Source organism: Pseudoalteromonas sp. APC 3358 (assembly GCF_030408075.1).
Taxonomy (GTDB): Bacteria; Pseudomonadota; Gammaproteobacteria; order Enterobacterales; family Alteromonadaceae; genus Pseudoalteromonas; species Pseudoalteromonas arctica.
In genome coordinates, this window is record NZ_JASDCE010000001.1 from 173015 (window position 1) to 230685 (window position 57671).

Annotated in this window: 60 protein-coding genes and 1 pseudogene (2 of these 61 running past the window's edge); 42 read left to right on the plus strand and 19 right to left on the minus strand. The window is 38.2% G+C overall.

Translation table 11 applies throughout. The annotated features are described in order from the left end of the window. Both QL995_RS00770 and QL995_RS00775 read left to right on the plus strand, forming a co-directional pair. Positions 1 to 501, plus strand: the 3' portion of a protein-coding gene (locus tag QL995_RS00770) for a glycosyl transferase (protein WP_002958673.1). Its footprint begins 720 nt before the window's first position; 501 of the gene's 1221 nt are visible here — the last part of the coding sequence; its start codon lies beyond the left edge, outside the window; it ends in the stop codon at positions 499 to 501. Between the two features lie 55 nt (positions 502 to 556). After that, entirely contained in the window at positions 557 to 2335 is a 1779-nt protein-coding gene (locus QL995_RS00775; protein ID WP_290291661.1) for a sugar phosphorylase, read from the plus strand. Positions 2336 to 2414: 79 nt separating this feature from the next. On the opposite strand, the gene QL995_RS00780 is transcribed toward QL995_RS00775, so the two are convergent. Next, the gene (locus QL995_RS00780; RefSeq protein ID WP_290291665.1) at positions 2415 to 5261 is read right to left on the minus strand and encodes a TonB-dependent receptor; all 2847 of its coding nucleotides are present in this window, start codon (positions 5259 to 5261) and stop codon (positions 2415 to 2417) included. Positions 5262 to 5875: 614 nt separating this feature from the next. On the opposite strand from QL995_RS00780, the gene QL995_RS00785 reads away from it, so the two are divergent. Both QL995_RS00785 and QL995_RS00790 read left to right on the plus strand, forming a co-directional pair. Continuing rightward, positions 5876 to 6265 carry a cytochrome b562 gene (locus tag QL995_RS00785; protein ID WP_007580869.1) on the plus strand — a complete coding sequence of 130 codons (390 nt, stop codon included), beginning with the start codon at positions 5876 to 5878 and terminating at the stop codon, positions 6263 to 6265. Positions 6266 to 6348: 83 nt separating this feature from the next. Next, the gene (locus tag QL995_RS00790) at positions 6349 to 6735 is read left to right on the plus strand and encodes an OsmC family protein (protein WP_024591728.1); all 387 of its coding nucleotides are present in this window, start codon (positions 6349 to 6351) and stop codon (positions 6733 to 6735) included. 62 nt (positions 6736 to 6797) lie between these two features. On the opposite strand, the gene ykgO is transcribed toward QL995_RS00790, so the two are convergent. Then, on the minus strand, positions 6798 to 6932 hold the full coding sequence (gene ykgO / locus QL995_RS00795) for a type B 50S ribosomal protein L36 (RefSeq protein ID WP_002958669.1): 135 nt from the start codon (positions 6930 to 6932) through the stop codon (positions 6798 to 6800). Continuing rightward, positions 6929 to 7195, minus strand: coding sequence for a type B 50S ribosomal protein L31 (locus tag QL995_RS00800; RefSeq protein WP_007580864.1), 267 nt, complete (start codon positions 7193 to 7195; stop codon positions 6929 to 6931). The genes ykgO and QL995_RS00800 overlap by 4 nt, the downstream gene beginning before the upstream one ends. A 241-nt stretch (positions 7196 to 7436) precedes the next feature. Here QL995_RS00800 and QL995_RS00805 point away from each other — a divergent pair, with 241 nt between their 5' ends. Then, positions 7437 to 7706 (plus strand): hypothetical protein, encoded by a 270-nt coding sequence (locus tag QL995_RS00805; RefSeq protein WP_007580861.1) that lies wholly within the window; start codon positions 7437 to 7439, stop codon positions 7704 to 7706. Between the two features lie 328 nt (positions 7707 to 8034). After that, positions 8035 to 8997: a sensor domain-containing diguanylate cyclase gene (locus tag QL995_RS00810; RefSeq protein WP_024593037.1), complete on the plus strand. Its 963-nt coding sequence runs from the start codon at positions 8035 to 8037 to the stop codon at positions 8995 to 8997. Positions 8998 to 9071: 74 nt separating this feature from the next. On the opposite strand, the gene QL995_RS00815 is transcribed toward QL995_RS00810, so the two are convergent. Then, complete coding sequence (locus QL995_RS00815; RefSeq protein ID WP_290291678.1) at positions 9072 to 10112, minus strand: metal-dependent hydrolase; 1041 nt, start codon at positions 10110 to 10112, stop codon at positions 9072 to 9074. A gap of 265 nt (positions 10113 to 10377) precedes the next feature. Continuing rightward, positions 10378 to 10631, minus strand: a pseudogene (locus tag QL995_RS00820) (LysR family transcriptional regulator); the annotation flags it as partial. A 163-nt stretch (positions 10632 to 10794) separates the two neighbouring features. Here QL995_RS00820 and QL995_RS00825 point away from each other — a divergent pair. Beyond that, a complete protein-coding gene (locus tag QL995_RS00825) occupies positions 10795 to 11274 on the plus strand; it encodes a hypothetical protein (protein WP_290291680.1) in 480 nt (159 codons plus the stop codon). A gap of 22 nt (positions 11275 to 11296) precedes the next feature. Here QL995_RS00825 and QL995_RS00830 read toward each other — a convergent pair whose 3' ends face one another. Further along, positions 11297 to 12184, minus strand: coding sequence for a LysR family transcriptional regulator (locus QL995_RS00830; RefSeq protein ID WP_290291684.1), 888 nt, complete (start codon positions 12182 to 12184; stop codon positions 11297 to 11299). Positions 12185 to 12300: 116 nt separating this feature from the next. Here QL995_RS00830 and QL995_RS00835 point away from each other — a divergent pair, with 116 nt between their 5' ends. The 9 genes from QL995_RS00835 (at position 12301) to QL995_RS00875 (ending at position 18312) form a co-directional block, all read left to right on the plus strand. Then, a complete protein-coding gene (locus QL995_RS00835) occupies positions 12301 to 13476 on the plus strand; it encodes an MFS transporter (protein WP_290292440.1) in 1176 nt (391 codons plus the stop codon). 144 nt (positions 13477 to 13620) lie between these two features. Continuing rightward, positions 13621 to 14436: a 2,5-didehydrogluconate reductase DkgB gene (gene dkgB / locus QL995_RS00840; protein ID WP_024591732.1), complete on the plus strand. Its 816-nt coding sequence runs from the start codon at positions 13621 to 13623 to the stop codon at positions 14434 to 14436. A 79-nt stretch (positions 14437 to 14515) separates the two neighbouring features. Continuing rightward, the gene (locus QL995_RS00845; RefSeq protein WP_002958660.1) at positions 14516 to 14803 is read left to right on the plus strand and encodes a putative quinol monooxygenase; all 288 of its coding nucleotides are present in this window, start codon (positions 14516 to 14518) and stop codon (positions 14801 to 14803) included. A 355-nt stretch (positions 14804 to 15158) separates the two neighbouring features. After that, positions 15159 to 15551, plus strand: coding sequence for a hypothetical protein (locus tag QL995_RS00850; protein WP_290291689.1), 393 nt, complete (start codon positions 15159 to 15161; stop codon positions 15549 to 15551). Positions 15552 to 15658: 107 nt separating this feature from the next. After that, positions 15659 to 15949, plus strand: coding sequence for a hypothetical protein (locus tag QL995_RS00855; RefSeq protein ID WP_169043935.1), 291 nt, complete (start codon positions 15659 to 15661; stop codon positions 15947 to 15949). A 98-nt stretch (positions 15950 to 16047) separates the two neighbouring features. Next, a complete protein-coding gene (locus tag QL995_RS00860; RefSeq protein WP_007580848.1) occupies positions 16048 to 16269 on the plus strand; it encodes a hypothetical protein in 222 nt (73 codons plus the stop codon). Between the two features lie 96 nt (positions 16270 to 16365). Then, the gene (locus QL995_RS00865) at positions 16366 to 16710 is read left to right on the plus strand and encodes a hypothetical protein (RefSeq protein ID WP_290291699.1); all 345 of its coding nucleotides are present in this window, start codon (positions 16366 to 16368) and stop codon (positions 16708 to 16710) included. Positions 16711 to 17004: 294 nt separating this feature from the next. Beyond that, the gene (locus tag QL995_RS00870; RefSeq protein ID WP_007580845.1) at positions 17005 to 17409 is read left to right on the plus strand and encodes a hypothetical protein; all 405 of its coding nucleotides are present in this window, start codon (positions 17005 to 17007) and stop codon (positions 17407 to 17409) included. A gap of 138 nt (positions 17410 to 17547) precedes the next feature. Further along, positions 17548 to 18312: a 2-keto-4-pentenoate hydratase gene (locus QL995_RS00875; RefSeq protein ID WP_290291704.1), complete on the plus strand. Its 765-nt coding sequence runs from the start codon at positions 17548 to 17550 to the stop codon at positions 18310 to 18312. Positions 18313 to 18385: 73 nt separating this feature from the next. On the opposite strand, the gene QL995_RS00880 is transcribed toward QL995_RS00875, so the two are convergent. Then, positions 18386 to 19249, minus strand: a complete 864-nt coding sequence (locus QL995_RS00880; RefSeq protein WP_290291706.1) for a delta-class carbonic anhydrase — start codon at positions 19247 to 19249, stop codon at positions 18386 to 18388. A gap of 79 nt (positions 19250 to 19328) precedes the next feature. Beyond that, entirely contained in the window at positions 19329 to 19982 is a 654-nt protein-coding gene (locus QL995_RS00885; RefSeq protein WP_290292442.1) for a DUF6058 family natural product biosynthesis protein, read from the minus strand. 171 nt (positions 19983 to 20153) lie between these two features. Here QL995_RS00885 and dapA point away from each other — a divergent pair, with 171 nt between their 5' ends. The 21 genes from dapA to QL995_RS00990 all read left to right on the plus strand — a co-directional run bounded on the left by dapA (position 20154) and on the right by QL995_RS00990 (position 38702). Continuing rightward, on the plus strand, positions 20154 to 21071 hold the full coding sequence (gene dapA / locus QL995_RS00890) for a 4-hydroxy-tetrahydrodipicolinate synthase (RefSeq protein ID WP_290291710.1): 918 nt from the start codon (positions 20154 to 20156) through the stop codon (positions 21069 to 21071). Between the two features lie 118 nt (positions 21072 to 21189). Beyond that, on the plus strand, positions 21190 to 21903 hold the full coding sequence (locus QL995_RS00895) for a beta-ketoacyl synthase chain length factor (protein WP_290291713.1): 714 nt from the start codon (positions 21190 to 21192) through the stop codon (positions 21901 to 21903). Then, positions 21896 to 22678, plus strand: coding sequence for a lysophospholipid acyltransferase family protein (locus QL995_RS00900; protein ID WP_180961397.1), 783 nt, complete (start codon positions 21896 to 21898; stop codon positions 22676 to 22678). Before QL995_RS00895 ends, QL995_RS00900 begins: the two co-directional genes overlap by 8 nt. Continuing rightward, positions 22675 to 22932, plus strand: a complete 258-nt coding sequence (locus tag QL995_RS00905) for a phosphopantetheine-binding protein (protein ID WP_007580830.1) — start codon at positions 22675 to 22677, stop codon at positions 22930 to 22932. Before QL995_RS00900 ends, QL995_RS00905 begins: the two co-directional genes overlap by 4 nt. Positions 22933 to 22953: 21 nt before the next feature. After that, on the plus strand, positions 22954 to 23199 hold the full coding sequence (locus QL995_RS00910) for an acyl carrier protein (RefSeq protein WP_002958648.1): 246 nt from the start codon (positions 22954 to 22956) through the stop codon (positions 23197 to 23199). Between the two features lie 4 nt (positions 23200 to 23203). Continuing rightward, a complete protein-coding gene (locus QL995_RS00915; protein ID WP_290291717.1) occupies positions 23204 to 23770 on the plus strand; it encodes a hypothetical protein in 567 nt (188 codons plus the stop codon). Further along, complete coding sequence (locus QL995_RS00920; RefSeq protein ID WP_169061406.1) at positions 23763 to 25127, plus strand: AMP-binding protein; 1365 nt, start codon at positions 23763 to 23765, stop codon at positions 25125 to 25127. The genes QL995_RS00915 and QL995_RS00920 overlap by 8 nt, the downstream gene beginning before the upstream one ends. Then, positions 25111 to 25476: a thioester dehydrase gene (locus QL995_RS00925; protein ID WP_290291723.1), complete on the plus strand. Its 366-nt coding sequence runs from the start codon at positions 25111 to 25113 to the stop codon at positions 25474 to 25476. Before QL995_RS00920 ends, QL995_RS00925 begins: the two co-directional genes overlap by 17 nt. Next, positions 25469 to 26218 carry a glycosyltransferase family 2 protein gene (locus QL995_RS00930; RefSeq protein ID WP_166376548.1) on the plus strand — a complete coding sequence of 250 codons (750 nt, stop codon included), beginning with the start codon at positions 25469 to 25471 and terminating at the stop codon, positions 26216 to 26218. The genes QL995_RS00925 and QL995_RS00930 overlap by 8 nt, the downstream gene beginning before the upstream one ends. Beyond that, positions 26208 to 27176 carry an acyltransferase gene (locus tag QL995_RS00935; RefSeq protein ID WP_290291729.1) on the plus strand — a complete coding sequence of 323 codons (969 nt, stop codon included), beginning with the start codon at positions 26208 to 26210 and terminating at the stop codon, positions 27174 to 27176. Before QL995_RS00930 ends, QL995_RS00935 begins: the two co-directional genes overlap by 11 nt. Next, positions 27169 to 28713: an aromatic amino acid ammonia-lyase gene (locus QL995_RS00940; RefSeq protein WP_290291732.1), complete on the plus strand. Its 1545-nt coding sequence runs from the start codon at positions 27169 to 27171 to the stop codon at positions 28711 to 28713. Before QL995_RS00935 ends, QL995_RS00940 begins: the two co-directional genes overlap by 8 nt. Beyond that, the gene (locus tag QL995_RS00945) at positions 28706 to 29134 is read left to right on the plus strand and encodes an acyl-CoA thioesterase (RefSeq protein WP_290291735.1); all 429 of its coding nucleotides are present in this window, start codon (positions 28706 to 28708) and stop codon (positions 29132 to 29134) included. The genes QL995_RS00940 and QL995_RS00945 overlap by 8 nt, the downstream gene beginning before the upstream one ends. A 23-nt stretch (positions 29135 to 29157) precedes the next feature. Beyond that, positions 29158 to 29667 carry an outer membrane lipoprotein carrier protein LolA gene (locus tag QL995_RS00950; protein ID WP_290291737.1) on the plus strand — a complete coding sequence of 170 codons (510 nt, stop codon included), beginning with the start codon at positions 29158 to 29160 and terminating at the stop codon, positions 29665 to 29667. A 46-nt stretch (positions 29668 to 29713) separates the two neighbouring features. Continuing rightward, positions 29714 to 31954, plus strand: coding sequence for a transporter (locus tag QL995_RS00955; protein ID WP_290291740.1), 2241 nt, complete (start codon positions 29714 to 29716; stop codon positions 31952 to 31954). Between the two features lies 1 nt (position 31955). Next, positions 31956 to 33194 carry an NAD(P)/FAD-dependent oxidoreductase gene (locus QL995_RS00960; RefSeq protein WP_290291742.1) on the plus strand — a complete coding sequence of 413 codons (1239 nt, stop codon included), beginning with the start codon at positions 31956 to 31958 and terminating at the stop codon, positions 33192 to 33194. Next, on the plus strand, positions 33182 to 33742 hold the full coding sequence (locus QL995_RS00965; RefSeq protein WP_024591750.1) for a DUF3261 domain-containing protein: 561 nt from the start codon (positions 33182 to 33184) through the stop codon (positions 33740 to 33742). Before QL995_RS00960 ends, QL995_RS00965 begins: the two co-directional genes overlap by 13 nt. Further along, a complete protein-coding gene (locus QL995_RS00970; RefSeq protein ID WP_007580801.1) occupies positions 33739 to 34908 on the plus strand; it encodes a beta-ketoacyl-ACP synthase in 1170 nt (389 codons plus the stop codon). The genes QL995_RS00965 and QL995_RS00970 overlap by 4 nt, the downstream gene beginning before the upstream one ends. Continuing rightward, positions 34901 to 35356 (plus strand): hotdog family protein, encoded by a 456-nt coding sequence (locus tag QL995_RS00975; protein WP_197161306.1) that lies wholly within the window; start codon positions 34901 to 34903, stop codon positions 35354 to 35356. The genes QL995_RS00970 and QL995_RS00975 overlap by 8 nt, the downstream gene beginning before the upstream one ends. Next, entirely contained in the window at positions 35353 to 36078 is a 726-nt protein-coding gene (fabG, locus tag QL995_RS00980) for a 3-oxoacyl-ACP reductase FabG (RefSeq protein ID WP_290291751.1), read from the plus strand. The genes QL995_RS00975 and fabG overlap by 4 nt, the downstream gene beginning before the upstream one ends. After that, positions 36078 to 37307 carry a beta-ketoacyl-ACP synthase gene (locus QL995_RS00985; RefSeq protein ID WP_290292448.1) on the plus strand — a complete coding sequence of 410 codons (1230 nt, stop codon included), beginning with the start codon at positions 36078 to 36080 and terminating at the stop codon, positions 37305 to 37307. Before fabG ends, QL995_RS00985 begins: the two co-directional genes overlap by 1 nt. A gap of 90 nt (positions 37308 to 37397) precedes the next feature. Then, positions 37398 to 38702: a DEAD/DEAH box helicase gene (locus QL995_RS00990; RefSeq protein ID WP_002958629.1), complete on the plus strand. Its 1305-nt coding sequence runs from the start codon at positions 37398 to 37400 to the stop codon at positions 38700 to 38702. A 31-nt stretch (positions 38703 to 38733) separates the two neighbouring features. Here QL995_RS00990 and QL995_RS00995 read toward each other — a convergent pair whose 3' ends face one another. Together QL995_RS00995 and QL995_RS01000 are read right to left on the minus strand one after the other, a co-directional pair. After that, positions 38734 to 40233, minus strand: coding sequence for an amidase family protein (locus QL995_RS00995; protein WP_290291754.1), 1500 nt, complete (start codon positions 40231 to 40233; stop codon positions 38734 to 38736). A 95-nt stretch (positions 40234 to 40328) separates the two neighbouring features. Further along, on the minus strand, positions 40329 to 41936 hold the full coding sequence (locus QL995_RS01000) for an NAD(P)/FAD-dependent oxidoreductase (RefSeq protein WP_197175932.1): 1608 nt from the start codon (positions 41934 to 41936) through the stop codon (positions 40329 to 40331). Positions 41937 to 42130: 194 nt separating this feature from the next. On the opposite strand from QL995_RS01000, the gene fdxA reads away from it, so the two are divergent. The 4 genes from fdxA to QL995_RS01020 all read left to right on the plus strand — a co-directional run bounded on the left by fdxA (position 42131) and on the right by QL995_RS01020 (position 47441). Next, complete coding sequence (gene fdxA / locus QL995_RS01005; protein ID WP_002958626.1) at positions 42131 to 42454, plus strand: ferredoxin FdxA; 324 nt, start codon at positions 42131 to 42133, stop codon at positions 42452 to 42454. Positions 42455 to 42590: 136 nt separating this feature from the next. Next, a complete protein-coding gene (locus QL995_RS01010; protein WP_007580789.1) occupies positions 42591 to 44834 on the plus strand; it encodes a carbohydrate binding family 9 domain-containing protein in 2244 nt (747 codons plus the stop codon). A gap of 26 nt (positions 44835 to 44860) precedes the next feature. Then, complete coding sequence (locus tag QL995_RS01015; protein ID WP_007580787.1) at positions 44861 to 45319, plus strand: Sbal_3080 family lipoprotein; 459 nt, start codon at positions 44861 to 44863, stop codon at positions 45317 to 45319. A gap of 211 nt (positions 45320 to 45530) precedes the next feature. Further along, positions 45531 to 47441: a bifunctional diguanylate cyclase/phosphodiesterase gene (locus tag QL995_RS01020; protein ID WP_165722746.1), complete on the plus strand. Its 1911-nt coding sequence runs from the start codon at positions 45531 to 45533 to the stop codon at positions 47439 to 47441. A 103-nt stretch (positions 47442 to 47544) separates the two neighbouring features. On the opposite strand, the gene QL995_RS01025 is transcribed toward QL995_RS01020, so the two are convergent. From QL995_RS01025 to QL995_RS01055, 7 genes are all read right to left on the minus strand, one after another. Further along, a complete protein-coding gene (locus QL995_RS01025; protein WP_007580783.1) occupies positions 47545 to 48249 on the minus strand; it encodes a TorF family putative porin in 705 nt (234 codons plus the stop codon). A 9-nt stretch (positions 48250 to 48258) separates the two neighbouring features. Beyond that, the gene (locus QL995_RS01030) at positions 48259 to 49476 is read right to left on the minus strand and encodes a BCCT family transporter (protein WP_024592192.1); all 1218 of its coding nucleotides are present in this window, start codon (positions 49474 to 49476) and stop codon (positions 48259 to 48261) included. Between the two features lie 158 nt (positions 49477 to 49634). Then, complete coding sequence (gene betA, locus QL995_RS01035) at positions 49635 to 51302, minus strand: choline dehydrogenase (RefSeq protein ID WP_290291772.1); 1668 nt, start codon at positions 51300 to 51302, stop codon at positions 49635 to 49637. A gap of 11 nt (positions 51303 to 51313) precedes the next feature. Then, complete coding sequence (gene betB / locus QL995_RS01040) at positions 51314 to 52777, minus strand: betaine-aldehyde dehydrogenase (RefSeq protein ID WP_007580777.1); 1464 nt, start codon at positions 52775 to 52777, stop codon at positions 51314 to 51316. A gap of 1 nt (position 52778) precedes the next feature. After that, positions 52779 to 53354 (minus strand): transcriptional regulator BetI, encoded by a 576-nt coding sequence (betI, locus tag QL995_RS01045; protein WP_290291779.1) that lies wholly within the window; start codon positions 53352 to 53354, stop codon positions 52779 to 52781. A 378-nt stretch (positions 53355 to 53732) separates the two neighbouring features. Further along, entirely contained in the window at positions 53733 to 54068 is a 336-nt protein-coding gene (locus QL995_RS01050; RefSeq protein ID WP_290291781.1) for a hypothetical protein, read from the minus strand. Then, the gene (locus QL995_RS01055; RefSeq protein ID WP_002958616.1) at positions 54068 to 54325 is read right to left on the minus strand and encodes a DUF3081 domain-containing protein; all 258 of its coding nucleotides are present in this window, start codon (positions 54323 to 54325) and stop codon (positions 54068 to 54070) included. The genes QL995_RS01050 and QL995_RS01055 overlap by 1 nt, the downstream gene beginning before the upstream one ends. A 146-nt stretch (positions 54326 to 54471) precedes the next feature. Here QL995_RS01055 and QL995_RS01060 point away from each other — a divergent pair, with 146 nt between their 5' ends. Further along, the gene (locus tag QL995_RS01060; RefSeq protein WP_008169642.1) at positions 54472 to 55752 is read left to right on the plus strand and encodes a flavohemoglobin expression-modulating QEGLA motif protein; all 1281 of its coding nucleotides are present in this window, start codon (positions 54472 to 54474) and stop codon (positions 55750 to 55752) included. A gap of 71 nt (positions 55753 to 55823) precedes the next feature. Here QL995_RS01060 and QL995_RS01065 read toward each other — a convergent pair whose 3' ends face one another. Together QL995_RS01065 and astD are read right to left on the minus strand one after the other, a co-directional pair. Further along, positions 55824 to 56627, minus strand: a complete 804-nt coding sequence (locus tag QL995_RS01065; RefSeq protein WP_024591765.1) for a DUF1338 domain-containing protein — start codon at positions 56625 to 56627, stop codon at positions 55824 to 55826. 36 nt (positions 56628 to 56663) lie between these two features. After that, positions 56664 to 57671, minus strand: partial view of a succinylglutamate-semialdehyde dehydrogenase gene (gene astD / locus QL995_RS01070; protein WP_290291787.1) — the 3' portion only. The gene runs 459 nt beyond the window's last position; only the last 1008 of its 1467 coding nucleotides appear in the window; its start codon lies off the right edge, out of view — the gene reads right to left on this strand; it ends in the stop codon at positions 56664 to 56666.

Genomic DNA, 57671 nt, shown 5'->3' on the forward strand with positions numbered 1-57671 from the left:
CCAAGTGACTGGGGCCTTGAAATAGGCGTACTGAGTGAAATGTATCGTAATTACTCCCATAACCGCTTATGCCAAGTAGATATTGCCGATAATTACGATCATAAGCACCAAGAACTTTCACTTGATGACCAAAGCGCAGGCTTGTCTAAAATGTCGATTGATATTACTAAGGCATTGTTTAGAAAGCTGGCAACACAAGGTGTTACTTTTACCAGCGAAACAATTCGTTCATTAAAAGCGACTTATTACCGTATCGGGCTAGATTTTATTGAAACCTATCACAACGATGCGCTTATGAACGGGTTAACGCTTGATGTACACCAAGAAGAAAAAGCAGTAGAAATGTTTGCACAAAATATTATGGAAGCAGGGCAACACTTTTTAGAAAACCCAATGGAAGCGCCATTTGTGCCAAGTTGGAACCGTGTTGTATCAGCAATGCCAGACGTACTTGAGCGCTTAAAAGAAGCCGTAGAGCTAGATAACGAAGAATATAGTTAACCTGCGTGCAGGTTAACTAGCCTATAAGTCTAAACAATAAATATTAGGGGCGCATGTGAGCACAGTTAGCGAATTATTTTTACAACGAGTAGAGCAACATCTTCATATTATTTATGAGGGGGTTGAGCTGCCTTTATCGGTTACTGAGCTTGCTCAGCAACTTATTAAAATTATATTAGGTAGTAATGCACTGCGCGACCCGACCCCCCATACAAACCGATGGGATGAACAAGATATAGTATTGATTGCTTATGGCGACTCTATTATTAAACACGATGATAGTGAATTTGCTGTATCGAGCCCAATGGAGGCACCGCTTAAAACACTACACCGCTTTATAAAAGAGCAATGTGATATGCAGTTAAATGCGCTGCATATATTGCCATTTTACCCGTATAGCTCAGATGAAGGCTTTGCCGTAATGAACTACGTGCAAGTGAATGAGTCGTTAGGTGATTGGGGCGATATTCAAAACATCGCTAAAGACGTAAAGCTAATGGCAGATTTAGTTATTAACCATTGCTCAAGCAGAAGCGTATGGTTTGAGAACTTTTTAAACGATTTACATCCTGGTAAAGACTACTTTAAAACGGCCAGCTTAACGGATGATTTAAGCCAAGTTGTACGCCCGCGTACGTCATCGTTATTAAATACTGTAACAACGCCAAGCGGCGAAAAGCACGTGTGGTGTACGTTTAGTCACGATCAGGTTGATTTTGACTTTGGCAATCCTGATGTACTTAAAGAGTTTGTGGGAATAATTAGGCATTATTTAGACAATGGCGTGCGTTTATTTAGACTCGATGCGGTTGCATTTTTGTGGAAACAGCTTAATACAAGTTGTATTAACTTGCCGCAAACACATGAAGCCGTAAGGCTAATGCGAACACTTATTGAGCACGCAGAGCCCAGCGTAGTTATAATTACCGAAACCAATATTCCAAACCAAGAAAACCTGTCTTATTTTGGTAATGCCAACGAAGCGCACAGTATTTATAACTTTGCCTTACCGCCATTGTTGCTACACACATTACTTAGCGGCGATAGCACAGCAATTAAACATTGGATGATGAGTATGCCGCCTGCGCAAAATGGTACGGCATACTTTAACTTTATAGCCTCGCATGATGGAGTAGGGCTCAGACCAATTGAAGGTTTACTACAACCTAGCGAAGTGGCGTCACTAGTAAGTACAACCATGCAGTTTGGTGGTCGTGTTTCAATGCGTACAAGTAACGATGGCACACATACACCGTACGAGCTAAATATTGCTTTATTTGATGCACTTCAAGGGACGCACAATGGCCCCGATAAGTTTGGCCTTGAGCGATTTATGTGTGCTCACGCAATTATGTTTGCGCTTGAAGGTATCCCAGGGCTTTATATTCATAGTTTGTTGGGTACAACTAACGATTACGATCGATTTGAAAATTCACAGCATAACCGCGCTATAAATCGCCATCGTTGGCAAGAGTCAAAGCTACTGGCGGCAATTGGTGAAAAGTATAGTCACCATCATAAGGTGTTTAACGGCATAAAAAGCTTATTGGCAGTACGCAAAAAGCAGAGTGCCTTTCACCCAAATGCTACACAGTTTACGCTGCATTTAGCGGGTGGGTTATTTGGTTTTTGGAGACAAAGCATTGACAGGCGCCAAAGTATATTTTGTGTTTATAACATTAGCGATAAATCACAAACACTCACATTGGCCGACTTAAACTTAATTAACACCCAAAAGTGGTTTGATTTGGTGGCAAATAAAACGATTGAAGAAAGCCAATTAACGATAGAGCTAGAACCATACCAAAGCGTGTGGCTGAGTAATATTAAATAAGACCTATTAAAAAGGCTCGCACTGCGAGCCTTTGTTTTAACTAATAAGTTATTTTATTAATTATAAGTTATTTTACTAATTATAAGCTGTAGCTTAAGTTAATGTAGCCAAAGCGGCCAATGTTATCGTAACTTGCGCTACCCGCGCTTGTACCACGTGAACCGTACGGAAGTTTACGGTTAAATACGTTATCAACACCTACTTTAACGCCTAAACCGCTATTAAAGTTGTAACCTACAGTCATATCAGTAATAAAGTATTTACCGTAAGACATTTGATTACTTGGGTTAGGGTTGCTATCAAGTTCAAAATTTGTGTATAGCTCTACTTCACTCAAAAAGCGTGTTTCAACTGTTGAGAAAAAGTTATCCATAACATAACTTACAGATAAGTTAGTTTGCCACTTAGCTTCACCTGTAGTACCTGCGTATTCAATGTAGTTACTAGGGTCATCTTGGAACGGGTAATCTTTACGTTCAATTAAGTAAGTACCAATTAAGCGTGTTTTAAAGCTACCTTCAAACGCGTCAAAATCGTAACCTAGTTCAAAATCCACCCCTGATGCTTTTTGGCCAGCAACATTTAATACAGAGTTTTGTATTAAAGTAATTTCGCCATTAGCATTACGTGTAATTAAGTTACAGTATTGATTGTTTATACCTGTTGCGCTATCAACACAGCGATCAAGAATGTCTTGCGCGTTAATTGTGTCAATTGCATCTTCAAGTTCAATTTCCCAGTAATCAATAGTAAGTAGCGCATTTTCTAAAAACTCTGGTTGGTAAACAATACCTACAGTTGTACTTGTTGACTCTTCACCTTTTACATCGCGGTTACCACTGCTTAAACCATCTAATGAGGCTGCATCGTAACCTGAGTTAAAGTCACTCGCTACACCTAACGCGGCACAATTTGCAGTGCGGGTTGCTCCGTTTGATAAATCACCTAGGTTGTCAGCGCGACACGGGTCGTCTACATTGTAGAAAGTTTGGCTTGCTGCACCAAATACTTCACTAATGTTAGGCGCACGAAGCGCAGCAGATTGTGTTACACGTACACGTAGCTCATCATTTACAGTCCAATCAAGGCCAAGTTTCCAGCTAGTTGCTTCGCCAATCGTACTGTAGTCAGCATGACGTACTGCAGTATCAAACACTAAGTCTTGAATAAGCGGTAAGTCAGTTAAAATTGGCATCGTCGCTTCAAAAAATACTTCGCGAACATTAAACGAGCCCTTATCTTCGCCCAGAGCGTTAAAGAAAGTACCTTCAGCGTTATCAGGCTCTTTAGTTTCGCTTTCTTCTTTACGGTACTCAGCACCAAATGCAACACCTACATAGCCTGCTGGTAATTCAAAAATAGCGCCATTAGCAAGTGAGCCAGAAATAACTGTTTGCTTAATAGTTGAAGTGCCAACAGATACCGTATTAATGTAATCAATGGCTTGTTGAGATGGCGAACCAAACCCCATAATATTTACAGGAACACAGCCATCAGCTTGGGCTGCAGCACTACGGCATACTACGTTACCATTTGTATCTTCAACGGCATCAAGTGCATTAAAGTAATTTGCTACAATCATGTTAGCGCCATTTTCGCGCTCTAGATCAGTTTGGCCGTATACTATTGAGGTATCTAATTCCCAATCATCAAATACTGTGCCTTTTAAGCCGGTAACAAAGCGCGTTGTTTCACGCGTATTGTTTTCAATGCGGCGGCCTAGGTCGGTCATCATGCGGTTAACCATGATCGAATCAACACCTTCCTCTTCCATACGTGCTTTAATGGCTGGGTCTAGGTAAGGGTTGTCGATTTTAATGCTGTTTTCATCGTCAAAGAAGAAAAATGCAGGTTGCCCTATGCTTTCACCTTGGCTGTTTACATATTTAGCATCAAAGTAAACGTTTAAGTCGTCGGTAACATCGTAGTTAACTTTAAAGTTTACGTTGTAACGCTCAAACTCAGGTTGAATTTCTTCAAATTGACCTAAGTTGAAAAAGTCACATTCTGCACATGAATACAAATCTACATTATTACCTATGTATAAATCACGGGCGCTGCTATCAGGGTTAAAGCTATTGATAAACTTAGTTGAATCTTCGAGTGCGTAAACACCCGCGTTATTAATAGCGTAATAACCTGCATTTGGCGTTAAAATTTTATCAGGAAAGTCTAAGCTATTTGTATCTTCACCAGGTAAAACTTCTCTGCGTAAACTACTAAACGAAGTGCTAGTCCAAGGGTGATCAAGCGCGTTTAATGAATCCTGGCCTGAGTACTCAATAGCAAAAGCTGCATTACCACGATCGTTATCAAAGTTAGAGCCGTATGAGAACGTCGCTTTTTCGTTGTTGTAGCTGCTTAAATCGGCAAAACCACGTGTAACGCTAAAGTCCATGCCTTCAATGTTGTCTTTTAATATAAAGTTAACAACACCTGTCACCGCATCAGCACCGTATACAGCAGATGCACCACCAGTAATTATCTCTACACGTTCAACCCATACACTTGGAATAGTGTTGGTATCTACAGATTGAGAACCTGCAGAGCTTGATACATGACGCTTACCATTTACAAGTACCAAAGTACGATCTGTACCCATGTTACGTAAATCAAGAATATTTAAACCCGCAGTACCAATAAAACGGCCTGAGTTAGCCATAGAATATGTATTGCCAAGTGCAGGTAAGTTATTTAGCGCTTCACCAATGTTTACAGCGCCAGTGTTCATTAGCTGCTCGCCACTGATAACTGTAACCGGTGCAGGCGCAATAGCACCTTCACGTAAAATACGTGAACCCGTTACTTCAACACGTTCAATTTTTGTTGCTTGCTCTTCTTGTGCAAGCACAGAATTACTTGCTGTTGCAGCAGCAGTAATTAATGCACATTTAATGCTAGTAGAAAGTAAATTATGACGTTTCATTTGATTCCCAGAGAACATTTTATAGTAATTAAATACAATGTAGTTTTATCCAAATGCAGTTTGTATTTGGATAAAGCCCTATAACTTTTTTTATGAGGGCGACGATTATTGCATGCTGATTATTTTATTAAAAGGAGCTAACTCACTGTAAAATAAGCAACTTGAAATAACCTGAAGAACTTTTATTGTGTTTTTTGGTATTAATTACAAAGGCTCTTTAAACGATTTACTGAGGTGTTTTTACATTTAGTTTTTCTTATATATTTTAGTTATTAACATTGGTTTTTATTTGTTAAATTTTCAGTTGTTTTTTAAGTCAATTTTTTGCAGTTTATAATTATTCACATATAAATTTTTATTTATATGAAGTTGTCAGCGAGTATTATATGTACTTATTTGTAAAGGTTATGTGTGTTATCACTCTTTTAAAGTGATTTTTATTAGGTGTTTTTTATTCAAAAAAATCGTTATTTGAATATTTTTCACTATTGCGGCTTTAAAATGATTAATTTGTAAACCCCCTTTACAGCTCAAAGTGCTCATAACAGCTCGTAAAGTTACTTTGCTACGTAAACTTGATACAATTTAGGTGTTTTTAATTAATAGGTTTGACCATGAAGTATTTAGTTATTATTTTTACCTTTGCGTTTAGTTCAATGTCTTTTGCGCAGCAAGAAGTCGATCTTGAAGTAAATATGAAAAACACGGGCCTTGCATATAAACAAGCGGTGCAGGCAACTCAACTTAGTGAATTTAATACTGCGATTGATGAATTTATAAAGCTGGTTAAAGTGAGTAAAACAGGTAAGTTTTACAAAAAACCTGAGCAGTCATTGCAGGGCCTTGATAAAGTGATTGCTCAAGCTGAACTTGCAAAAAAAGCAGCAAACGAGCAGGGGCTAAGTGCGGCAAAAGAACCACTGAAAAATATAGATAATTTACGTAAAAAATATCATGAGTTACACGAGCCTCCAGGGTTCTTTGAATTACTGTTCGGTTCATAAACCTAGACTATATGTGTCTTTAGTAGCTACTTTTAAGCTAATTGCGTTAAAGGTATCTGCAGCAATAAATATAAGGAAACACAATGGAAATTTCAGTTTCAATGTTAGAAGGCCAAAAGCAAAGCGCTAAATTTGGCGACCTAGAAGTAATAAGCGATCAAAGCGTAAACGCTGGTGGCAATGCAGAGTATCCAGAACCGTTTGATTATTTTTTAGTAAGTATGGTTTTATGTGCAGGTTTTTATGCGCGTAAGTTTTGCGAGCAGCGTGATATTTCAACGCAAGGTATGACGCTTACTCAAAATAACGAAAATGTAGATGACAACGGTAAAAAGCTATTTTCAATTGAGATTAACTTACCAGAAGGTTTCCCTGATAAATATAAAAAGGCGCTTATTGCAGCCGTTAATACCTGTACGGTAAAAAAAGTAATTCAGGCAGTACCAGAGTTTTCAGTAGTGGTAAAATAGTCCCCCTAAATTAGGTAGCTTAAGCAAGCTACCTAATTATATGTTGAGCATCCCCGTTTAACTTATTTCTTTTTCATTCCTTGTACTGCTTTAAAGCGTGGGTTGTTTTTACAAATTACAAATACGCGGCCTTTGCGTTTTACAATTTGACACCCCGGACGTTGCTTAGCACTTTTAAGAGAGCTTAATACTTTCATACCTTTTCCTTTTTAACAGTCGATAAACTTTTAAAACGACGATTAAACTGCGCAACGCGGCCATCTGTAGCGGTTGTTTTTTGCTTGCCTGTATAAAATGGGTGCGAGTCACTTGATACATCAATAGGTACGTATGGATATGTATTACCGTCTATTTCTACTGTGCGGCTCGTTTTTATGGTTGAGCCAATAATAAAGTAAGAATCGGCAGCGGTATCGTGAAAAGCAACCACGTGGTAATCAGGATGAATATTTGGTTTCATAATACGCCTCAATAAATGATATGTGATAGTATATCATTTTAATTTAACGTATTTATTCTCCCATTGCAAATTATTTAAATGTTCCTCAAAAAGGCCGTAATTGCTGGCTATTTGCGCAAACAAATCAAAAAATAAGCACTTGAATCAAAAATGCTGGCTATTGGCGTTTAGGCTGTTATAACTATATTTAAGAGTTAAAACGTTAACAAATACGGTTATAAAGTTATTACAGAGGTTATGTATGAGTGACGCAACACAACAACAAGAACAAATTGATCAAGGGGTGATGGAAACCCTAAGAGAGCGCGACCACAGTACCTTGGCGCAACAAGTAAATCCTTTAACCTGCAACCACAATGATATTGTAGAGTTACTAGCAAGGTATATGGCACTAAGCGAGCAAGAAGATGATGAGCTGTTTGATGATTGGTTTGATAACCTAACTAAAGAGCAACATACTGTTTTAAAAGTATTTGAAGTTTACCGTGGACAATATGAGCACCAAAATTAAAGTGTTTATTTTTGTAAGTATGCCAAATCCAGTGGTTATTTAAATAAAACTAAATAGCCACTACTACTTTTTCATTAAAGAGTAGCTATGTTGTATCAACCACTACTCCCACCTGTTTAAATCATAATTTTTTGCGGATTGAATCTTATCTTTATTTAGGCACGACTTACTGATATTTATAAATATTTATTTATTGCTATTTTTAGGTAATGTTCTAGTTTGAATAGGCAGACTGTTTATAGTTTAAATAAGTTTATCGGATTATATACTCGAAAATATTCGCTCCAGTTTCGTAATTTATAAAACATTTAAAATTAATAGAGCTTTAATGATTAAACCTGAGATTCCAAATAACGAAGCTGAGCGATTACACGCGCTTAGAGCATTAAAAATTCTAGATACGTCTCATGAAGAGCGATTTGATCGTGTTACTCGTATTGCCAAGCGTATGTTTAATGTTTCTATTTCATTGGTTACTTTGATTGACGAAGACCGCCAGTGGTTTAAATCAAGACAGGGGCTCGATGCGCCTGAGCTTCCTCGCGAAACCTCATTTTGTGGCCACACCATAAATCAAGACGAGTTATTAATAATCCCAGATACAGCTCAAGACGAAAGGTTTTTTGATAACCCCTTTGTTACAGGCGATCCTAAAGTACGCTTTTATGCAGGTTTTCCTTTAAAATTAAGGGAGGGAGTCATTATAGGCACTTTGTGCCTTGCCGATAATAAACCTAGACAACTCAATGATGAAGAAAAACAATTACTGAGAGATTTAGGCACGTTAGTCGAGCGAGAAATTCAATCAATTCAACTAGCCACAATTGATGAGTTAACAAGAATCTCTAATCGACGTGGCTTTTTAAACCTTGCCGAACATACGCTAAATGTATGTAGGCGAAACAAAGTATCAATGTCGTTTATATTGTTTGATCTCAATAAGTTTAAACAAATTAATGATATTTATGGGCACCACGAAGGCGATTTTGTATTAAATAAATTTGCACAAATTATGCTTAGTTCATTTCGTGATTGTGAAGTCATAGGTCGACTTGGCGGAGATGAATTTGTTGCGATGTTAAGCGACTCAGACGAGACAAAAGCAGAGTTTGTTTTACAAAGGTTTGCGGATGCAATAGCGCATGCTAATAATACCTTAAACAAGCCATACAAAATTGATTACAGTGTAGGAGTAACACACTTTAAACACGATACAGGTAAATCGGTTGAGGATATGATTCAAGATGCTGATGTTGCAATGTATCAGCAAAAAAAGCAGCAATCACTTTAGTGAACTATTTAGTTTAATTGCTGCTTGAACTTCACTTAACTTCCTCATGCTAGTATGAATCTTATAATATGCCGTTATTCGCTATTGCAGTCATTTTTTGCCGCGGGCGATGCTAAAGACACATTTGGTTGCCAAACCCTGTTCCATATTTTATGAAGATTGTTTAAGTTTGGTCTTTGACTTATTTTTTCAAAGTTACCAATGCTCACTTCTGAATCATTTTTTTGACCCACTACAAAATTAAACACATAGTTGCACTCCATGCCCATACGTAAATCAGAAAGTACAATATTGCTTTGCTGTTGGCGCACCGAATAAAACCCTTTAGTAAACCACTGCAAGCGTTTTATAGCCCATTCATCGCTAATATTATTTAACAGTGAAGGCGTTGTTTGATAAGCCGTTAATGTAACATCGCTGGGCGCGTCAAATACTGATGCATAACCTTCGTAGTATTGTCCGTCAGACATCACAACAATACGCCACAGCAAAGTGGTTAGCGGAGCAGGCGTACTAACATACGCATTTACTGGTATTTGTCTGTTGTTGAGAGCCGTTTTTACTTTGTCATCAATATTTACTTTTAAAATTAAAGCGCAAAATAAATATAGACTACTTAAAACTAAAGCCGCTGCATTTATACGATAAGCCGTTGCTGCTTTTATTTTGGGTATTAGCGTACATATTACGCCAATTAATAAAGGAAGCGTGTAAGCGGGGTCAATAATAAACACACTAGAAACCGCAAAGGGGTACTCAGTAAAAGGCCAGAGTAGTTGTGTACCGTATACCGTTAGGCTGTCTAATAGGGCATGTGTAGATAAACTTAAAAATACTAGCCAAAAACAGCGCACTTTATAAATTTGCATTCCCGCGTGTACTTTTAATATTAGCCATACAATGAGCGGGCTAATTAATAAATGTATTAATAACGAATGGCTAAAGCCACGGTGATAAGTAAATGCTTCTACAGATCCGCCATATGGCAAAAATACATCTAAATCAGGGAGCGTGCCTAAAATTGCTCCCCATAAAACGGCTTTTCGACCTATTTTATTGCCTAACACCGCATAACCTACAGCACTGCCTAATGCTACCTGCGTTAAAGAATCCATTTTAATTAATACCTTTAATTACTACTTTTGTTATTTATACTTTTTGATTATTAAAAAGCGTCAAAAAATCGGTTAAACCATTTAATAAGCATATCAATATTAATATACAGAGCTTATAAACTAAGCCTAGGCCTTATAAAATCTAAAAAAAGCCACAATTCGCGATGATACCGCACTGTTTCGCCGCTGCTTGCGCTAAGCGAAAACGTAAATAAAATGAGTTTTACTAACGGCCAAGTTTACGAGCATGTAAGTTCGAATCTTATAAATCACCAATACGTATGGCTAAGTCTGTTTTATGCTCGAGTAAATTAATAGTACTGCCGTGTGAGGTTATATCAAGCGTTATGTGAGGGTATTACTTAGCGAATTCACCAATTAAAGGCGTAAGTTGATGCAATACAAAAGGGTTTGCCGAATCTATTAGCTGCTTGCCATTTGGCGCTTGTTTTAAAGCTTTATGGCGTTTTCATCTGTGCATAAAATATTTAGCCTTTCGCAGGCGTATTTTAAAAGTATAGCTTTCCTCGCATTTTAAATTAAGCAAAATAATACCCCGTGGCGACTTATAAGTCCTGTTCCCGTTTAAAATACGGATGGTCAATTTGTTACCATATTTGGAATGATAATTGCCTCTAATTATAAAAATGAAGTCGTCAATTTTTAGACACATGAGGCAAAAATGAATTTTGGAACTCTTTCTTCGCAGTTATACAATGACAATGGCTATTCAAGCCTAAGTAATTTAAATAAAAACACTGTAAAAACGGATGATCCTAGTAAAAGTCCAGAGGCTAAAGCAGACTCTTCTTTAAATAAAGACGCCGAAAAAACTACGAGCTCTACTGCAGCTACTGAAGACGCAAAGTCTATCATTAGCAGCGAAACAGAAGATTCGAGTGACAATTCAGCAGTTCAAATGAATAAAGCGATCGAGTCAATTAAAAATTTACAGAGTAAAATAAGAGAAATGACCAATAGTTCTGATACGCCCACAGGGGAAGCGGTAGAAGAGCTAAGCGAACTTAAAAAGCAACTCGATAGTGAGCTATCGTCGATACAATTAACAGTGCGAAAAAATGTATCTACTTTAATGGATTCAATGTTTTCATCATCTTCAGATAATAAAAATTCAGGTTTGCTTTTTAATAACCAAGCATAATTTAACTTGCTTTTTAATATAGTTATAAGCTTAGTCGTAGCTTTATAAAATCTAAAAAAGCCACAATTCGAGACGATACCGCACTGTTTTTATAATACACGGCTTGTACAACCTCTCGGTTATTAGGAGAGCTAACTGCACTGGGTAACACTTCAACTAATTTACCTGTTTTTAGGTCATTGCCAATCATAAAGTGAGAAAGTAACGCCACGCCTTGGTTTGCAATGCAAAGCTGGCGCACTGTTTCGCCGCTGCTTGCGCTAAGCGAAAACGTAAATAAAGCGGGCTTTACTAACGGCCAAGTGTTTAATTTAGGGGAGTCACTAAAACCAATTAACTTATGGTTTTGTAAGTCATCTATTTGTGTAATTGCTGCGTTGTTTTTTATATATTCTGGGCTGGCTACAATACGTAACTGACTGCTGCCGAGTTTACGAGCATGTAAGTTTGAGTCTTTTAAATCACCAATGCGTATGGCTAAATCGGTTTTATGTTCAAGTAAATCAATAATGCTGTCGTGTGAGGTTATATCAAGCGTTATGTGAGGGTATTGCTTGGCAAATTCGCCAATTAAAGGCGTAAGTTGGTGCAATACAAAAGGGCTTGCAGCATCTATTCGCAGCTTGCCACTTGGCGCTTGTTTTAAAAGCTTTATGGCTTCTTCACCGGTATAAAGCGTATTTAATCCTTCGCGCGCATATTTTATAAAAGTATGGCCTTCTTCGGTAAGCTCTAATCGGCGTGTTGTTCTGTTTAGCAAAGTACATTGCAATGTATTTTCAAGGCGTGATACAGCTCGCGACACTTTAGCCACCTGATGATCGAGCAAATTAGCCGCCCCCGAAAAGCTTCCGCAATCTACTACCGTTATAAACGTTTCTAAATCTTCAGTTTTTGAATGAACAGCCATAAGTATACCAACACCATCTTTGCATTATTAACAAAAGTATTTTGTCACTAATGCTGTTTTTTGCAAACGATATTTTAGCCAAACTACATTCTTCAAATATTAATGAGGACATAACTATGCCATTGGCTTTGTGGGCGCTTACCTTAAGCGCATTTGCAATAGGAACAACTGAGTTTGTAATAGTGGGATTAGTACCCACCATTGCAAACGATTTAGGCGTAAGCCTACCTTCAGCAGGTTTGCTTGTAAGTTTATATGCGGTTGGCGTTGCTATTGGTGCGCCGGTGCTAACAGCTTTAACGGGTCGTTGGAATCGTAAAGTGGTACTAATAAGCTTAATGGGCTTATTTGTATTGGGTAACTTACTTGCTTGGCAAGCGCCAAGTTACGAAACATTAATACTTGCGCGCATTTTAACGGGGCTTGCCCATGGTGTGTTTTTTTCAATCGGATCGATGATTGCCACTAGCCTAGTAAGCAAAGACAAAGAAGCCAGTGCAATAGCCATTATGTTTACCGGGCTTACTGTAGCACTAGTAACTGGTGTGCCACTAGGTACATGGATTGGACAACACTTTGGTTGGCGTGCAACGTTTTTAGTTGTGTCGGTATTAGGTTTAATTGCATTAATCGGCAGCTCTATTTTAGTGCCAAAAAATTTAAAACAATCAATACCAGCCACGTTTAAAGAGCAACTACAAGTAATCGTAAAACCGCGTTTATTACTCGTGTATTTAATGACGATATTGGGATACGGCGGCACGTTTACAGCGTTTACTTATTTAGCACCTATTTTAGAGCAACAAACAGGTTTTGCGCCTTCGGCTATTGCTTTAATAATGCTTGTTTACGGCGTATCGGTAGCGATAGGCAATATTTGGGGTGGAAAGTTGGCCGACAAACGCGGCCCAATTAGTGCTCTGAGTATTATATTCAGCGCTTTGAGTATCATTTTACTGATATTTACCTTTACGATGGAATCAAAAATTGCCGCTGTACTTACTATTTTAGTATGGGGCGCATTTGCTTTTGGCAATGTGCCAGGCTTGCAACTTTATGTTGTAAAGCAAGCGCAAAAGCACACGCCAAATGCGGTAGATGTTGCATCAGGTTTGAACATAGCCGCATTTAATATTGGTATTGCGCTTGGCTCAATTATTGGTGGTAGCGTAGTAGAGAATATGACCCTGCAAGATACAGCATGGATAGGCGCCGTTATCTCTGTTTTAGCACTTGGTGTTACACGCTACAGCGGTATGCTTGATAAACGTGAAGTTCAGCAAGCATTTTAACCTTGAAACTAAAATTAATGACCTCATACCTGTTATGAGGTCATAGATTTTTAAGTGACAGTCGTAATAAGAAGTAAAAGGTGTATTTCGTAAAACTTCAGTGAAGTTTGTATTTCAAAACCGATTATTTTATAAGGATAAACCATGACAAAACGTGTAATAGAAATGCCAGAACTCGGTATGGGAACATTCCGCTTAGAGGGCGACACGGCCTATAACTCAGTAAAAATGGCGCTCGAAGTTGGGTTTCGCCATATTGACACCGCACAAATTTATGGCAACGAAGAGCAAGTAGGTCAAGCCATAAAAGATAGTAATATTCCGCGCAGTGAAATATTCTTAACTACCAAAGTGTGGAATAACAAATTAAATAAAAGCGACTTTATCCCAAGCGTTAAAAAGTCACTTGAAAAGCTACAAGTTGATTCGGTCGACTTACTGCTAATTCACTGGCCATCGCCTGCTAACGACGAGCCAATGAGTGAATACCTCACTGAATTACTAAAAGCGAAGCAGCTTGGTTTAACTAAGCACATTGGTGTATCAAACTTCACCATTGCAAACTTAAATGAAGCAATGCAAACGCTTGACTCGCGTGAAATATTTACCAATCAGGTTGAGGTGCACCCATATTTAACTAATACTAAATTACGCGCATTTTGTGCTCAGCACGACATTCATGTAACAGCGTACATGCCATTTGTAGTAGGCAAAGTACTTAAAGATCAAACCATTATCGACATTGCTAAAAAGCACGATGCAAGTCCAGCACAAGTTGTTTTAGCATGGGTTAACGCCAGTGGTATGACGACAATTCCATCATCAACTAAGCGTAAAAACTTAGAAGATAACTTTAACGACCACGTTAAATTAGATGATGAAGACATAGCCCGCATTGATGGCCTAGATTGTGGCGACCGCCAAGCAACACCAGAATTTGCGCCGCAGTGGGATCAGTAAACTTACCTCAAACGCAAAGTTAAACTAAATATTTTAAGGTGTAGATTATCTACACCTTAACTTTTAAGAAGGAATACACATGTTAACGGTTATAGCTGCACTGTCGTGCAAAAATATTGATGCAGATGTGATGCTTACAGCACTTGAAAACTTACAAAAGTCATCGCGCCAAGAAGTAGGGTGCTTACGTTATGAACTATCGGTAAAAAGTGATGATGAACATACCGACTACGTTGTTAGCGAACAGTGGGCGTCTGACGAGCACTTTGAAGCGCATAAAAACGAGCCACACTTTAAAGCGTTTGGTACGCAAGTTACTGGGCTTTTAACCAATAGTAGTATTGATGTATATAAATCAATTGGTTAAATTCTTTTTATAGTGCCTATTATGGTACGTATTAAAATACTTAGCTAAATTACATATCATAAAGTAAATACTCAAATAGGTGCTGTTAACCTACATCACCTTTTATTCTTACACTCTAACCTGCCTAAATACTCTACTTCCCCAATATACCAGTGAAACCTATTAGGACTCTTTTTTGTTAATGCACAGTGCGTCGAAATCAAAAGAGGTTCATAACTTTATTAAAGTCGTTTTGGTATCACAACCCACTCTAATAAATAGCCTATTTAATTTGTTGTTTACATTAAAATTCTCTGGTGTAAATATAGGAAGATGTAATTTAAGGCATTAAGCATATATGTTCGACTTGAATAGTTTGAAAGGAAAAGTTCTTATAGCTGTTTCATTAAGTCATATTCACGAAAAAGTTCACCAGGCATGGCAAGATAAGAGTAATGAAGGTTTTTTGATTTGCTATGAAATAACCTTAGAATTTGAAGATGGCAAAACTTATTTAATTAAACCGTGTGAAGTTGACGCTATTGGTTATTACCCAAGTTTAGGCTTGAGTATAGAACCTGTAGAAAGAACTGAATTATTGTACCCTTTTAATATTTCAAAACTGCCGAGCCGAATATGCGACATTGTTGAAAGTGATCATTTAGGTGAAGACGTAGTAAATCAATTTACACTAACTTTTGATAATGGAAAAAATTTTGTTATCAGACATGTTTATCCACCTATGACGATGGGAATTAGAGTAGGGTAAATCTTAGGTAGTAATTTAACTATAAGCCTGGTGGTTGTTAATAGGCTCCTTACTTCTGCATATTTTAACTAACCACTTTCTATTATGAGACGTAAGGTATACGTGACATGTTTGATGAATTCAGATATATCTTGTCAAAAATTGAAGTTAAAGAACACGTTGAATGGGGAGCATCAATTGAATTAATTGATTACGATCACAAGGATTATATTGAAGACGTATTGTGTGAAAAGTTCGGTCTTGAATATGCATTCAGTTCTAATAAAGATATTACGGGAGGATATGTTCTATACTTCTGTAAAAGTGCAACTTTTGATCAAGTCAAAAATGCAGTTGCAAAGATAAATAACTACCATGAATTACAAAGCAAAGAATTCAAGGTAGCACCGTATAAGTAATTAAGGCGAGAAGGGAGGTTAGACGCTGGCAATTTTCGTCCTTCAGTACTTACCTATTTTAGAGCTGAGTTAATTAAACTAATAATGGAGACATGGATATGGAAATTAATAAATCTAATCAATCTATTCTTATTTTTGTAATCCCTTTATTAACTGCGTATTTTGGATCAAAAGTTATATTTCACTTATTTGCTTTTGAGTATCTTGTGTTTACAGATACTTTTGACATTCTAAAGCTACTCATTGATATTAGTGTATTTGGAGTGTTGTTCTATATTAGTTCACTGGGTGTTGGTTATTTCATCAGAGCTAAAACATAAGTTTTTTAATCATTAGTTGGTAAATAGCTAGCTGAAGAGTCACAGCTAATAAAGCTTTAATAGCCTTTAGCTGTATCAATTTATATGGAAATAATAATGAAAAAATTAATCGCAATAGTAGCGTTGTTAGGCTTTGCTTCATTTGCACAAGCTAATGATAGTTTTGTAGTGAATGCCAAATTTTATGATAATAAAAACCTAATTGGCTCAACTAATTTAGTTGTAAATTCAAATGAAGAGGCATCAATTTCAGTTGATAATTCGTATAGTTTTGCTCTTACAGTAACGCCAATTGATGATTCTACTGTTAGTTTAGCAACTGACCTGAAACTAGGTGAAAAACATATGGCACCCTCTTTAGTTGTTGAACTAGGCAAAGAAGCAAGTATCAATATTGATGGTAAAGAGCTTTCAGTTTTAGTAAGCAAATCAAGCAGCTAATAAGTTAAAAATTAGGAATATAATTAATGAGAAACTCAAGAAATGAAATAGTAAAATATGGAGTCTCTTTTGGTACGGCCCTAGCAATTGCTATTTCATGGAGTGCTAACGAGTCTGTGTTATGGGCAATTTTGCACGGTTTTTTATCTTGGTTTTATGTTATTTGGCATGTAATCACGCGATAAGTGCTTTCGCGTGTGCACTGATTGATTATGTAGATTGCGGTCAATGTGAATACTTGAGCAATTACCATCTAAAACAAATAAGTCAAAAATATAAAAGGAATAATTAATAATGAAAGGTGCTGGTGGAAGCTCTGGTGGTATTGGGCATTTTTTTATTGGTTTAATTATGATGTGCGGTGGCTTTTATATGCTGCTAAACGCAATTTCGGTGACCTCTAATTTTGGACTAAGTTCTCGCATTTATAGTGTTAATGCTTTAGGTGGCTTTGGCGTTACAGGCGGCATGGTTATGATCCCGTTTATTTTTGGTGTGGGTCTGATTTTTTATAATTCTAAAAACATTTTAGGCTGGATACTATCTCTTGGCTCGTTAACCGCACTAATATTTGGCGTTATATCGAGTGTGCGATTTAGTATGCGAACTATGACGTCGTTTGATTTGATTGTTATTATAATTTTAGCGTTTGGTGGCTTAGGGCTGTTTTTACGTTCGCTTAAATCTATTGATACTTGAATAATTCCCACGCTTTGTTTTAAATACAATTTTAATTATAGGCATTTAACATGATGTTCTAATGCCTAAGCTAATACATTAATAATATAACCCTTCCTATTTACTGCTTAACCAGTAACGTATTTTAAAGAGATTTATGTGAACAACTCAATACAACTAAAACTAATTGCTACTCACTTATTAGCACAAAGAGAAGAAAACCCAGCACGTTCAAACTTTCCTAAAGAGTTAGTACTAGATACGACTGACGATGCAATAGAAGTACAAAAGTTGATGATTTATTTAAATGATCAAACGGTATATGGCTGGAAGTGTATGCTGCCTTCAGATGATGGCTCAATTATATTAGCGCCCCTTTTACATGCACCTATAAAACAAGCTGAAAATTGCCCACTGTATACAACAAACAATAAAGCGCTTATTGAACCAGAAATTGCATTTATTTTACAAAGCGATTTACCAAGTAATAAAACCTATACAAATGAAGACGTGGATACTGCATTTGCCAGCGCCCACTTGGCACTTGAGCTTATTCAAAAAAGGTTTGATGAAGACACTCCAAGCACTCACATTGAAAAGCTGGCCGATGGTTTATCTAATCAAGGCGTGTACTTAGGCCCACAAATAGATAAAGCCAAAGCGTATAATGCAAGTACTGTAAATATTAACGTTAAGCAAACTGAGCTGGAGTTAAACCTGGCGGGTGTGCATCCTGCAGAATTTGCGCAGCTTCCACTTTATTGGGCGGTTAATTACTTATCAGCAAAGGGAATTAATTTAAAAGCAGGGCAAGTGTTTATAACAGGCTCTTATTGTGGTGTTGTTGAGCTTAATACCAATGAGCAAACACGTATTACATACGAAGATTTGAATACATTTAATGTGACATTTTTATCCCATTAAGCGTAATACTCATTTTAACGGTCATAATAAAACAACCCACTAATTAGCGGGTTGTTTTTTATTTGGCTAAATTTTAATTATTGATTTTAGAGAGTAATGCAGGATTTATTACGAGATTTCGTACGCCGTGAGCATGATCTTCATTAAAGGTGTTACTTTCACACCATTTGCCAACACTGTTTATATCAACCTTCGCTACTTTTGGTTTAACTGACCATGTTACTTGAAAAGGAGAGCCTGCCTCGTTGTAACTAGGGCCAGTAGTTGAACCGCTATAAACAACAGGTTCACCCGTATTTGTAGGTGTAGCAATCGCTTGATAGTAACCATTAACAGATGACACGGTGCTTATTTGAGCAAAATCAAGTGCGTTAGCATCGTTTACTAATACATATACTTGAGCTTCAACACGTAGTTGCGGATTTTTAATCGAATCACTTAAACAGCTACCCAAGGTAGGGCCTGGTTTTACAATTGCTGACGTATGAACGTTATGAACCTCAATGGTATCGCCAACTAAAAGTGCGCCGTTATCGCTTGGACAAATTTCAATTTTTGCTGGTTTACTTTCACTTTTAGTTAAAGAGCCTGAATATAAGTAGCCACTTTTAAAGCCTTTTCCATTACCATTTCCGGCATATTTACTAAACTCACCACCGGCGTGTTCTGCATTTTTATGAAAGTGTATATTACATAAGTTCATGTGTGATGAAGTTGGGGCATGAGAAAAAGCTACCGTGTTTTCGCCTTTATAATTATCAATATTGCGCGGAGATTGTGGGCCAAAGCCCTTATTTGCGGTGTTTTTAGCAAGAGCCGTGCGCTGGGCTTGTATTACATCATTGCTTGCTATTTCGTGGTTTGCTTTGGCAAGCGTATTAAAAGAAAGGAGAGTGAAAGCAGCAGAAATTAAGCTTACTTTTGTTCTGAGTGTCATTAAGTCAGTACCTTTAAAATTACGTATTATATAATAATTTGATTGATGAGATTTACCGTAAGTAATAAATAAGTCTAAATTACTTAATAGATAAATCGTATTTTAAAACGAGGGCGTCAATATAACGAGTACGAAGAGTGCTTTGTTTTTCATGATCGGCGCCATGCCCTAATGCTTTGTTTAAAAGCTTCATAGCGGGGTGCAAGGCTGCACGTTCATCTTGATCTAGGCTTGCTTTACTGCGCAGCTCGGTAATGTCGTCAACCAATAACCTGCCAATATCTACCGAGACTATTTCGTCTATTAATCCATTTTGAGTAAGCACGCCGTACTTACTGCATAAAAACTGTTGCCAAACTTGCTGCAAGTGCTCGTCTATTTCGCAGCCAAATAGCTCTTCGCTAAACGTAAATCCTTGTTGAGCGAGCTTAGTTAGGCTTGCAGTATATTGCTGTGCAAAAAAAGTATAAGCATGGCTTGATGATTCTATTTTTTGTTTTAAAAGACCTTGCCCCCAATTAACACAGCCGCGCGGGTAGTAGTCGTCGTACTCTTCGCATTCATACAAACCTGAATATGAGCTGCAGCTAAGTTGACTTTTAATACAGTAACTTGGTTTTGGGAAAACACTTCGCTCTTGCCAAGCTAAAAGTGTATCTGCATCTATATTTAATGCTTGGCACAGTTCATCGGTGTTATAAAAATGAGTTGCTAAGTAGTCAGATAAACGCATAAAGCCTCTGGTATCGTTAAAAATAAAGCACTGTTCATATATACAGCTATTCATTTTGTATTACCAAACTTAATAACACAAGGTATTTTATAATTAAATATGTGCTTACACCTCCAAAAACACCGGCAAGTATGTTACAAATAGCAAAAGTTTTATAAATAATGATTTTTTATGCGCACCCTAGAACAAATTAAACAAGCAAGCCTTATTACAGCAATTAAGACCCCATATTTAGCAAATGGTGAAATAGACCTCGCAAAGTACGATGAACTCGTTGAAATACAAATTGCAGCAGGTGTTGATGGCATTGTAGTTGGTGGCACAACAGGCGAAGGCCAGTTAATGAACTGGGAAGAGCATTTAATGCTTATAGCGCACAGTGCAAACAAGTACGCCAACAAGCTTGTTATTGTTGGTAATACCGGTAGTAACAACACCCGTGAAGCGATTAAAGCAACTAAATATGGCTTTGCCAGCGGTATGGATGCAGCACTGCAAATTAACCCATACTACGGACGTACGTCTATTGCCGGTGTTAAAGAGCACTTTAAGCGCGTGTTAGATATTGGACCTGCCTTTATTTACAACGTAGCAGGGCGAACAGGGCAAGACCTCACACCTGATATTATTGAGCCACTCGCTAAGCATGAATATTTTATTGGTGTAAAAGAGTGTGGCGGTAATGAACGTATTGCCCATTATGAACAACAAGGTATTGCATGTTGGTCGGGTAACGATGACGAAAGTCATGATGCGCGCCACACACATAAAGCGCACGGTGTTATTTCGGTTACTTCTAACTTAATACCTGGGTTATTCCGTCAGTTAATGGATACGCCAAGTAACGAGTTGAATGCGTCGTTACAACCATTGATGAACTGGTTGTTCTGTGAACCAAACCCGATTGCTATTAATACCGCGTTGATGATGACAGGTGCAGTAAACCCTGTATTTAGATTACCGTATTTACCACTTAGTGATGAGCAGCAAGCCCAAGGCGAAGTATTAATTAATGAGTTAAATAACAACGATGTTGTTGGCGGCACAGCTAAGTGTATAAAGCAGGACGATATAGCCCTCCTTTCCTAGCAATATGAGCAAGCACTGAACAAAGTGTTAGTTCAGTGCTTTTTGTTAATGATTATTTACTTCTATTGCTAAAATCGGTAAAATCCCTTCTCTTATATCTTATAAAATATGCAGAGCTGTGAAATTTGTTGTTGAAGAACTCGCTATATGGATAAAGCCCGAACAGCGACAAATAAAAGAGAGTAATTGGTTTGATTCCTCCGTATTAAATCTTAGTTGGGTGCCTGCTATGCAGCGACGCCGAATGACTTCCTTTATTAAAATGGCACTCTTTAGTGCTCATCAAGTAAGCACTCAAGGTAACTATGTTAATTTACCGAGTGTTTTTTCTTCTCGCCACGGTGATTTTCACAAAACGTCTAACTTACTTATTGATGTAGTAAATGATCAGCCACTGTCGCCCACTGGTTTTGGGTTAAGTGTGCATAATGCCGCATCGGGACTTTTTGGGATAATACAGGGTAATACAAGTGCTACAAATGCTATAGCTGCAGGAGCCGAAAGCTTTATTTATGCACTCGTAGATGGCTTTGTAAGACTTGCTGATAACGATCAGCAACACATGTTAATAGTTCATACCGACGAGACTCTCCCCGATATTTACGCTCAGTACGCCGATGAACAGCAAATAGCACACTCTATTGGTTTAATAATAAGAGCGCCGCAAAAAGGCGAACCCCATTTTAGTTTAAACAAAGTATTTAATACGGGCATGGAAAAAAGCGACTTACCAATGAGTATTCAATGCGCTAAAGCTTTGTATGAGCGAAGCAATATATTACTTGTTCATAACAGGCTTGAGCACGATTGGCAGCTTACATACCATGCTTAAAAATGTACAAAGGCTATGTGGGTTGATTTGGCGGATTATTGCTACTGCATTTTGCTTTTCAGTTTTTGGGGTTGGTGGTTTAGTATTAGCCTTTATTGTTTTTCCTGCTCAGCGCCTATTTCAAAGTGACTCAGTTAAACAAAAGATTAAGGCTCGAAAAACAGTACATTACAGCTTCAAATGGTTTGTTAGTTTAATGCATGTAACGGGCGTTATTCGATTTCATGTTAACGATAAAGCAAAAATTGAAGGCTTAAAAGGGCAACTGATATTAGCAAACCATCCTTCTTTAATTGATGTTGTTGTTTTAATTTCGGTAGTAAAAAATGCAGATTGCGTAGTAAAGGCGCATTTATTTAAAAATCCTTTTATGCGCGGCGTTATTAAAAGCACCGGCTATATAAGTAATGACGATCCGCAGGAGCTATTACGAGAATGCGAGCGCAGTTTGCAAAAGGGTAATAACTTAATTGTATTTCCTGAAGGGACACGGACAGAGCCTCACAAAACATTAAAGTTTAAACGAGGCGCTGCAAATATTGCAATTAGATGTCATGCGCCCATTACTACTTTTTTAATTAAAATGAAGCCAAACACTTTAACCAAAGGCACACCTTGGTATAAGGTCGCGCCATATCAGGCGCATTTTACAATGGGGCTTGCGAGCCAGCAGTTTAATTGTGCAACGTACGACAGCGATATGCCTGCGATGCAATCACGCCAATTGACTAAAGATTTACAACATTATTTTACACAAGAGCTAAAAAATATATGAGCGAATTAAAAGAACAAATAAAACAACTGATTATCTCAAGCCTTGACCTTGAAGACATGACCACTGCTGACATACAAGATGATGACGCTTTATTTGTAGATGGCCTAGGACTAGACAGCATAGATGCATTAGAGCTTGGTCTTGCGATAAAGAAGCAATTTGATGTGAAAATAGATGCAAACTCTGATCAAACTAAAGCGCACTTTGCCTCAGTTAATTCTTTAGCAAAATTTATTGAACAAGCACGTTCTTAATATATAAAAGTAGGAAGAAAGATGAAAACCGCTGCTGAAATTTATGATGTATTACACGGCATTTTAGAAAACGAATTTGAAATAGACCCAGAAGATATTAGCTTAGAGGCTAACCTGTACCAAGATCTTGATTTAGACAGTATTGATGCAGTTGACTTAGTTGTAAAATTAAGAGAAATCACAGGTAAAAAAATTGAGCCTGATGCCTTTAAGCTTGTGCGCACAGTGCAAGACATAGTCACCGAAATAGAAAAGTTAGTTAACTAATACTATGTTAAAAGCAGTTTTAACAACGTTAATTATGATTTGCTTGGCTTGCTACCCTATTATTGTGTACGTAGGCCTTACGCGTTTTAATAGTCAGATTATTACAGTATTACTGCTATTTTTACTCGGGCTTAGACTTTGGTTAAGCAGAGCCTTATTTGATAAAATGCCGTGGTTAAAGCCCGCTACATTTTTAGCAGCCATTACTATTTTGATTTCCAAGGTAATGGATAGCGATTTAGGGCTGCGTTTGTATCCCGTAGTCATTAATTTAGTTATGTTAGTTGTGTTTGCGTATTCTTTGTATAAAGGGCCTTCTATTATTGAAACCTTTGCGCGCATTACTGAGCCCTCACTTGATGAAAACGCTCTAATTTATACAAAAAAAGTAACGCTAGTGTGGTGTGTGTTTTTTGTATTAAACGGTGGTATTGCCCTGTACACCAGTATTTTTAGTAGCCTAGAAACCTGGGCTTTTTATAATGGTTTTATTGCTTACTTAGCTATGGGCACATTGTTTGCTATAGAGTGGCTAGTCAGACAAAAAGTAAAAAGGAACGCCGGTGTTTAATGCTTTTCAAAGTAATGCGATAAGAACATGTTTTAATCATACTGATAATGATATTTCGGAGCGTCAGTTTGTTAGTGATATAAATGAAGTTTTAGCAAAGCTATCAACGTTAAATGCTAAATCATCGGTTGTTTTATACACCACAGACACCTACAAATTTGCCGTGTACTTATTTGCTTTGGCACTACACGGAAACACAGTGATTTTGCCGCCTAATGGGCAACCTGCAACGTTAAACTCCTTGCTTAAACAAACACCTTTTTTTATTGGTGAGTCTGAATTAGTAGCCGATTTAGAGGCTGATTTTTTAGATATAGGCACCTTAGTCAATCAACCTCACTTTGTATCTATTGAAACAATTAAATGGCCTCAAGAAGGCACAATTGTTTTTTACACGTCGGGCTCGTCGGGTAAAGCAAAGCCAATTGTAAAAACGTGGCAGGTAATAAATAAAGAATTAAGTACATTAATTAATAGCTACGCACTGATTGATAATCCTATTTTTATAGCGAGTGTTTCGCATCAGCATATATACGGCTTATTGTTTAGATTATTGTGGCCATTACGTGCAGGAAAGGTTGTAAATACAGAGCTATTGCATTACCCAGAACATATAGCTACAAAGCTCAAGTTATTTAAAAAAGTAGTGTTTGTTTCAAGCCCAGCGCAGTTAAAACGGTTATGTATTGATAATGTTTTAGTGGATGATAAGTCTCATTTACAATGGATTTTCTCATCAGGTGGACCGCTATTAAACGAAGATGCTGTATCGTTGTTTACGCAATTAAATAAACCAGTTACACAAGTTTTTGGTAGTACCGAAACCGGTGGTATCGCATATCGACAAGTTACTTCACTCGAAAAGGTTAGCCTTTGGCAGCCTTTTTCGGGTATTAAAGTACGGGCTTTGGACGATCAGCGTTTAATTTTAAACTCACCGCTCGTTCGCGACAAAAATTACCCTTTAGATGATAGAGGCGAAGTACTTAAAAATGGTCAATTTAGATTATTAGGCCGATTCGATCGAATTATAAAATTAGAAGAAAAACGATTAAGTTTAGATGAGCTAGAACAACATTTGTGTACTAGTGAGTGGGTAAGTGAAGCTAAAGTAATCGCCTTGCCTGGTGAGCGGTTAATTGTAGGCGCTATTGTTGTGCTTACGCATAAAGGGCAGATGTTTTTTAATGGTGACGGTAAGTTAGCTACAAATAATTTATTAAAAGCGCATGCATTAGCGCGCTTTGAGCGAATTTGTATCCCTAAAAAGTGGCGTTTTGTAGATCAATTACCATACAACTCACAGGCAAAGTTAAATTTAAAAGCATTGGAGAGTCTTTTTGCAAAAGTTGACTAAAACACAGCCTGATTTACTGTCTTGTGAAAAAGCAGAGCAAAAGTATAAATTAAGCTTACTAGTTCCTCATGATTTAGATTATTTCAAAGGACATTTTACGGATGGCCCAATACTCGCAGGTGTTGTGCAATTAGACTGGGCTGTGGCTGCAATTTGTAAATATTATAGTGTTCAGCAACCTGTTAAAAATGTTGAAGTATTAAAATTTCAGGTAGTGATTACCCCAGGTATAACAATCGAATTATTACTTGAGCAAAAAGCAGAGAATAAATATACCTTTTCGTATAATTCAAACAAAGGACAGCATGCATCTGGCCGTGTTGTTTTTGATAGCCTGATAAATGAATAACTTTTGTATTGTTATCCCAAATTATAATCACGTTACGGTTATTGATGATGTACTGAGCCAATTATCGTCATTTAATCTTCCTATTATTATGGTTGATGACGCAAGCAACGCCGAAGCTAAAAATGTGTTCAGTAAGCTCGATGCAAAACACGCGCAGTTGAGTGTAGTTGCCCACGACGATAATCAAGGCAAAGGCGGCGCGGTACAAACAGGCTTAAAGCAGGCACATAAGCTAGGTTTTTCGCATGCGATACAGATTGATGCAGATGGGCAGCATGACTTATCTGATATTAAAAAACTAATAGCGCTTTCAAACGCTCAGCCTAAAGCGCTTATAAGCTGTTGCCCAATATATGACGATTCAGTGCCTAAACACCGTTATTTAGCACGTTATTTAACGCATGTTTGGGTATGGATTGAAACGTTAAGTTTTACAATTGTAGATTCAATGTGTGGCTTTAGAGTGTATCCGCTTGAGCAAAGTACAAAGCTAATTGATGAGGTATCGCTTGGAAAACGCATGGATTTTGACCCCGAAATTTTAGTGCGTTTATATTGGCGCAATGTGCCTTTTGTATTTTTACCTAGCCAAGTAATTTACCCCGAAAATGGGCTTTCTCATTTTCAGCCATTACACGATAACGTGCGTATTTCGTGGTTACACACCCGCTTGTTTTTTGGAATGTTGATTCGCTCTCCTGTGTTAATTTGGCATAAATTAAAGAGGCGTTATGGCGGCTAAACACTGGTCTAAAATGCAAGAGCGCGGTAATTTCTTAGGTATTCAAATACTGTTATTTGCTCATAAATTACTGGGTAGAAAAGGGCTGTGGATTGTTTTGTTTCCTGTGGTTTTTTATCTTTTTTTAACAGGAAAAGTAGCGCGTGTAGCATCTAAAGCGTTTTTAGCGCAGGTTAATGTTTACCAAGGCAGTAAACAACCTGTTACGTTTAAAATGCAATTAACGCACTTTTGCAGTTTTGCAGATAGCGCATTAGATAAAATTGATGCTTGGCTTGGGCGAATAACCCAACGTGATATTAAATACACTAATGAGCATTTATTTGCTGAGCTAGATGAGCAAAATCAAGGGGCTATTTTTATAGGTTCCCACTTGGGTAATTTAGAGGTGTGCAGGGCACTTAGCCAGCACCGCAGCAGTAAAAAAATAAATGTACTGGTGTTTACCCATCACGCTGTTGAATTTAATAAAATGCTTAAAAAGATTAACCCAGATGTGTCGGTTAATTTAATACAAGTGACTGATATGGGGCCTGAATTAGCTATTTTACTAAAAGAAAAAGTAGAGCAGGGAGAAATAATCGTTATTGTTGGTGACAGAACAAGCACAACAACGGCTTCTCGGTCGGTACAGGTACCGTTTTTAGGCAAAAATGCCCCATTTTCACAGGGGCCTTTTATATTAGCCGCGCTGCTTGATTGCCCTGTTTACTTTTTGTTTTGTTTAAAAGATAAAAAAAGCAAAAAGTATCAAGTGATATTTGAACATTACAGCCAGTCATTAAAAATGCCTCGACGAGAGCGACAGCAGGCGCTAACACTTATTATTACTGACTATGCACAGCGTTTGAGTTATTACGCAGCTTTATATCCTTATCAGTGGTTTAATTTTTACGATTTTTGGAAAAGTGATCAGCAGGTAGTGCGCGATCAATCAATGGAGAACAAGTGTGACTGAACAAAATATACAGCTTTTTGGCAATCAGCGATTATCAATTGAAGATATTGTTCGAGTTGCCTTTAATGAAACACAAGTGCAATTAAATAGCTGTGAAACTTTTAGCGTTAAAATTAATAGCGCTTTGCGTTTTTTAGACACACTTTTAAAAGAAGATGGCGTGATTTACGGCGTTACTACTGGTTACGGTGATTCTGTAACGGTGGCTGTACCCCTTGATTTAGTTGATGAATTACCTCTGCATTTAACTCGCTTTCACGGCTGTGGACTCGGGGATGTATTTAATAAAGTTCAAGGGCGTGCAATTTTAGCGACCCGCTTAACATCACTTTCACAGGGCTACTCTGGTATTAGCTGGGAAATGCTGCACCTACTTAAAGATTACTTAAATAACGATATAGTGCCTGTGATCCCGCAAGAAGGGTCTGTAGGTGCTAGTGGCGATTTAACACCGTTATCTTACGTTGCAGGTGCGATGGTAGGCGAGCGTGATGTGTTTTACAAAGACCAAGTACGTAACAGTGCAGAAGTTATGAAAGAAGTTGGCTTAGAACCACTAACACTAAGGCCAAAAGAAGGTCTTGCCGTTATGAATGGCACAGCGGTAATGACTGCATTAGCGTGTTTAGCGTTTGATAGGGCTAATTACTTAGCTAAACTGGCGAGCCGTATTACTGCATTATCAAGTTTAGCGCTTAAAGGAAATAGCCATCATTTTGATGAGATATTATTTTCAGTTAAGCCACATCCTGGGCAGCAACAAATTGCACATTGGATAAGAGAAGATTTAAACCATCACGATCACCCTCGTAATGCAGACAGACTTCAAGATAGGTATTCAATCCGTTGTGCACCCCATGTTATTGGTGTTCTGCAAGACAGTCTGCCGTTTTTTAGGCACATGATAGAAAACGAGCTTAACTCAGCAAACGATAACCCAATAATTGACGGCCAAGGTGAGCATGTATTACACGGCGGGCATTTTTACGGAGGCCACATTGCAATGGCAATGGATAGCATGAAAACAGCCGTTGCAAACCTTGCTGATTTAGCAGACAGACAAATCGCTTCTTTGGTTGATACTAAGTACAACAATGGGCTACCTTCAAACTTGTCTGATAGTGCACCAGAGCGCCGTTATATTAATCATGGTTTTAAAGCGGTTCAAATTGGCTGTAGTGCTTACACTGCTGAAGCATTAAAGCTAACCATGCCGGCCAGCGTTTTTTCTCGCTCTACAGAGTGTCATAATCAAGATAAAGTGAGTATGGGGACTATTGCGTCTCGCGATTGTTTACGTATTTTACAGCTAACAGAACAAGTGTTAGCAAGTACGTTATTAGCAAGTATTCAAGGTGTTAGATTGCGTATAAAACAAGGCGATCTTGAGTTTTCGACTTTAACGCAAGATATGCAAAACATGTATACCGATATAACTGATTACTTTGAAAACCTCACTGAGGATAGACCAATGGAAGCCGTGCTAAGGCAAACAATAGGGTATATTCAAACTAAACGTTGGGCGTTGTATGAATAGTAAAGGTGCATTATTAACGCATGTTGTAGAAATTGAAATTCCATTTCATGACTGCGATCCAATGAATGTTGTATGGCATGGTAACTACCCACGTTACTTAGAAGTAGCGCGCTGCGAGTTACTGCGTTTATTTGATTATGATTACCCACAAATGCATGAATCGGGCTACGCGTGGCCTATTGTTGATATGCAAATAAAGTATGTCGCCTCAGCAGTATTTACTCAAAAAATTAAAGTAGCGGCTTATTTAAAAGAATACGAGAATAGACTACGGATTGATTACGTAATCATTGACTCGCTAACTAATAAGCGCCTTACTAAAGCCTCAACCACGCAAGTTGCGGTTGAGGTTAGCTCCAAAGAAATGCAATTTGAATCACCCGCTATTTTATTTAATAAGTTAAAAGCGGTTTTGAATTAAATTTTTATTTTATAGGCGATTAAATGAATTTTTTAAAATGTTTTACATTGAGCATAGCCATTAGCTTTTTACTGTTTTGCTCTGTAGTAAATGCAGCAGTTATTAAAGGTGAGTTTAAGCAATATAAGCAATTTAATGGATTTGCTAAGCCTTTTATTTCGTCGGGTGTTTTTTCGTTAATTGATGAAAAGCTAATTTGGCAAGTGAAAATGCCTGTTGAGAGTATGCTCATAATAGAAAACGGCAAAGTGCTTGCACAAAATGCCAATGGTGAGTTAATACCACAACCCGGTAGCGAGCAATTTGTAGGATTACTGAGTGACTTACTTAGCGTAAATATGAGTGCTCTGGAAACACGTTTTGACATTGCTAAAATGCAAGACAGTTGCACACAGTTAATACCAAAAGAAGCGATGCTACAGCAATTATTTAGTGATTTTATTTTATGTGAAACTGCTAAGCAAGTGAGCAGTATTACACTAAATGAGCACTCAGGAAATAACACAAAAATTGAGTTTACTTATTCCAAATAAAATTATGTTTTTAAATAATGCAGTGGTTAATTAAGGGAATAGTGCAGTGACAAAACGAATTACCGTTATTGTAGGGTGGTTTAGCAGTTTAATTTTACTTTTTGCTGCAGCTTTTTGGCTGTCTAAACCAACGTTTAGCGCCGATATGTTTAGCTTATTGCCAAAGTCGCACTCCCAAATTGCACATGCGGAAGATGTTTTTTTTCAGCAAAATGCTAACCGTATTATGTTCTCGTTTGCAGGAAATAATAAAAATAAAGCATTTGATGATTTCCAAAAATGGCTCGACGATAATGCAATTAAAAGCACATTTAACTTTCCGTCCGTTAACGATTTAGCGCAAACATTCTCACCTTTCAAACATGCGTTATTAAGTGATACTTACAAGCAAACATTAAGCAAAAAAACAACGTTTGAACATTATTACCTTGAGCAATTAAATCAGTTAGGCAACCCATTTGTAAGTGCTACCTTAAGCAAAGATACAAGTTTGAGCCTAGCGGCATTTATAGAAGATAACTTAAAACAAAGCCAATTGTTTACGCTTGAACAAGGTCGTTTAACTCGACGTTTAAAAGGCGTTGAATACCGTGTCATTTTGGCAAACTTAGCGCCCGAAAATTTAGGGGTTAATAAATCAATTGATTTAGCTGGCTCGATAATTAAACAGATTAATATACTTAATAAAACCTACCCTGATTTAAGCATTACTTACTCTGGTGTGCTATTTCATACGGCTGAAAATGCTAAACAAGCTAAATACGAGATGAGCCTGTTTGGTGGCATTAGCTTATTAGCCCTTATTGCTATGGTATTTTGGGTGTTTAGGCGTTTAAACAGTATTTTATTAGCAAGCTTTACCGTACTGAGTGCACTTATTGGCGGCGCTATCGCTATGGTGTTGCTGTTTAAGACTATTCATTTATTAACGCTTGTTTTTGCAGTTACCTTGATTGGTATTGCCATTGATTATGCATTTCATGGTATGACTGACTTAGCCAAAAAAGAGCATGAAAAAGGCTACAGCAAAGGGACTCAATCTGCGCTTTTACTGTCTCTTATTACGACTACGTTGGGTTATTGCTGCTTACTAGGTGCGCCACTAACGTTATTATCTCAAGTTGGCGTGTTTGTTATTGCGGGTTTAGTGAGTGCTTGGCTATTTACAGTTTTAGTTTTGCCATTGTGGCAATCTACACTCACATTATCGCCTTCGAGTTTATTGATGAGTCAAAAGCTCATTAAGGTTTTTTTATACTGCAATAGTTTAAAAAAACCAATACTCATTACGTTATTAGTCCTTATAAGTGCGTTATTTTTAATAAAACCTATTAGTTTTAATGACGATGTAAAGCTATTAAATGCAAGCTCCGAACATTTAATGCTAAACGAAAAAAAGCATTTGTTATTACTTGGGCAATGGGATAGCCAAATTGTTTTTATGTTTGCAGATAGCGACGAAGCGCTTTTACAAAAACAAGAACAATTTTTGAAACGCTTAACCCAACTAAACCCTAATTTTAAACATAATAGCATTAGCCATTGGTTGCCTAGTTTACAAAAGCAGAGCGATAACCAAGCCTTGTTTGAACAGGCTAAAAACAAAGGGACTTTGGATATTGCAGAGCGCGTTACAGGGCAAGCGTTAGTAAGTACAAAGGCACCGTTATTAACTTATGAAACACTCGCCACGAGTACATTTAAACCATTACTGCTTTCTCAAATGGTTGTTGAGTCAGAACAATCGATAACGTGGGTGTCTATTTCGGGTATTTCATCTGATCAACTAATTAATGAGGTTGAAAAAAATAATGGAATTTACCTTTATAATAAACCTAAACAAATTAGTGCTTTATTAAGTGATTACCGTGAATATTTACTATTAAGCCTAGTGCTTGCGGGTTTTATTAGTTGGCTGCTTTTTAGTTGGCGATTTACGATTAAGATAGCGCTGCTGCAGGTGACCATTTTATCTGTTGTGGTGTTGAGCATGCTTTGGGTATGTAATGCGATTCAAGGTAGCTTGTCGTTATTTAATTTACTCGGTGCGTTACTTGTTATTGCCTTAGCAATTGATTACCTCGTTTTTTATCAAATAAATAAGTTAGAGCCCAAAAATGTGTTAGCGATTAGCTTATCGGCTGCGTCATCAATGTGGGTATTTGGCATGCTGAGTGCCTCTGAAACCCCTGCTATTTTTAGCTTTGGGCTGAGTGTAATGGTAGGGATTTTAGCTATTTACTTTTTATCACCGCTGAGTGTTTTAAAGCCTCAAAAGGAACAATAATTTGAATAACCTTGAGCAGTACGATGTTGTTGTTATTGGCGCTGGGCCTTCTGGTGCATTGGCTAGTAGTCTTTTAGTTCAAAAGGGATGGCGGGTACTGGTACTTGAACAGCATGCGTTTCCACGTTTTTCAATTGGTGAAAGCTTACTGCCGCAATGTATGGCGTACTTAGAAGACGCGGGCTTAATCGATACACTACATAACAATGCAGCGGCTTTAGGTTTTCAGTTTAAAGATGGCGCTGCTTTTCATCGGGCAGGGCAAAATACAACTATAAATTTCACTGAAAAATTTACTAAAGGCCCAGGCACTACGTATCAAGTGAAAAGAGCCGACTTTGACAAATTATTAGCAGACAAAGCACAAGGACAAGGCGTAGAAATCAGATATAAGCACACGGTGGTTGACTACTGTGATGAGCCAAATGGTGCATCATTAGTGGTACACAATGAGCAGCAGCAAGCTTATCGCGTTAATGCCCGATTTGTATTGGACGCAAGTGGCTTTGGGCGTGTATTACCAAAATTGTTAGATTTAGAGCTTCCTTCTAACTTTCCTGTTCGAAGCGCTTATTTTAGTCACTTTAAAGACAATATTAGTGATACAAGCTTCGATCGAAATAAAATTTTGATTACCGTACACCCTCAATATTCAGACGTGTGGTATTGGCTTATTCCCTTTAGTGATGGTACTGCGAGTATTGGGGTTGTGGCGCAGTCAGAGCGTTTTAATGATGATGAATCTAGCGATTTACTAAATCAATTTATAGAGCAAGACCCTTATTTAAAAACACTGTTAGCACAGCGTGAGTTATTAACTCCAGCAAAAAATATAAAAGGCTACTCGGCAAATGTGAGTAAGTTATATGGTAAGCACTTTGCTTTATTGGGTAATGCGGGGGAATTTTTAGACCCGGTATTTTCATCAGGTGTAACAATTGCACTCAAATCTGCAAATTTAGTTGCCCCACTTGTTGATCGCTATTTAAAAAACGAAGTCGTCGATTTTGACGCTCACTACGCACAGCCATTACAAGCTGGAGTCGATTGTTTTAGAACATTTGTAACAGGGTGGTACGATACGCGTTTTCAGGATGTGATATTTTACTCTGAACAAAATACTCAGGTGCGAGAAATGATTAGTGCTATTTTAGCGGGCTACGCATGGGATACAAATAACCCATTTGTTGCACAAAGTGAACGCCGTTTAAATGTGTTGGCTCAGTTATGTCAAAATTAATTAAGTATGTGGTGTGTAGTGTATTTATATTTGCTGTATTGAGCGCATGTACGAGTTTTACAGCATCTAAAAATAGAGTGTATCTATCACCTAATATTCAATTAAATATTAATAGTGTGCCAGCACAAATGTTTGATAAGTCTTGGCAGCATGTTTTGTATATTACGAATCAGCAAAACACACACACTGTATTTGCCCAATTAGCTATAAATGACAAAGGTGCAATTAAGTTATTGTTAATGACAGTGCAAGGCTTTCCGATTATGGAGCTTGAAAAACCTTTAAATGGCCCAGTAAAAACACGAAATATGCTGGCGGTAGAAGGGATAGACCCTCATTATATTTTAGCGGATATTGCATTAGTACATTGGCCAGTAGCATTTTTACAAAAGCAGTTAGAGGGTGCTTTAATAGAGCAGGTTGGCTCTAATCGGGAAGTATTTAACGATGAAGGTACATTTATTACCATTGACTATAGTGATGAGTCGACAACGTTGAACAATATTTTACATCAGTATCAAATAACATTTAAAAAGGTAGAACAGTGACATATTGGCTGAATGATTTAGGCATTGTGAGTGCGATGGGCATAGGCCAAGATGCAACCACAACAAGCTTAAATAAATATAACCCTGCAACTCCTTTATTAACTTTAAATAAAAGTTTAAGTGCTGAGCAAACTCCGCTGTATGTCGGGCAAGTTCAGTCTATTGCTTTATCAAATAATAAACGTATCAATACATTTATTGATCTAGCTCTAGAGCAGATTAAGCCAACCTTAGATAAACTTTCGCATATTGATAAGTCGCGTATCGCAATTGTAATGGGTACTAGTACATCAGGTATTCATGATGGCGAAAGAGCACGTAAAAGCTATGAAAGTACAAAACTCTGGCCTGATGACTTTAGTTACAGTGATCAAGAGTTAGCTACACCCGCTCATTACATTGCACATAAAATAGGGGCTCTAGGGCCTTGTTACAGTATTTCTACTGCGTGCACGTCGAGTAGCAAAGCGTTAATTAGCGCCCGAGCTTTGCTAAATGCTGATTTAGCCGATGTGGTAATTTGTGGTGGTGCGGATAGTTTGTGCCAATTAACAATTAATGGCTTTGACTCGCTCGCTTCTTTAAGCTCGGGTTTATGCCAGCCTTTTTCTAGCACCAGAGACGGCATTAATATTGGTGAAGGGGCCGCTTTATTTGTAATGACTAAAAATAAGCCAATAACAAATAACGGCGTTATGTTACTAGGCAGTGGCGAAAGCTCAGATGCGCATCATATGTCAGCCCCCGATCCTAATGGGATGGGCGCCCAAGCCTCAATGGAAAAAGCACTAAAAAGCGCAAAGTTATCCTGTGGTGATATTGATTATATTAACGCTCACGGTACGGCTACTGTAAAAAATGACGAAATGGAAGCACTTGCAATTAATCGCGTGTTTGGCAACAATACCCCGCTTAGCTCAAGTAAGCATTTAACAGGGCATACTCTTGGTGCTGCAGGTGCCATTGAAGCCGGTATATGTTGGTTATTATTAAAAGACAGCGGCCAACATATGCTGCCGTATAATGCGATTAAAGAAGGCAGTGATTTGGCTGATATAAAAATAATAAAACAAGCGTTTAAGCCCGCTCTTAAATACTGCTTATCTAATTCATTTGCGTTTGGCGGTAATAATGCCAGCTTAATATTGGGAGTTAACGTTGACTAATTACCCTATAGAGCAAGTAGTCCCGCATGATGCGCCTATGATTTTAATAGATAGCCTTTTAACACACAGCGAAGATGAAGCTCAATGCGGCGTTACTATCACTGAGCAAAGCCCTTTTTTTAGTCCTGTAATTAACGGCGTACCTAGCTATATTGGTGTTGAGTACATGGCGCAGTCTATTGCCGCTTACGCTGGTGCGTTGGCGAATGATGAAAATAAACCTGTAAAAATTGGTTTTTTAATTGGCACGCGAAAATATCAAACTTATCAACCGTGTTTTAAAAACGGCAGTAAGCTGACTATTGAAGTGAAAAAGCTATATCAAGAAGAGTCAGGTTTAAGTGTATTTGAATGCCAAATACTCGCGTGTGAAACTCTACTTTGCCAAGCAAAAATTAATGTATTTCAGCCTGAAAACCCGTTGGAATTTATAAGAGAAAATCAATGACAAAAAGAATTTTAGTTACGGGTTCAAGCCGTGGTATTGGTAAAGCTATTGCGTTAAAACTTGCTGAGCAAGGGTTTGATATTGCAGTACATTGCAGAGCGGGTGTTGAGCAAGCTCAAGCAACATGCGATGAAATTAATGCATTAGGTAGAACCACCAGTTTATTACAATTTGATGTATGTGACAGAGAGCAGACCAAAGCACAAATAATAGAAGATATAGCTCAGCATGGCGCTTATTATGGCGTGGTGTGTAATGCAGGTATTACTAACGATATGGCATTTCCTGCTATGCAAGGGGAAGACTGGGATTGTGTAATACGTACAGGCCTTGATGGGTTTTATAATGTAGTACACCCAACTGTAATGCCTATGGTACAAAGCCGTAAAGGTGGGCGAATAATTACAATGTCATCGGTGTCAGGTATTGCAGGTAACCGAGGGCAAGTAAATTATAGTGCAGCAAAAGCCGGTATTATTGGGGCCACTAAAGCACTTGCATTAGAATTGGCAAAACGCAAAATCACAGTTAATTGTGTGGCACCTGGTTTAATAGAAACCGCGATGACTGATGAATTACCTATTGATGAAATGATGAAAATGATACCCCTTAAACGCATGGGGAGCGTTAAAGAAGTTGCGGGAACAGTCGCTTTTTTAATGTCTGATGATGCAGCTTACATAACACGCCAAGTGATTTCGGTTAATGGTGGCATGGTTTGATTAAACGCGTTGTTGTAACAGGGATGTCGGTGGTCACTGCATTGGGCGATGATTGGTCTGAATTCAAACAAGCCTTAATTAAAGGCGAAAATGCCGTTGTTACTATGCCAGAGTGGGATATAGCTGACGACCTCAATACTCGTTTAGCCGCGCCAGTTAAACACTTTGAGCGACCAAGTCATTACAAACGAAAACAAATCCGTTCAATGGGGCGAGTGTCACTTATGTCAACTCGTGCTACTGAATGCGCACTTGAACAAGCCAAACTACTAGAGCACGACAGTCTAACAGATGGCTCTACGGGCATAGCGTATGGCTCATCTACGGGCTCTACTGAGCCACTACTCGCCTTTGCAAATATGATGGAAACGGGGTCGATGTCAGGCGTAACAGCCACGAGTTACATTAAAATGATGGCGCATACTGCCCCTGTAAATGTTGGTGTGTTTTTTGGTTTAAAAGGGCGTGTTATAACAACAAGCTCTGCTTGTACATCGGGATCTCAAGGAATAGGCTTCGCCTATGAAGCGATTAAGTTTGGCCGACAAAAAATAATGGTGGCTGGTGGAGCTGAGGAATTATGCATCACAGAGGCTGCAGTATTTGATACGCTTTATGCAACATCTACAAAAAATGAAACACCAAAACAAACACCAAGACCTTTTGATAAAAATCGCGATGGCTTAGTGATAGGCGAAGGCGCGGGTACACTTATTTTAGAAGAATACGAACATGCAAAAGCGCGCGGAGCAACAATATTAGCGGAGGTGGTTGGTTTTGGTTGTAATTCTGATGGACAGCACGTTACTCAACCAACATCAAAAACAATGCAACTAGCGATAGAAATGGCAATGCAAGATGCCAATTTAGAACCAGAAAAAATTGGTTACGTTAATGCTCATGGTACATCAACAGATAAAGGTGATATTGCCGAGTCTCACGCAACGTTTAAAGCATTGGGCAGCAAACCTATTAGCTCGTTAAAAAGTTATTTGGGGCATACATTAGGTGCTTGTGGTGCAATAGAAGCATGGGCAAGCATTAATATGATGGCTGATAACTGGTTTGCACCAACAATTAATTTAGATAACGTTGATGACGAATGTGCTCAGCTTGATTACATAAGGCATCAAGGGCGTGAGATTAATACCGATTACGTGATGAGTAATAACTTTGCGTTTGGTGGTATTAACACCTCTTTAATATTTAAACGCTATAAAGTAGATTAAACACGTTAAAAGATAAGTTATGACTAACTGTTAGCTCGTTTTTACTGTATAATTTGCGACCCTTGATAATGTGGCCGTAGGTTATACAGCATGAATTTTAAATCTTTTAGTTTCGCTCCTGAAATCATCCAGGCGTTGGACGAACTTAACTATCACACCCTTACGCCCATTCAGCGCGCAGCAATTCCTGCTGTCCGTAAAGGTAAAGACGTTTTAGCCAGTGCACAAACTGGTACCGGCAAAACTGCCGCGTTTGCTTTACCTATCATCCAAAAATTGGTTGAGTCTGAACTCAGCACAACTAATGCACCTCATGCATTAGTACTTGCTCCAACGCGTGAACTTGCAGAACAAATTGCAAATAATTTTAGAGATTTTGCAAAGCATACATCACTTAAAGTCGTTAGCTTATTTGGTGGTGTTAGCACTGCCGGCCAAGCAAATGCTTTAAAAGAAGGTGTAGATATTGTTGTTGCAACGCCAGGTCGTTTATTTGATCATATTCGTTTAGGTAACTTAAGCCTTGCAAGTGTTAAGCACCTTGTTCTTGATGAAGCTGACCGTATGCTTGATATGGGCTTTATTGAAGATATGCAAAACGTTATTAAAAGCTGTGCAGAAGAGCGCCAGATTTTACTTTTCTCTGCTACATTCCCTGCAGCAATTAAACAATTTGCATCTAAAGTATTGAAACAAGCTGAAATAGTGCGTGTTGATCAAACTAACAGTACAGCAAGCACCGTTGAGCATGTTGTTTACCCAGTTGAAGAACGTCGTAAGCAAGAGCTACTTTCTGAATTGATTGGTAAGAAAAACTGGCAACAAGTGCTTGTCTTCGTAAACATGAAAGAAACAGCTGATGAGCTTGTTAAAGAGCTTAACCTTGATGGTATTCCGGCAGGCGTTTGCCACGGTGATAAATCTCAAGGTAACCGTCGTCGTGCTTTACGTGAATTTAAAGAAGGTAAGGTACGCGTATTAGTGGCTACAGAAGTCGCTGCTCGTGGTATCGATATTGATGGCTTACCTCGTGTAATTAATATTGATTTACCTTGGCTTGCAGAAGATTACGTTCACCGTATTGGCCGTACAGGTCGTGCTGGTCGCCAAGGTCAAGCAATCTCATTTGTTAGCCGTGAAGAAGAAAACACTTTGTTTGAAATTGAAACGCTAATCGGCCAAAAAATCAAACGTGTATATTTAGAAGGTTATGAAGTAAGTAACCGTGAAGTACTAATTGATAAAATTGGTAAAAAACCAGCGCATTTACGCCGTACACGTTCTAACAAGTTATCAGGACAAGCAACCGGTGAAGCGAGAGCAGTAAATCGCTCACGTATTTCAAGCGTTCGTAAAAGCTTAAAAGGCGAAAAACTGTCACTTAAAAAGTCATAGTTAACGCCGTTTAGTTTAAAAAAACCTGAGTTTACTCAGGTTTTTTTGTGCCTGGTGATAACACCTCATCAATAATGTTTGCGTATAAATAAGCCGCTTGCTCGTCCTCTTTATTTGCTATTATGGACAAACCAACCGGTAAACCACTTACTTTGCCGACCGGTAGGGTTATGTGCGTTGTGCCAGCAATAGCAGATAACGAACTACTACTGCCATTAAAATTATCACCATTAACTAAGTCAGTTTTCCAGGCGGGGGATACTGTAGGCGCTATAACAATATCAAGCTTGTTGTTTTTATATACATTAACAATGGCTGTCGTTGCTAAAGTGCGATAGCGTTCTTTAGTCTCTTGGTATTTTTGTTTTTTAGTTAAATCAATAGCCTGTGATTGAACTAGGATATCTTGCTCAAAATGGGGCATTTCTGTTTTTTTATTTTGAATATTAAAATTAATAAGTGCTTTTAGGCTCTTAACAGCCACTTGTGTTGGAGTGCTTGCGAGGTAGTGATTAATTTCGGCTTTGAAGTCATAAAGTAAAATATAGTATTCATCAACAAATAGCGTATCTAAGTTATCAGTAATATCTACATTAATAACAGTGTGTCCAGCCTGTTGTAATGCTTGTAACTGCTTGGCATAAAGGCGCTGCGTTTCAACTGTAAATTTGTCGCTAGGCAGTGCACCAATAATAAGTGACGATTTTGATTTTATATTACCTGTTTTTAATTCAAACCCTGTAGTTGTTGCATCAAGGGAGTCCTCACCTTGCAAAACAGATAAAACCAGCAGCGAATCTTTAAGAGAATGCGCCATCGGCCCTACTGAATCTTGGCTACTTGAAAGAGGCACAACACCTGAGCGTGATACTTGGCCCATACTCGGTTTTATTGCATAAACTCCATTTACTGAAGCTGGGCACGTAATTGAACCGTCTGTTTCAGTCCCTAATGCTATTGGCGCAAAGTTAAGTGCTACCGCAACAGCAGAACCTGCGCTAGAACCACATGGGTTACGTGTTACATCGTGCGCATTATGTGTTTGTCCGCCTACGGCACTCCAGCCTGAAGATGAATAGGATGAACGAAAATTTGCCCACTCACTTAAGTTAGCTTTACCTAAAATTATAGCGCCCGCATTACGTAGTTGTTTAACAACAAAAGCATCATTATTAGTAACGTTATTTTTAAGTGCTAAAGAGCCAGCAGTTGTAGGAAGTGCACCTTTAGTTTCTATATTATCCTTAAGAAGTACAGGTATGCCGTGTAACGGACCTGCCCACGTGCCTTTGACGGCAAGTTCATCTAACGTTTTAGCTTGAGCAATAGCTGTAGGCTCTAAACTAATAACCGCATTATAGTGTGGATTAAGTTTATTAATTCGGTCTATATAATTTTGGGTGAGTTGCTGTGCATTAATAGAATTATTTTTATATGCACTGTGAATTTCATCGATGGTTTTTAGCTCTTGTGCTTTAGCGTTAAAAATTGCTAATACACTAAGCAACGAAAAGGTAAATGTTTTGATCATTGTTGAGGTGCTTGAGGTGTTATTATTTTCTATACATTTAGCACAAAAAAGCCTCACAAAGTGAGGCTTTTCGATAAACAGCTTAAAAAAGAGGTTTAAGCGTTTTCTAACATAGACAGTGCGACCGCTTCAGCCGCTTTAATACCATCAATACCCGCTGATAAAATACCGCCAGCGTAGCCTGCGCCTTCACCTGCAGGGTAAAGCCCTTTGGTGTTAATACTTTGGAATGTTTTATCACGCTTAATACTAATAGGCGACGAAGTACGTGTTTCAACGCCGGTTAGTAAACCGTCGTTAGTTGAAAAGCCACGAATTTGTTTATTAAACGCTGGTATCGCTTCGCGAAGGGCATCAATAGCAAATTGTGGTAGCACTTTACTCAAGTCAGTTAACTTAATACCGGGTGTGTAAGAGGGTTGTACTTCACCTAAATTTTCTGATGATTTACCTTTCAAAAAGTCGCCAATTAACTGGGCTGGTGCATCGTAGTTGCTACCACCAAGCTCATACGCTTGCTCTTCAAGTTTACGTTGTAAGTCTATTCCGGCAAGTGGATTACCTGGGAAATCTTGCTCCGGTGATATGCCTACCACAATAGCGCTGTTAGCGTTGCGCTCACTGCGTGAATATTGGCTCATACCGTTGGTAACAACGCGGCCCTCTTCAGAGGTTGCAGCGACTACTGTGCCACCTGGGCACATACAAAAGCTGTAAACTGTGCGGCCATTATCGCAATGATGAACAAGTTTATAATCGGCAGAGCCTAAAATTGGGTTTCCTGCATTTGTGCCAAAACGACATTCATCGATCATTGATTGTTTATGTTCGATTCTAAAACCGACTGAGAATGGCTTTGCTTCAACATAAATCCCTTTTTTGTGGATCATATCAAACGTGTCACGTGCGCTGTGACCAACGGCTAATACAACATGGCGAGTGTTTAGTTGCTCGCCATTTGAAAGCGTTAAACCTGTTACTTGCCCGTCGTCTAAATGAATATCGTCAACACGTGTGCTAAAGCGAATTTCGCCGCCTAGTTCTATTATACGAGCGCGCATTTTTTCAATCATGGTGACAAGTTTAAACGTACCAATGTGTGGCTTACTTACGTATAAAATTTCATCGGGTGCACCTGCTTCTACAAATTCAGTAATGACTTTACGACCGTAATGTTTTGGATCCTTTACTTGGCTGTATAACTTACCGTCTGAGAATGTACCTGCGCCGCCTTCACCAAATTGTACATTTGATTCGGTATTAAGTGTGCGTTTACGCCAAAAGCCAAACGTGTCTTTTGTACGTTCACGCACCTCTTTACCGCGCTCTAATATAATGGGATTAAAGCCCATTTGAGCAAGTAATAAGCCTGCAAATAAACCACAAGGGCCAAAACCAATCACAACAGGGCGCTCTGTTATATTTTCGCTGGCGTGGGCTACAAATTTATAGTTTGTGTCTGGCGCTACTTTTACATGTTGGTCTTTTTCAAATGCCGCGAGTAGCTCGGCTTCGTTATCAACTTCTATATCGAGTGTATAAATCAGTAAAATAGCTGATTTTTTACGTGCATCATAACCACGCTTAAACACATTAAAACTGTGCAATTGTTCTGGTTGGATTTTTAGTTTATTTACAATTGCTTGACCAATTGCATCTTCGTCATGATCAAGTGGCAGCTTTATTTCGGTTAAACGTATCATTTATATCTCTTTTAGGTGTCATAGCGGGGTATTATTACCGCTCACAATAAGGGGATGCAGGGCACAACGGGTGTGCAAACATAAGGCGCGTATTTTACGTTAAAATAGGGTGATATGGCACTTATTTATTGTATTTTTGGAGTGGATGGGTATGATCCACAACTGTTGTTTAAAATCTTAGGTATTAAAATAGTATGGCGTTCGTTGTCACCGAAAATTGTATAAAATGTAAGTACACCGATTGCGTATCAGTGTGCCCAGCAGATGCATTTTTTGAAGGTCCTAATTTTTTAGCTATTAGCCCGATTGATTGTATAGATTGTGGTTTATGTGTCCCTGAGTGTTCAGCTGATGCTATATACCAAGAAGATGAATTACCAGAATCTCAAAAAGAGTTTACTGAATTGAATGCTGAACTTGCACTGGTCTGGCCGCGCATTACAGAGGTTAAACCTGCACCAGAGGACGCTGATGTATGGAATGGCATAGACGATAAACTTAAACTACTCGAAACATAATACGTAACAATTAGTTACTCCTTTATCATTAAATAGTTAATTTTTTACTTCAAATCATTAACAAATGTACCTGGATAAGTTACAATCCCCAGCTTAAGTTACTCCCTATGAGTAATTACAGTCTAAATGGATGTTTATGCAGTACTTTATAACTATAATAAAAAAGTTTACCTTCCTATTTTTAAGTTTCGTTTTATTACTCTCAAGCCTTGATGTAGCGGCTAGTAAACAGCAAGTATCCTTATCTCGTATTGATTCAAATATCACTATTGATGGTGTTATGGATGAAGCGCACTGGCAAAATGCGACACGTATACCTCTACTCTACCAAGATGAGCCTAACGAAAAAGGCACACCTCCTGTAAAAACTGATGCCTTTATTTACGAAGATGGCACAAACTTATATGTTGCCTTCATTGCAGAGGATCCAAACCCTGAGCAAATTCGTGCATCACTTCGTGACCGCGATACCCTATGGGAAGACGACGTAGTTATTCTTGTTATTGACACATTTAATGATGAACGCAGTGGTTATGAATTTCATGTAAATCCCCTTGGTGCACAAGGCGATATAAGAATGACTGACACCGATGGGTGGAGCTCAGATACCTCATGGAATGCTATTTGGGATAGCGCAGGACAAATTAACGAGAAAGGTTACGTTGTTGAAATGCGTATTCCTTTTAAGGCACTGCGCTTTCCTGAAAATAAAAAAGAGCTAACGTGGGGTTTTTCAGTCATGAGAAACTACCAACGTGATGTTTTATATCAGCTATCAAATATGGGGTTTGATAGAAATATAAAATGTAGCCTTTGTCAGTTTGATAAGTTAGTGGGTTTTAGCGATATTGAATCGAGTAAAAATATTCAATTAACACCTACATTGACAGCACTTCGTAACGATAATAAATCTGAATTACCGGGTAACTGGGATAATGGTGATATAGATACCGAAGTGGGCTTAGATTTGCGCTGGGGTTTAACCAAGGACGCTGTTTTAAATGCGACTATCAACCCAGATTTTTCGCAAGTAGAAACAGACTCTTTAGAGCTCGATGTAAATACAACCTTTTCTATTTATTATGCTGAAAAACGTCCTTTCTTTTTAGATGGAGCTTCTTACTTTAAAAGCAGCTTATTTGAGCTTTTATATACACGTACAATTGCAGAGCCTACTTTAGGTGCAAAATTAACGGGTAAAACGGGTGATCATAGTTATGCGTTAATGCTCGCTGATGACGACAATAGTAATATTTTACTGCCAACGAATCAGGGCTCTGGCTTTGCAAGCTTAAACGAAAAAACGAATGCTGCCGCAGGGCGTTATCAATATGACTTAGGTCAGCAGGGTACTATTGGCCTTTCAAGCACGCACAGAGAAAGTGATGACTATCACAACACTGTATTATCAGTGGATGGTAGCTACTGGTTTAATCAATCGGATACTCTTTTGTATCAAGTATCATCTGCTGATACACGTAACTCTGAATTTTTAATTCAAAATTATAACTTATCTGAAACTCAGTCAGATGAAGCATATGCCCTGGAACTTACCCGCGATAAACGTGATTACAAATTATTTGCATCTTATGAAAATATTGGGCAGGACTACCGCACCGATTTAGGTTATCAAGCTAAAGTTGATTATGAAAAAGTAGGCTTTGGTGGCGGACAAACATGGTACAGAGATGAATCTGATTTACTTACCTCATGGTCATACGAAGCTGACTGGGATAAAACGTGGGCGCAAAACGGCGACTTACTTGAAGAAGAATACGAAGGCTTTTTAAGCTTTAAAGGCCAAAAACAATCTATTTTTGAAATTGGTTTAGTGCACCGTTATGAAAACTATAACGACAATTTTTATAATCAAAATATTGGTTTTATTTATACGGGCTTTAAACCCACTAAAGATTTAAAGCTTTCGTTATATATTGAATACGCTAGCCGCATTGATTATGCAAATGAGCAATTAGGCGACGCGTTTGACACTCAAACCCAAGTGGTTTGGGACATTAACGACCATTGGCAGCTCGATGTAAAGCATAACTACAGTCAATTAGATAACCCGCAAGGGGATCGCGTATTTACTGCTAACTTGGTCGATTTTAGACTTCATTATAAATTTAGCATGCGTTCAATTCTTAAATTAATTTTACAATTTGAAGACATTGATAGAGACGAAAATGCCTACTTTTACCAAGTTAGTCAAATCAATAAAGACTATGGCAGCCAGCTTGTTTACTCATATAAAATTAATGCGCAAACACTGTTTTATTTGGGTTACTCAGATAGAGGTTACCAAGACGATTCTCTTAAAAATATTGAGCGAGATCAGCGTACATTTTTTACAAAAGTTAGCTATGCATGGCAGCTTTAAATATTAAAAATAAAAAAGGAATAAATATGAATACGTTAAAAATAACAGTTGCAGCAGCAATGGTTGCCACCTTGGCCGGTTGTGCTGCAAAGCAAGACATTACTCGATTTGAAACAAACATACCTAAAACAGTATGTATTGCTGAACATAAGGCTGTTAAAGCTGGTGTTATAGATGCAATGAAAAAAGGTTTTGCAAAGCATGATGTTGAAACTCGGGTAATTCCAGCCAATTATGTATTGAAACACCAAGACTACCAGACCGAATTACCAGGTGCAGATACGACAGGATGTAATGCAGTGGCTTACTACGTAGCAAATTGGCGTTGGGATATAGCGCTCTATATGGCATACGCAAATATTTGGATTAAAGACGTTGAAACGAATGAAAAAATAGCACAAGCATCTTATCGCACCGGTGGTGGATTGGATAAGTTTATAGACGCTGAAGAAAAAATTATAGAGCTTATTGACGGTATGTATTAAATTTTAAACAATTAGAACCTTTTTGTTTATTTTTGTTAATCCCACCTATACTATATATCAAATATAATTAGTTAATCCGTTATTGTTACAATTTTTTGTTATTCTAATGGCTTAGGATTATATCAATGCTTGCGTAGTACTAAATGCAAGCGATATAATCCGTTTTTGGTAATAGGTTTGATAGGAGAAGCAAAGTAGATGGATTTTTTTTATGAGTAAACTTAAGCCGCTCGGTTTTATTTTCCTAATCATAATTCTATTTTGTTTTTGCATAAACATAGAGTTAACGAATCAGATTAATCGTATAAATTTATTTAGTACCAGTATTGATATACGAAATTTCGAAATAACGAATACCACTCTTGATATGGCTCCTTGGTATAATCCGATCTTAAATGGCCACTATATAATTGAGCAGCCCACTGCTGACTTTTTGCTTATTAAAACCACTGACACCCAGTTTGTAGCTGCTGATTCAAGTAAGTTAATTATAATGACACTTGCATCACCTATTAATTTTTTACTTTTATGTATCTTAATATTTGGTTCTGGCCTGTACTTACGCAGAGAGCGTAGAAAGCGTCATTATAAAAATCAAATAGCGGAGCTTAATCTTCAAGCCAATAGCTTACTCACTGCATTTAATTTGCAAGTAAAACCGGCAGAGAACCCTTTGGGTGTAAGCAGCTTAAGCCAATCAATAAATAGTTTAAATACGCATGTGGCTAATTATGTAAAACAAACTCAAACCAGTATATGCCAAGATAAACTGACGTTATTAATTGACCGTCATGCATATATTGAACATATCGACAGACAAATTAATCATGCTAATCAAGAAGATCTCAAGTGTGCGCTCCTGTTTATAGACCTTGATGGCTTTAAACAAGTAAACGACTCGTTTGGTCACAGTTTTGGTGATGAAATATTAGTTCAAGTTGCTAGCCGACTTGCGAATGTATTACGCCACCATAAATTAAGTAACATAAATAGTGCTAACCAATTAGAGCAAAACTTATCAAGGTTAGGAGGGGATGAGTTCTCCATTTTTATAGAATTACTTGATGATAGCGACAGAGTCGTTGAAATTGCTAAGCATGTGCTAAGTGAGCTTGAAAAAGACTTTGTGCTTGGCAATAAAATAGTAAAAATTAGTGCCAGTATTGGTATTGCGGCTTACCCAGAAAGTGCATCAACGCCTCAAGCGCTTTTACAATTAGCCGATGTAGCTATGTATAGAGCTAAAAGTGATGGTAAGGGAATATTTAAAGTTTACTCGCCAGAAATGGGTAACAAAATGCGCCGTTACCATTATTTACTTGAAGAGCTGCGTTTAGCAGTCGCGTGTAAAGATTTTTACTTATCTTTTCAGCCAATTGTGCATGTTGAAGATTGTATGATTGATTATTTCGAAGCACTTACCCGATGGGACCACCCAGTTGAGGGCATGATCCCCCCTTCAGAATTTATTCCAATAGCAGAGGAGTCTAATTTAATATTAGAACTTGGCGATTGGATTATGCTTGAATCATGTAGGCAAATGGCTGCATGGCACAATGCAGGTATGCGTAAAGTAAAAATATCAGTAAATGTTTCGGGCATTCAATTAAAGCACCGTGACATTTATGATTGGATAATGAAGAAGCTCAAAAAAACCGGTTTACCCGCTACGTCTTTAATGCTTGAAATTACAGAATCAACATTCATTAAAGCCAGTCCAAGAATTATTAAAGAGCTAAGTAGGCTAAGAGAAGAGGGTATCACTATTGCTATTGATGACTTTGGTACAGGTTTTAGTTCTTTAAGTACATTAGCGGATTTACCAATAGATGTTATTAAAATTGATCGCTCGTTTATAGCTCAAGCTAATAAAAGCCAAAAATATAATGATATATTAAATACAATTAGTGAGCTTGGACAAAAGCTTGGCCTTAAAATTGTAGCTGAAGGCGTTGAAGAAATAGGGCAGTTTGAACTTGTTAAAAAAATGGGTGTGAGTTCTGTTCAGGGTTATTTAGTAAGCCGACCTGAGTCATCAGCTAATGTAGGTAATAAAGTATTACGCAATAACACCAGTAACCTTTCAGCATCGGGTACAAGTGCTTGGGATATTGTTAGTTAGTTAGTTAGTTAGTTAGTTAGTTAGTTAGTTAGTTAGTTAGTTTACAAATAAAAATGCCACTCTAAGTAGAGTGGCATTTTTTGTTTAATCAGTAATTATTGTATTAAAGATCAAATGTGCGTGAAACAGCAAGTACAATACGTTCATCAGCATAATCGTAATCTAAGCTTGTGTTTTCAGCAGCCACTTCAATACCAAAACCTTCGTAGCTTGTTTGATATGCTAGACGGTAGTGATAATACGATTTGTCTCCCTTAGCTTGATCCCACTCAAACTTATCACCATCAAGTGAGTTTGAAATATCAAAGCTTGCACGTAGTGCATGATTAGGAGCCAGCTCATAAGTGTGAGCGATCATCGAAATAACGTGGCCTGTATCGTAACCAAAGTAGTCCCAGCTGTACCAAAAGTTAAGCTCAGTTTGGCCGTATTCACTTGCATAACCAAATTTAGTATAAGCTTCAGCGTAGTTACCATCGCTGTTATTACCTTGATAAGTGTAATAAGCGATACCGTAATCAACGCTAAATTGCTCATCAAGTTGTACATATTTACCTACGTAAGCATCAAGTTCAAAATCAGTGTCGTCACCAAAATCTACGTTTGAAGCCCATGCACCGGCGTAAACACCGCTATCAAAGGCATAGTCTAAGCTGCCTTGAATTGCAGGATCGCTATCTGTTTGTGTTACACCATTAAAAGTGTAGTCAGACGCTGCAGTGATTGTTGTTGACCAATCAGCAGCTGCGGTTGTTGATAAAACTGCAAATGGTAGTGCTACTACAAGTTGTTTTAGTTTGTTATTCATTATTAATCCCTAGTGTACTGTGTCTATTTTTGTGTAATCAATTTCGTTTGCTTTTGGTGAGCTGTCTATGTTTGTAACTGTTTTAAACTTGCTGTATCCGATAAAACCAGCACAGATAAAGAACAATCCAATAACCAATGCGCCTACCCACTGAATTTGTAAAAATTCTAATTTAAACAATAGTGTAAGTAACGATAAAGCGACAACATTTCCGATCATGTATTTCATTTTGCCAAAACGCTTTACGGTAAAGTTTAGGTTATCTGTATATAAACGCACTAACGAATCGAGTGAGTTAATTACAAATACAATACCTACAAATACCATTGCAAAGTTTTTAATGCCTTGAGTTGGAATACCCGCTTCATGGTAGTGATAAAGTACGCTAAACCAAATCGCAATAGGAATAGAAGGGAAAATCAACATAGCACCTAATACTTGGTATGTTTTAAGTCCACCAACAAAGCGTGATGTAAATTGACCAATCATTATGCTCCACGCAAACCACCAGAATAAGTAGAACTCATGGTAATCATTAAGCGGTAAAACAAATTCATTAATGTTCGCAAAGTAAGTACCAATAGAGCCTAAGTTATCTGTAAATGCTGACATTTGACTATCACCAATCACAAATGCGCCAGCCCACATAAAGGCGATTAAAGCTAAAAATAACCAGGTAGTAGAAATACTTAAAATACGTACATATTTAATATCAGTACTTGAGTACACAGCAAAACAGATAGCCGCAAACACAATTAAGTAAAACTCAGAAACTATACTTGTTCCATCACCTAATTCGGGTAAATACCACGGTAGGTTTGTAAGCAGCAAATAAGCGGTAAATGCACATGTACCAATAATTACAACGTTATTGATAAATTTAACCCAAGGAATTTCGAAAAATTTCACTTTAGGTTCTATTACACAGAAATAAAAGCACGTAAGAAAGTAAAATCCCCAGATCAAAAATCCCCAGTAGCCAAACTCAATAGCCAGTGGATTTGCAAACGCGTATTCTGGGCTTGCTTTTATGTCTGCATAACCTGCAAACTCAGTTAAAGGAAACATGATAAGGCCAACATCTAGGCCAGAAGTAAATAGTATTGCTATAAACGTAAAGGTTCGAACTGGTGTTACACCTACTACGCGAACATTACCCCATTTAATTAAAATAGTGATAATGGCAAGTAAGGTAAAAATGATCCCTGCATTAAGCCAAATAGTCATTGTTACCCTCCAGTAATGAATAAAAATAATTCATAAGCACTCCGTATTTTATTGTTTTATTCTCGCATTAACACAACGTAACCTATTTACATCGTGTGCCACTGCAAGGCACGCATTGGTTTAGCCCGACGAGACTAAACCTAAGCATGTGGCTAAAGTTAGATCTCCGTACTACGTTGTGTTTCTTGCCAGTTTTTTGTTATGGCAACATTCACATCCGATTTCTGTAATGGGTCTTTACCTAAAATTATGTCAGCTGCTTTTTCGGCAACCATAATAGTAGGCGCATTCAAGTTTCCGTTAGGAACAGTTGGGAATATAGATGAGTCAACAACACGTAGTCCTTCAATACCATGTACTTGCGTATTTGAGTTAACAACGGCCATATCATCTTCACCCATTTTGCATGAGCAAGAAGGGTGGTAGGCACTTTCTACGGCTTGGCGTACAAAGGCATCTATTTCTTCATCTGTTTGAATATGTTTACCAGGTTGAATTTCTTCATCGCGGTATTCATCAAAGGCACTTTGTTCGATTATGTCGCGTGTTAAGCGAACGCACGCTCTAAAACCTTCAATATCGTCTTGGTGTTCAAGGTAATTAAATAAAATGGTTGGTGGTTGCTCAGGATTCGCAGAAGCAATAGTGACACTACCGCGACTTTTTGGTTTGTTATGACCAACATGTACCTGAAAACCATGACCTGCAAATGCACTTCTACCATCGTAACGCATAGCCGCTGGTAAAAAGTGATACTGAATATCTGGCCATTCAACACCTGGTTTTGAGCGAATAAACGCACACGATTCAAAATGATTCGTTGCACCTAAACCTGAACGCGTTAATAACCAGCGCGCGCCAATCAATCCTTTTGAAACAATGCCTAGTTTGCCGTTAAGCGTGATAGGTTGCTTACACTTGTATTGAAAGTAAAACTCAAGATGATCTTGTAAGTTTTGACCAACACCTGGTAGATGATGCTGTACTTCAACGCCTGCTTTTTCAAGCACTTGAGTATCACCAATACCAGAGAGTTGTAAAATATGTGGAGAGCCAATTGGCCCTGCACTTAGTACAACGTCTTTTGCAGCATGTGCAGTTTTAACGTCGCCATTTACTTTGTATTCAATGCCAGTGGCTTTTTTGCCATCTAAAATCACGCGTTGTGCTAGTGCACCTGTAATAATTGTTAAATTACTACGCGATTTAACAGGGTCTAAATACTCACGAGAAGCAGAGCTGCGCACGCCGTCTTTTACGGTCATGTGCATTGGGCCAAAACCCTCTTGCTGCGAAGCGTTGTAATCATCAGTAGAAGCATAACCCGCTTGAACACCTGCTTTTATAAAGGTGCGATAAAGTGGGTTTTGCATTTCGTTGCCGTTATTAACGCCAAGCGGACCTTTGCCACCTCGATAAGTATTTTCACCAAGGTAAAAACTTTCTGCCTTTTGAAAATACGGCAAACATGATTGGTAATCCCAGCCGTTTGCACCGTGTTGCTGCCATTCGTCAAAATCTTTTGCGTGGCCACGTACATATACCATGCCATTAATAGATGACGAGCCGCCTAATACTTTGCCTCGAGGACAATGCATTTCACGGTTATCTAAATGAGGCTCAGGCTGCGTATGAAACTGCCATGCGTATTTGTCACTATTCATAGGAATAGATAACGCGGTTGGCATTTTTATAAAAATACTTTTATCGCTACCGCCAGTTTCAAGTAGTAACACGCGGTTGCTTGAATCTTCAGATAAACGGTTTGCTAAAACACAACCAGCCGAACCCGCGCCAACAATAATATAGTCGTAATGATTACTCATAGTAGGGCGCCTTAAAATGGGCTTTCTATGTCGGCCATACCAACATAAATAGACTTAGTTTGCGTGTATTGATCAAGAGTTTGTATACCATTTTCACGGCCAATACCCGATTGCTTATAACCGCCAACTGGCATTTCAGCAGGTGAGTTACCGTATGCATTAATCCAACAAATACCGGCTTGTAACTTATGAATAACGCGGTGCGCACGTTTAATATCGCTAGTAAATACGCCTGCGGCTAAGCCTAGGTGAGTCCCGTTAGCGCGTGCAATAACATCGTCTTCATCGTCAAAAATAAGCACGCTCATTACAGGGCCAAATATTTCTTCTTTAACAATAGTCATATCGTCATTACAATCAATAAACACAGTCGGTGCTACAAAATAGCCATTAGGTGCAGATTTAGGTGAAAGCGTTGTACCACCGGTTAATAGCGTTGCACCTTCTTCGATGCCTTTATTAACGTAGCTCATTACTAGTTCTTGGTGCTTTTTAGAAATAAGTGCGCCAAAGTTAGTATTTAAATCTTGTGGGTCGCCAGCAATAATGTTTTTCTCAGTGCGCGCTTTAAGCTCATCAATAAACTGCTGATATACATTTTTATGAACGTAAATACGTGTACAGTTAGTACAAATTTCGCCTTGCGTATAAAAGTTACCTAACATAGCAGCGCTAACTGCTTGCTCAATGTTGGCATCATCAAATACTAATAGTGGAGATTTACCACCAAGTTCCATCGTGACATCTTTTAAAGTACCGGCAGCACTTGCCACTACTTTTTTACCTGTGCCTACTTCACCCGTAAACGATACTTTGTCAATATCGCTATGCTGCGTTAGCCACTGGCCTACATCGCCCGCGCCTTGAACAACATTAAACACACCTGCAGGTACGCCAGCTTCAACAAATACTTCTGCAAGTTTAATTGCGCCAAGTGGTGTTTCTTCAGATGGTTTAAATATAAATGCATTACCAGCTGCAAGGGCAGGGCCCGACTTCCAACATGCAATTTGTAGTGGGTAGTTCCATGCACCAATACCCGCACAAATACCTAATGGCTCTTTACGTGTGTAGTAAAAGTCATCACCAACCATTTGTTGTTGGCCTACTTGTGCTGGCGCAAGGCCTGCAAAGTATTCAATTACATCAGCGCCGGTTTCAATATCAACACAATTTGCTTCTTGCATTGGTTTACCGGTGTCGAGTACTTCTACAAGTGCCAGCTCATCGTTGCGCTCGCGTAAAATAGCCACTGCTTTTAATAAAATGCGACTACGTTCAATGGGTGTCATTGCTGACCACTGAGCAAAACCTTGCTTTGCACTGGCAATGGCTGCGTTTTGAATAAATTCGTCGGCAATTTCTACTGCGTAAATAACCTCGCCCGTTGCTGGGTTTGTTACATCAAATGTTTTGCCGTTCTGGTTTGCAAGAAAATGGCCGTTAATAAAATTTTGATAGACAGGTGTAGTCACGCTAGGCTCCATATTGCTTGATAAGTGAAAGTACGTAGCTTTTTGCTAACTTTTCACTGTGTTTAAACTGATTATTGTCTGATTTGCTCAGTACTGCTCTTAACCATAGGCCATCGATCATTGCGGCGCTAAGTTCTGCAGCTTGCTTTGCTTGCTCAATAGGCATTAATTGCTTAAAAGAAAATGCTAAATTACTTTGCAAGCGTTTACTGTTTACGTTTTGTAGTCTGTGTAATTCTTCATCATGCATCGATTGCGCCCAAAAACTTAACCACGTTCGGGTTGTATCATTACGCTGTTGTACAAGCGCAAAGTTGGCTTCGATAATAATCATTAAGCGTTCAATGGCATTCGTTTGGTTGTTTACATTACTTATCAAGCCTTGTTTTAAGCTTGTTAGTAAGTATCTAACAGTGGCTTCAATTAACCCCTGCTTACCACCAAAATAATGACTAATAATGCCTGACGATAAACCGGCATTTTTACTAATGCTGTTTATAGTTGTGCCTTGTAGTCCATTAGTTGCAACTGACTCTATAGTCGCGTCAATTAGCTGCTGACGTCTGACAGGTTCCATTCCGACTTTAGGCATAATTTTTATTAATTGAACGTTCAATAAACATAAGCTTAAGGTAATAGCTCTAACAATTCAAGGCTGAAGTAAATATCTAGATGCCAAAATGTAGATTAATCATTAATAAAAGCGCAACTAATGCGATAAAGAAGATAAGGTTTTACTTTGTTTTATTTTATTTAAAACAAAGGCTTGTGAATTTTATTTTGAAATTAAATAATAGTAATGATTTGTTTACAGCAATAAATGAATAAAATGATCAATAATCATTAGTGCAGTAATAGTTAGAGTACTAATAGTATTAATTTAATACAAAAGCGCACTAAACCTGCAATTGCTTAGTGCTCTAATAAATTTATATAGAGAGTAAACTTTGTGGTTTTATCGTTTTAAAGCGCTTGGTTTTGGAAGGTCGGCATTATTAATAACGCCTTTAAAAAGTAGGGGGTAACGTCTTAGTCTATTGCCAATATAGTCATCAGCTAAAATTTGCTGGCAAATAAAGTCTATATCTTTGCTTGCTTCAAAAACCCAATCAAAGCGCTCTATAGCCAGTAAAAAACCACGCTTTAAATGAGTTTGAGCACGGTACTGTTCTAAATTGTCTTGAATAATTGAGACTTTGCTTGGATCAGCTCTAAGCTCTTCTACTACTTGGTTTATAAAAGTAGTATTGAGCTTACTGGTAGGGCGGTGTCTGCGTTTTCGTGGTTGCATTAGCTCTCGTTTGCAATGTTATATAATTTTTTCAAAAAGTCGTCTTTATGCTTTTCATGTTCGTAGTCAAGGTGGTAAGTATTATGAAAACCAAAGCGCAGTTCAACGCCGCTACCTTGTAGGTATACTGTGTAGCCATCTACGTCTGAATAAGCCGTAACGCCTTGATAATGCTTGCCTTCATCAGTCATTTCACCTTTTTGAATTATACGTTCATATACGGCTAAAATCTGTTTATTGTCGATTTCGTTTTTCATGTTTTATGCCCTTCGTTTAGTAACTCATACGATACAGATATGAGGGTCGATCATCTTAAAAACAATAGCTAAAAAAGTGTGATATTGCTTTGTAATTTCGCTTTTTTAAATTATGCTCAAAACTCATTAATTGTTGAGCTTAGAGCATGATAGACAAGGCGTTACTACTAAAAACTCGTGAGTTATCGGATCAATTAATTGCATTGCAAACTCCAATTAGGATACTCGATGCTATTAATTGGGATAAACAAACTAAAGAGGAGTTTTTTAGACAGAAATGTCAAAAAAACCCACTCATCGATCGTGCATATTATCAACAGCGCGACCTTGGTTTTGTACCTAGCGAGCTGCGCCAAGCGTTTTCTACTTTGCACCGTAACATTATTAACCAATTGGGACAGTTAAATCCGATTGCTCAATATATGGGAAAAATGTGCACCGAGTATAAAACGGTATTAAGTATGCTTGAGTATCGTGGAACGCCAGAGTTTCATGACTTATCAGTGGAGTTATTTGGTCACCCTAAAGACTTATTCCATGCTGGTGAGCCCTCACTTTCTGAGCTAGCTAATATGCTAGATAAACCGCTGCAAAATTTACTTATAGCCGACATACTGCCTGACGACCCTAAAAATATTGATGCTGTTGATGCTGTGCGTATTTTGTCTGAGCAAGTAAATGCCAGTATGGCAGGCATAAATGTAGAGGTAATGCTTAGCGATGGTATTGTTAGTGATGCAGCCGCAGGTGCTAATAATATAAAGCTTAATCAAGATGTTAAGTTTTCTCAGCGTGAACTTGATATATTGGAAGTTCACGAAGGGTGGATACACGTAGGTACCACTCAAAATGGTTTAGCACAGCCGTATTTAACATGTTTGAGTAAAGGCACGCCTAGCTCAACTATTACCCAAGAAGGCTTAGCAGTACTTACCGAAATTATTACTTTAAAATCGACTCCAAGGCGTTTATCTAAATTAGTTAACCGTATTCAAGCGGTTACAAAGGTAATTGATGGCGCTGAGTTTGTAGACATTTACCGTGATTACGTAGCGCAAGGTTTATCAAAAGATGACAGTTACACACTAGCGCAGCGTGTATTTAGAGGCAGTACGCCAACAGGTTTGCCTTTTACAAAAGATATTGCTTACATTAAAGGCTTTGTACTAGTTTATAACTTAATACGCGTTGCAATACAGCTTGGTCGAATCGATAGACTCCCTTTATTACTGGTAGGTAAAATATCAATAGATGACTTTAGATTAATATCGCAGCTTCATGATTTAGGTGTAATAGAGAGTCCACAATTTGTGCCACCACACTTTAAAGACTTACGCGGTTTGGCAACTTGGTTGAGCTTTGGCCGCTTTATTGGCGATTTATCGTTTGAAAAGTTAGAAAACGATTATAAACCGTTATTTTTATAATTAATCAACATAACTTACCGACATAAAAAAAGCCCATAACGGGCTTTTTAAATAAAGTACTTTAGGTTTTGCTATCGAGCGTTGGTGCTTTCAAATATTTTGTCAGCTGAGGCTGCAACAAAACCAGTATAAAGCTCACCGTCGGCTTTAGGGTAACGAATAGCAAACTCATAAAAACAGCTAGGGATGCTCATATCACCGTCACTAAAGGTAACAGAGTATTCATCAGCAAGTGTTGACGATTGCTCTAGTAACACCTCTGGTGAGCCTTTAACTTCGCCGCCTGACGTATTAAGCGAAAAGCCGGCGTCTTTTAGGGCTTGGTTAACATCATGAATGTTATCAAACTTAGCAAGCGTATTAATATTTACTGTAAAGTGATTGGCGCGGTAACCCCACGCCGACATCCACGCTGCATACTCGCTTTCAGCTAGCAGCTGCTTATAAGTATCGGTGCTTACTTGCCAATGCGTGCCTGAATACAAAAAGTTCTCTGCTGTTACTGCGCTTTCGTCAATTTTGTCAATCATGTCGGTTACGATGGCTTGTAACTCAGGCGAGCATTTTTCTACTAGTAGCTCAGAGATAAACACTTTTGGCTGATTAGGATCGCTATGCTCGTAGTGCTTTGCGTAAAGTTTTTTAGCTTCAAAGTGGTACTCACCACATTCTTTGTAACCAATAGCTAAAAAGTGAGCAGCGAGCTTTTCAAGACCCACTTTTTCAATATTGAACGTACGCAGCGCAATATGATCGTTAATAATGTCATCTTTTTGCGTTGACCCTAAAAGGTCATGAATTTTGTCTGCCGATGGTGTTACGTTTAAGTAGTTTTTCCAAAGGCTCTCAAATAATGTGTTTACATCAGTATGCATGTTAAATCCTTAAATCTAAAATTTTGGTTTTATTGCTTATTCAATTACCAAGCCAGGCGCTAGGGTTTGCGGTAAGCTCACTTTGTCTGACTCAACAGATGCTACAGGGTATGCGCAATAATCGGCGGCATAATAGGCACTTGCTCTGTGATTACCACTGGCGCCAATACCGCCAAATGGAGCTGCACTTGAGGCACCCGTAATAGGGCGGTTCCAGTTAACAATACCTGCACGGATACGCTTTAAAAAGTGAGTGTAATCATCTTCACTGTCGCTAAGTAAACCTGCAGATAAACCAAAGCTTGTGTTATTAGCTTCAATAATTGCGCTGTCAAAGTCGTTGTAACGATACACTTTAATAAGCGGTCCAAAATGTTCTTCATCTGGCATGTCGGTAATGTTTGTTACATCAATAATGCCTGGACTTACAAAACCGGTGCCTGATTTTAATTGCTTAAGTTCAACAAAGATTTGCGCGCCTTTTGACACTAATTCACTTTGCGCAGCGACCATACCCAGTGCTGCTTTTTCGCTTATCATTGCACCCATAAAAGGCTGCTCTGTAGCAAAACTGTCGTCTACAACTATGTTTTTAGTCGCGCTTATTAGCTTTTCTAAAATAGCATCACCATTGAGCGATTTTTCAATAAATAAGCGGCGTGCACACGTACAGCGCTGGCCTGAGGTAATAAAGCCTGATTGAATAATATCGTGCACAGCAGCGCTTATATCACTCACGTCTTTTACAATAAGAGGATTATTACCGCCCATTTCAAGTGCTAAAATTTTGCCAGGGTGTCCTGCAAACTGCTTATGTAGTAAGTGACCTGTGTTTGAGCTACCAGTAAAAAACAATCCATCTATATCTTTATGAGAAGCAAGCGCTTTACCTGTTTCAATTTCACCTTGCACAAGGTTAATAACACCTGCTGGTAAGCCCGCTTTTAGCCAAAGTGAGAGGGTAAATTCTGCAACGTGCGGCGTCAGTTCTGATGGCTTAAATACTACGGTGTTGCCTGCTAAAATTGCAGGAACAATATGCCC

What these genes read in the sequence shown, in the direction of transcription:
- QL995_RS00780 (WP_290291665.1), bottom strand. Translation starts at nt 5,261, where the DNA reads ATGAAACGTCATAATTTACTTTCTACTAGCATTAAATGTGCATTAATT.
- QL995_RS00785 (WP_007580869.1), top strand. Translation starts at nt 5,876, where the DNA reads ATGAAGTATTTAGTTATTATTTTTACCTTTGCGTTTAGTTCAATGTCT.
- QL995_RS00790 (WP_024591728.1), top strand. Translation starts at nt 6,349, where the DNA reads ATGGAAATTTCAGTTTCAATGTTAGAAGGCCAAAAGCAAAGCGCTAAA.
- ykgO (WP_002958669.1), bottom strand. Translation starts at nt 6,932, where the DNA reads ATGAAAGTATTAAGCTCTCTTAAAAGTGCTAAGCAACGTCCGGGGTGT.
- QL995_RS00800 (WP_007580864.1), bottom strand. Translation starts at nt 7,195, where the DNA reads ATGAAACCAAATATTCATCCTGATTACCACGTGGTTGCTTTTCACGAT.
- QL995_RS00805 (WP_007580861.1), top strand. Translation starts at nt 7,437, where the DNA reads ATGAGTGACGCAACACAACAACAAGAACAAATTGATCAAGGGGTGATG.
- QL995_RS00810 (WP_024593037.1), top strand. Translation starts at nt 8,035, where the DNA reads ATGATTAAACCTGAGATTCCAAATAACGAAGCTGAGCGATTACACGCG.
- QL995_RS00815 (WP_290291678.1), bottom strand. Translation starts at nt 10,112, where the DNA reads ATGGATTCTTTAACGCAGGTAGCATTAGGCAGTGCTGTAGGTTATGCG.
- QL995_RS00825 (WP_290291680.1), top strand. Translation starts at nt 10,795, where the DNA reads ATGAATTTTGGAACTCTTTCTTCGCAGTTATACAATGACAATGGCTAT.
- QL995_RS00830 (WP_290291684.1), bottom strand. Translation starts at nt 12,184, where the DNA reads ATGGCTGTTCATTCAAAAACTGAAGATTTAGAAACGTTTATAACGGTA.
- QL995_RS00835 (WP_290292440.1), top strand. Translation starts at nt 12,301, where the DNA reads ATGCCATTGGCTTTGTGGGCGCTTACCTTAAGCGCATTTGCAATAGGA.
- dkgB (WP_024591732.1), top strand. Translation starts at nt 13,621, where the DNA reads ATGACAAAACGTGTAATAGAAATGCCAGAACTCGGTATGGGAACATTC.
- QL995_RS00845 (WP_002958660.1), top strand. Translation starts at nt 14,516, where the DNA reads ATGTTAACGGTTATAGCTGCACTGTCGTGCAAAAATATTGATGCAGAT.
- QL995_RS00855 (WP_169043935.1), top strand. Translation starts at nt 15,659, where the DNA reads ATGTTTGATGAATTCAGATATATCTTGTCAAAAATTGAAGTTAAAGAA.
- QL995_RS00860 (WP_007580848.1), top strand. Translation starts at nt 16,048, where the DNA reads ATGGAAATTAATAAATCTAATCAATCTATTCTTATTTTTGTAATCCCT.
- QL995_RS00865 (WP_290291699.1), top strand. Translation starts at nt 16,366, where the DNA reads ATGAAAAAATTAATCGCAATAGTAGCGTTGTTAGGCTTTGCTTCATTT.
- QL995_RS00870 (WP_007580845.1), top strand. Translation starts at nt 17,005, where the DNA reads ATGAAAGGTGCTGGTGGAAGCTCTGGTGGTATTGGGCATTTTTTTATT.
- QL995_RS00880 (WP_290291706.1), bottom strand. Translation starts at nt 19,249, where the DNA reads ATGACACTCAGAACAAAAGTAAGCTTAATTTCTGCTGCTTTCACTCTC.
- QL995_RS00885 (WP_290292442.1), bottom strand. Translation starts at nt 19,982, where the DNA reads ATGCGTTTATCTGACTACTTAGCAACTCATTTTTATAACACCGATGAA.
- dapA (WP_290291710.1), top strand. Translation starts at nt 20,154, where the DNA reads ATGCGCACCCTAGAACAAATTAAACAAGCAAGCCTTATTACAGCAATT.
- QL995_RS00900 (WP_180961397.1), top strand. Translation starts at nt 21,896, where the DNA reads ATGCTTAAAAATGTACAAAGGCTATGTGGGTTGATTTGGCGGATTATT.
- QL995_RS00905 (WP_007580830.1), top strand. Translation starts at nt 22,675, where the DNA reads ATGAGCGAATTAAAAGAACAAATAAAACAACTGATTATCTCAAGCCTT.
- QL995_RS00910 (WP_002958648.1), top strand. Translation starts at nt 22,954, where the DNA reads ATGAAAACCGCTGCTGAAATTTATGATGTATTACACGGCATTTTAGAA.
- QL995_RS00915 (WP_290291717.1), top strand. Translation starts at nt 23,204, where the DNA reads ATGTTAAAAGCAGTTTTAACAACGTTAATTATGATTTGCTTGGCTTGC.
- QL995_RS00930 (WP_166376548.1), top strand. Translation starts at nt 25,469, where the DNA reads ATGAATAACTTTTGTATTGTTATCCCAAATTATAATCACGTTACGGTT.
- QL995_RS00935 (WP_290291729.1), top strand. Translation starts at nt 26,208, where the DNA reads ATGGCGGCTAAACACTGGTCTAAAATGCAAGAGCGCGGTAATTTCTTA.
- QL995_RS00945 (WP_290291735.1), top strand. Translation starts at nt 28,706, where the DNA reads ATGAATAGTAAAGGTGCATTATTAACGCATGTTGTAGAAATTGAAATT.
- QL995_RS00950 (WP_290291737.1), top strand. Translation starts at nt 29,158, where the DNA reads ATGAATTTTTTAAAATGTTTTACATTGAGCATAGCCATTAGCTTTTTA.
- QL995_RS00965 (WP_024591750.1), top strand. Translation starts at nt 33,182, where the DNA reads ATGTCAAAATTAATTAAGTATGTGGTGTGTAGTGTATTTATATTTGCT.
- fabG (WP_290291751.1), top strand. Translation starts at nt 35,353, where the DNA reads ATGACAAAAAGAATTTTAGTTACGGGTTCAAGCCGTGGTATTGGTAAA.
- QL995_RS00990 (WP_002958629.1), top strand. Translation starts at nt 37,398, where the DNA reads ATGAATTTTAAATCTTTTAGTTTCGCTCCTGAAATCATCCAGGCGTTG.
- QL995_RS00995 (WP_290291754.1), bottom strand. Translation starts at nt 40,233, where the DNA reads ATGATCAAAACATTTACCTTTTCGTTGCTTAGTGTATTAGCAATTTTT.
- QL995_RS01000 (WP_197175932.1), bottom strand. Translation starts at nt 41,936, where the DNA reads ATGATACGTTTAACCGAAATAAAGCTGCCACTTGATCATGACGAAGAT.
- fdxA (WP_002958626.1), top strand. Translation starts at nt 42,131, where the DNA reads ATGGCGTTCGTTGTCACCGAAAATTGTATAAAATGTAAGTACACCGAT.
- QL995_RS01010 (WP_007580789.1), top strand. Translation starts at nt 42,591, where the DNA reads ATGCAGTACTTTATAACTATAATAAAAAAGTTTACCTTCCTATTTTTA.
- QL995_RS01015 (WP_007580787.1), top strand. Translation starts at nt 44,861, where the DNA reads ATGAATACGTTAAAAATAACAGTTGCAGCAGCAATGGTTGCCACCTTG.
- QL995_RS01020 (WP_165722746.1), top strand. Translation starts at nt 45,531, where the DNA reads ATGAGTAAACTTAAGCCGCTCGGTTTTATTTTCCTAATCATAATTCTA.
- QL995_RS01025 (WP_007580783.1), bottom strand. Translation starts at nt 48,249, where the DNA reads ATGAATAACAAACTAAAACAACTTGTAGTAGCACTACCATTTGCAGTT.
- QL995_RS01030 (WP_024592192.1), bottom strand. Translation starts at nt 49,476, where the DNA reads ATGACTATTTGGCTTAATGCAGGGATCATTTTTACCTTACTTGCCATT.
- betA (WP_290291772.1), bottom strand. Translation starts at nt 51,302, where the DNA reads ATGAGTAATCATTACGACTATATTATTGTTGGCGCGGGTTCGGCTGGT.
- betI (WP_290291779.1), bottom strand. Translation starts at nt 53,354, where the DNA reads ATGGAACCTGTCAGACGTCAGCAGCTAATTGACGCGACTATAGAGTCA.
- QL995_RS01050 (WP_290291781.1), bottom strand. Translation starts at nt 54,068, where the DNA reads ATGCAACCACGAAAACGCAGACACCGCCCTACCAGTAAGCTCAATACT.
- QL995_RS01055 (WP_002958616.1), bottom strand. Translation starts at nt 54,325, where the DNA reads ATGAAAAACGAAATCGACAATAAACAGATTTTAGCCGTATATGAACGT.
- QL995_RS01060 (WP_008169642.1), top strand. Translation starts at nt 54,472, where the DNA reads ATGATAGACAAGGCGTTACTACTAAAAACTCGTGAGTTATCGGATCAA.
- QL995_RS01065 (WP_024591765.1), bottom strand. Translation starts at nt 56,627, where the DNA reads ATGCATACTGATGTAAACACATTATTTGAGAGCCTTTGGAAAAACTAC.